This window comes from Streptomyces plumbidurans (genome assembly GCF_019857225.1).
Lineage (GTDB): Bacteria > Actinomycetota > Actinomycetes > Streptomycetales > Streptomycetaceae > Streptomyces > Streptomyces plumbidurans.
This window is the reverse complement of the sequence record NZ_JAFJSY010000002.1, coordinates 57,672-115,342: the sequence shown is the minus strand read 5'-3', so window position 1 is coordinate 115,342 and position 57,671 is coordinate 57,672. Positions and strand designations below refer to the sequence as shown.

Here is a 57,671-nt window from a genome sequence, read left to right as displayed (position 1 = left end):
AGTTCGGCACCGAGCGGCGTACGGTCCTGCTGGAGACGTCCGGCTCCCCGGCCGCCACCGTGCCGCTGCAGGTCGCGGACGACCCGTGCCGGGTCCTGCTCTCCTCCACGGGCCTGCTGGCCCGCACGGCGAACGGCGAGCCCTTCCCGGAGGACGCCGGGGCCAGGCGCGTGAAGCACGACGTGATCATCTCGGCGGTCCCGGCCACGGCTCGCGGCGAGATCGGCGCGGTGACCTCCGCAGGCCGCCTCCTGCGCATCAACGTCGTGGACCTGCCGCAGCTCCCCGAGACGGCCTCGGCACCGAACCTCTCGGGCGGGGCGCCTCTTGCGGAGTTCGTCTCCCTGGAGGGCGACGAGACGGTGGTCTGCCTGATCACGCTCGACGAGTCCTCCCCCGGCCTCGCCCTCGGCACGGAACAGGGCGTGGTCAAGCGTGTGGTCCCCGACTACCCCAGCAACAAGGAGGAGTTGGAGGTCATCACCCTCAAGGAGGGCGACCGGATCGTCGGCGCGGTCGAGCTGCGCACCGGTGAGGAGGACCTGGTCTTCATCACCGACGACGCCCAACTGCTGCGCTACCAGGCCGCGCAGGTCCGCCCCCAGGGCCGTCCCGCGGGCGGCATGACGGGCATCAAGCTCACCGAGGGCGCGAAGGTCATCTCCTTCACGGCGGTGGACCCGGCGGCCGACGCGGTCGTGTTCACGGTCGCGGGCTCGCGCGGCACCCTCGACGACTCCGTCCAGACGACGGCCAAGCTGACCCCCTTCGACCAGTATCCGCGCAAGGGCCGCGCCACCGGCGGCGTCCGCTGCCAGCGCTTCCTCAAGGGTGAGGACTGCCTCTCCCTGGCCTGGGCGGGCGCGGTACCGGCCAAGGCGGCCCAGAAGAACGGCACTCCGGCGGAACTCCCTGACATCGATCCACGGCGCGACGGCTCGGGCGTGTCACTGCCGAAGACGGTGTCGGTGGTGGCGGGACCGGTCTAGACGTCGCCAGGACCGGGCTCGACGGAATCCCGCCCGTCCGTATCCCGAGGAGGCTCCTCGGGCCGAGGAGGCTCGTCGGGATCCGGCCCGTCCGGGTCCTGTACGAAGCGAAGGACGCCCCACATGCCGGAGATTCCGGCCTCGTCGTCGGTGTGTGGGGCCGGGGCGTCGCTCTTGCACGCCTCGAGCCTTTTGGCGAGGGCGGGCGCGTCGATGCCGGAGCCGATGAGGACGAGCTGCGTGAGGCGTGCGTCGCCCGCGTCACCGGGCCAGGGCTCGGGATAGAACCGCAGAAAGCGCCCCACGGCATGTACGGCGTACCGGTTCAGGACGTCGCACGCCCCGAAGTCGACGTACCCCTTGATCCGGTACAGCCCCTCGGGCCGGCTGTCGAGGAACTCCATCAACCGGCGCGGATCCATGGGTACTTCGGAGGTGAAGTCCAGGCTGTCGTACGTGGTGTGCAGGTGGTGTCGGTCGGCGTGGTGCCCGCTGCCGTTGCCGTGCTCATGCAGGTCGTCGAAGGACAGCTGCCCGACGCGCTCCTCGCTGGGCCGGCAGTCGAAGAGGAACTCGGGGTCGACCCGGCCGTAGAAGGCGGGAACGACCGCGGCACGGTCGACGAGGGAGCGGACGAGCCCGAGGAGCCGCTCGTGGTCCTCGGCTCTGTCGAGCTTGTTGACCACGACAAGGTCGGCGAACGCGAGATGCCGGTCGATCTCGGGGTGCTTGGCTCGCGTGTCGTCGAACTCGGCGGCGTCGACGACTTCGACGAGTCCGCCGTAGACGATGTTCGGAAGCTCGCTGGCGAGCACCATGCGCACGAGTTCCTGCGGCTCTGCGAGACCGCTCGCCTCGATGACGATGACGTCGATGCCGGTGGAGGGCCGGGCGAGCCGCTCCAGGTAACCGTCGAGTTCACTGACGTCGACGGCGCAGCACAGGCACCCGTTGCCGAGGGGGACGGTGGAGTCCCCGAGCGCGCCGGCGACGGCCATGGCGTCGATCTCGATGGCGCCGAAGTCGTTGACGACGGCGCCGATACGGCTGCCACCGCTGTGGTGGAGGAGGTGGTTGAGCAAGGTGGTCTTGCCGGAACCCAGGAATCCGGCGAGTACGACGACGGGGATCTGCCGGGAGCTGCTACGGCTCGGCTGACTCAACGTACGACCTCTTCCACGCTCTCTTCCACGCTTCCTCGTGCGCCGGATCGCGAGGGCGGCGCACGCGCGAGATGTGAATGCCGGACCAGGATACGAGCCGGAAACAATCACCGCTGAGTGAACGATTGTTAGCGGCATTTCCGGGGCATCCGTTGGGCAAGGCGCCGGAGTGTGCGACCCTCGCTTCCCTCCGTGCGCCGCCTCTCCGCCTCCCTGCCGATCAGAGCCGCTCGGCATCCTGGGAGACGGCAAGCGCCGCCCACCGCTCGCCGGTCCCCCAACAGTCGACCCGCACCCCGACGACCGGCGGACGGCCGTTTGATTCGGGGGTTGACATGTCCACACATGGAATGAGGGGGCTGAGTTCTGCTGCCGCGGCAGGACTGGCCTTCGTAGCGGGGGCTCTCGTGGCAGCGACTGCCCAGCGTCTACGCGAGGAGACGGCGCTGCTCGCCCGCCTCGAACAGATGCAGGAGGAGCAGCGCGAGCACCATCGGCGTGCCGACATGACGGACAAGCACCGGCTCCACTTCGACCTGTTGTGCAAGGCAGTTCAGGACCCTGACCTGGCAGCGGTGCTCGACACCTACGAGATGGAGATCAGCCCGGCGCAGTTGAAGCAGTACCTCTTCGCCAACGCCTTGTACGGCAACCTGCTGCACGCCTACCGCATGGGCACCGTGGACCTCGACGAAGCCCTCGGCCACATGCGCGGCATCTGTCAGAGCGCGATCTTCCGTGATTACTGGCAGGCCACACAGCACCACCGGGAAAGCCTGCCCAGCGATTCGCAGGAACGATTGCTCGCCCGGCATGTCGACGAGATCGTCGCGCGGGCCGACGACGAGAACGACCACTGGTGGGTCGCCTGAGCTTTCCGGCAGCACACTTTGCGCCAGGCGTCCCATTCGGGCCATCAGTACACCGCCTTGTGGCTGAAATTCTTCGTGTCTTCGCACGGTGATGATTACTTTTGGCGTGCGCCTTCGTGTCCTATGTGACACAAGCGCAACACAACTCACCCGAATGGAACCTTCGTTGAAGATCGTCCGCAGAATTGGCGTCCCTCCCACGGCCCGGGGGAGCATGTCAGGACAGACCTGTCCAGACATCTTTGAGCTCAGTGATGGAAATTTCGCCATTATCGGCACAGACGCCACGCAGTCCCTGGACGGGAATCTGCCCGCTGACGCCGCGCGAGCGGACTATGAGCGCATCGTGATCATCGACCGCCAGACCCTGGTTCGCGCCAAGAACGACATTCCCGACGCCTGACTGGCCGATCAAGGCCGAAAGTCGCTTCCGGCGCGAACGCACACAGTAGGACACAGGGGTCTCAGCAGGTCCCCACACCCCCTTTGACGGACGCCACAGCGTCCCGCCCCGCGTCCACGGGGCTTAGGAGGCCGTACAGACGGCCCGTTGGAACAGCTTCCGTGAGGTCCTCACCTGATCGGTGTCGGACCTCACAGTCGTTTCAGGACAACTTTCGGGCCCGGCGCCAAGAGCTATGCGGCGGCCCTCTTCGCTCGCAGAAACAGTCGCACGGCCTATGCTCAGGCAGCCCCGGGGACTGCTTGCGGGGCGGGCAACCCCACATACCGCGCCACCGGCCTGATGATCTTCCGGTCCTCCGCCTGCTCCAGGATGTTCGCGCTCCAGCCCACCACGCGGGCCGCCGCGAAGGTAGGGGTGAACATTTCGCGGGGCAGGCCGCACAGCTCCATGACGACGCCCGCGTAGAACTCGACGTTCGTGTGGAGTTCCCGCCCCGGCTTCAGTTCCGCCAGGATCTCCTCCACCCGCCGCTCGACCTCCACGGCGAACTCCACGCGCGGCCCCCCGAAGCCCTGCGCCACCTCGCGCAGCATGCGGGAGCGGGGGTCCTCGGTGCGGTAGACGGCGTGGCCGAAGCCCATGATGCGGTCGCCGGCGAGGACGCGTTCGCGGATCCAGGGGTCGATGCGGTCAGGGGTGCCGATCGCGTCCAGGGTGTCCAGCGCGCGGCTGGGCGCACCACCGTGCAGCGGACCCGACAGCGCCCCCACGGCCCCGACGAGACACGCGGCCACGTCCGCCCCCGTCGACGCGATGACGCGCGCCGTGAAGGTTGATGCATTGAAACCGTGATCAATGGTTGAGATCAAGTACTGCTCGACAGCCCGGGCCCGCGCCGCGTCCGGTTCCGAACCCGTCAACATGTACAGGTAGTTGGCCGCGTAGGACAGGTCGTCCCGCGGCTCCACGGGATCAAGTCCCCGGCCCAGCCGGTGCAGCGCCGTGAGCAGGGTCGGTACGGCCGCGGCGGCCGCAACGGTGTCCCGGCGCCGCTCGCTCGCGTCGATGTCGTACACCGGACGGAACCCCTTCGCCGCACCGAGCAGCGACAACGCGGTCCGCATCCCGGCCAGCGGCCCGGACCCGCCGCTCGCCGCCGCGATCGCGGGCAGCACCGCCCGCACCTCGTCCGGCAGCCTCCGCAGTGCCGCCGTACGGGAGGCGAACTCCGCGCGCTGCGCCGCGTCCGGCAGGTCGCCGTGAACCAGGAGATGCCAGACGTCCTCGAAACCGCGGGTCTGCGCGAGTTCGACGGCCGAGTACTGGCGGTAGTGGTAGAAGCCCTCGAGCCCCCTGACGTCGCCGATCTCGGTGTCGGTGACCACGACACCGGCGAGCCCACGCGGCACATTGATGGTGGCCGCGGCTGACCTGTTGACGGACATGTTTCCTCCCTGAACTTGATTCGACTGTCCATGCTTGACTATTTCTCTGTCAATATTGATTGAATCAATGTCCATCAACGCGCCCTGTCCATGCATCGCTGTGCCGCTACGGTGACCCTCATGCGCGACCAAGAGCCCCCCTCCCCTCACGCCGACCAGCGGCTGACCACCAAGGAAGCCGCCGAACTGCTGGGCGTGAAACCCGAGACCGTGTACGCGTACGTGAGCCGCGGTCAGCTCACCAGTCGGCGGGTGCCCGGCGGTCGGGGCAGCACCTTCGACGCCCAGGAAGTGGAGGCGCTCGCGAGGCGCAACAGGCGTGAGAGCAGCGGGAGTTCGGCCTCCGGAGGCGAGTTGTCCGTCCGGACCCGGATCACCCTGATCGAGCCGGACGCGTACTACTTCCGGGGTGTCGACGCCACCGAACTGGCCGCTCGCCACACCTACGAAGAGGTCGCCGAGTGGCTGTGGACCGGTCAGTTGCGCCCCGGCGTCACGTTCACCGCACCGGAGGCCTCCGTCACCGCCGCCCGCCGGGCCGTCGACGCACTGCCCGAACACACGGGCCCCACCGACCGGTTGCGGGTCGCGGCGATCGCCGCCGCGGTGGCGGACCCGTTGCGTTTCGACCTCTCCGAAGACGCCGTCCTCGGCACCGCGCGCGCCCTGATTCCCACCCTGGTCGCCGCCCTGCCGACGCGCCGTGGCCGCCGAAGCGGCGACGGTCCGCTGGCCCAGCGCCTGTGGGCGCGGCTGAGCGGCCGGGACGCCGACGAGGACTCGCTGCGCGTACTGGACACGGCTCTCGCCCTCCTCGTCGACCACGACCTCGCCGCCTCGACCCTCGCGGTGCGCGTCGCCGCCTCGGCACGGGCTCACGCCTACGCGGCCGTATCCGCCGGGCTCGGCGTGCTGGAGGGACCGCTGCACGGCGCCGCCAGCGGGCTCGCCCACCGGCTGCTGCTCGACGTACTCGACGAGGGCGACGCGGCCCCCGTGATCGCGGAGGAGCTGCGGGCGGGCCGTCGCATCCCGGGGCTGGGCCACCGGCTCTACCCCGGCGAGGACCCACGCGCGCGTGCCCTGTTCGGCCTCCTGGAGGGGATCCCCCGCGCCGCTCCCGCCCTCGCGGCGGCCCGCGACATCGTGGCCACCACGGCCCGGCACACTCCGCTGCACGCCAACGTCGACCTGGCCCTGGCCGTGTTCACCGCCTCCGCCGGCATGCCCGCCACGGCCGGCGAGACGATCTTCGCCGTGGCCCGTACAGCGGGCTGGATCGCCCATGCGCTGGAGGAGTACGGCGAGCGCCCGCTGCGCATGCGGCCGAGCGGACACTACGTGGGCCCCAGGCCGCCGCAGCCTCTGCCGGAGCCCCAGCCGCTGCCGTAGCCCCAGCCGCTGCCGCTGCCGCTGCCGTAGCGGGACACGAGGACGGCCGGGGAGTCGCGTCGAGCCGAGTCAGGTTAGGCTCACCTGTGTGAGTACGTGCTCAACCGCCTCCCAGGCGCTCGACGAGCCGATCGCGGGCACCGCCGCCACCGCGCGGACCTGGCTGCTGCTGGAGCAGCCGGGCCCCTGGGGCGCCAAGGCGCTCACGTCGAGCCACCTCGATCCCGCACTCGGCCGTGCGCTGGAGGCGGCCGCGAAGGGAACCGGCGTACGGATCGCACTGATCCGCCGCCCCGGACGGCACGCCGACTGCGGTACGCCCGCCGCCCGGCAGGTCTACGCGGCCCACACCGACCCCGGCGGCGCATGGCTGCACTCCGCCACGGCCGACGATCCCCGGGCACTGCTCGACCTGGACTTCGCCGCGCTCGGCAGGGGCGAGCACCGGAGTTTCGACGCGGTGCTCGGTGCCCGGCCGCACTCCGGCGGGCCGCTGGCCCTCGTCTGCACGAACGGCAAGCGGGACCGCTGCTGCGCGCTGCTGGGCCGTCCGCTCGCGGCCCAGCTCGCCGCGTCCGAGGTGGAGGGCGTCTGGGAGGTCACTCATCTGGGTGGCCATCGCTTCTCGCCCACCGTGCTCGTCCTGCCGTACGGATACGCGTACGGCCGTGCCGAGGCCCACGCCGTCAAGGAGGTCCTGCACGGCGTCCGGGAGGGGCGGGTCGTGGTGGAGGGCTGCCGCGGGAGCTCCGCCTGGGAGCGGCCCGGCCAGGCGGCCGAGCTGGCCGTACGGACGGCGGTCGGCGAGTACGCGGTGGATGCTCTGCGCGTCGAGGCGACGAGCGGGTCCGCACCACGCTGGCGGGTCACCGTCGCCCACGCGGACGGACGCCGCTGGAGCGTCGATGTCGCCCAGGGCGCGTCCCTTCCGCCCCGCCCGGAGAGCTGCGGGACCTCGGCCCTGGGCTCGCCCGCGCGCATGGAGGTCCTGGCGGTGCACGAGCTGAGGGCCTCCGCGCTCGCCGGTTGACGCGGTCGATCAAGGCTTGACCTGCACGACTCAGCATTGATCAAGAGATCCATGCCACACCCCCTACGGCGGTCCCGGCACGTCCACGTACCGTCTTGGGTATGAGCCCCACTCCCCCCGCACGCCGTCGGCGCCTCGGTCTGCCGAAGCGGGTGTTCTCGCAGGTACTGCTGATGCAGGTGGTGATCGCCGCCGGGGTCGCCGTGCTCGCGACGGGACTGTTCCTCGCCCCGCTGAGCAAGCAGCTGGACCAGGAGGCGATGCGCCGCGCGCTGGCCATCGCCGAGACCACGGCCGCGGACCCGCAGATCGCCAAGGGCCTGCTCACCACCCCGCCGACCAAAACCGGCCCGGTGCAGAAGGAGGCCGAGCGGATCCGGCGGGCCACGCGCGCCGAGTACATCGTGGTGCTGGACCGCAACTGGGTGCGCTGGTCGCACCCGACCACGTCGCAGATAGGGCACATCGTGTCCACGGACCCCAGCGACGCCCTGGCCGGCAAGCAGGTCATGGAGATAGACAAGGGCACCCTCGGCCGCTCGGCCCGCGGCAAGGTGCCTCTCAGGGACTCCCGCGGCAGGATCATCGGGGCGGTGTCGGTCGGGATCAAGTACGACAGTGTGCGGGCCGAGCTCATCGGCGCGATCCCCGAGCTGCTCGCCTACGCCGGCGGCGCCCTGGCGGTCGGTGCGCTGGCCGCCTGGCTGATCTCGCGACGGGTCCAGCGGCAGACCCGCGACCTGGCCTTCTCGGACATCTCGGCGCTGCTCGCGGAGCGCGAGGCGATGCTGCACGGCATCCGCGAGGGTGTCGTCGCACTGGACCGCTCGGGCCGCATCCGCCTCCTCAACGACGAGGCGCACCGCCTGCTCAGCATCGACGACGAGGCCATCGGCCGGTCCCCCGAGGAGGCGCTCGGCGCGGGTCGCACGGCCGACATCCTGGGCGGCCGGGTGACCGGCACCGACCTGCTCACCGTCCGCGGTCAGCGCGTCCTGATCGCCAACCGCATGCCCACCGACGACGGCGGCGCGGTGGCCACCCTGCGCGACCGCACCGAGTTGGAGCAGTTGGGCCGGGAACTCGACTCGACGCGCGGTCTGATCGACGCCCTGCGCGCCCAGGACCACGAGCACGCCAACCGCATGCACACACTCCTCGGGCTGCTCGAACTCGAGATGTACGACGACGCCGTGGACTTCGTCGGAGAGGTGGTCGGCGACCACCGTGCCACCGCGGAGCAGGTCACGGAGAAGATCCAGGACCCGCTGCTCGCCGCGCTCCTCGTCGGCAAGGCGACGGTCGCGGCGGAGCGCGGCGTCGCCCTGTGGGTCTCGGACCGGACGCGGCTGCCCGACCGGCTGATCGATCCCCGCGGGCTCGTGACCGTCGTCGGGAACCTGGTGGACAACGCGCTCGACGCGGTCGCCGGAACCCTGCACGCGCGCGTGGAGATCGAGTTGCGCGCCGAAGGACGTACGGCCGTGCTCAGAGTGCGCGACACGGGGCCCGGAATCCCCGCGGAGCAGCGGGAGTTGGTTTTCGCCGACGGATGGTCCACCAAGAAGCAGCCGGCCCACCGCAAGCGCGGCATCGGGCTCTCGCTGGTGCGCAGGCTCGCCGAGCGGCAGGGCGGCACCGCGTCGGTGGGCGAGGCGCACGGCGGCGGCGCGGAGTTCACCGTCGTCCTGCCGGAGGCGCTGACCGAGCCGGCACCGGAGCCCGCCCTGACCGCGCCCGTGGAGACGTCGGTCGAGGAGGAGTCGCGATGATCGAGGTCCTGGTTGTGGACGACGACACCAGGGTCGCGGCCGTCAACGCGGCCTACGTCGAGAAGGTGGAGGGCTTCCACGTCGCCGGCGAGGCGCACAGCGCCGCCGGGGCACTGTGTCAGCTGGAGTCGCTGCCCCACCTCGACCTGGTCCTCATGGACCACTATCTGCCGGACGAGACGGGCCTGGCGGTGGTCCGGGAGATGCGCCGCCGCGGTCACCAGACCGACGTGATCATGGTGACGGCGGCCCGGGACGTGGCGACCGTGCAGGCGGCGATGCGGCACGGGGCGCTGCAGTACCTGGTCAAGCCGTTCGCCTTCGCGGGCCTGCGCACCAAGCTGGAGGCGTACGCGAAGCTCCGGCGCACGCTCGACGGCGGCGGCGAGGCGGAGCAGGCGGAGGTGGACCGCATCTTCGGCGCGCTGTCCGCCTCCTCGGAGCCGGGGCTGCCCAAGGGCCACTCCCCCACCACCGCGGAGCTGGTACGCCGGTCCCTGATGAACGCCGAAGGCCCGCTGTCGGCCCACGAGATCGCCGAGCGGACCGGGGTGAGCCGCCAGACCGCCCAGCGCTATCTGAAGCTCCTGGAGCGCACGGGCAGGGCCCGGCTCACCCTGAAATACGGCGACGCGGGCCGCCCTGAACACCGTTACGTGTGGGCGACCCGCGCCTGAGGGCACGGCCCGTGGGGGCGGGGGAAGGGGCCGTGCCCCCTCGTAGATACGGACTCAGCCCTTGGCCTTCTCCGCGAACTCCGTGGTGAATGTCTTACTGAGGTCCACCTTGGCGTTCTTGATGTTCGGGTTGAACGCCTTGAGCACCTTCTCGACGGTCTCGGGACCGTTCTTGGGCATCACTCCGTCGTCCGTGAACATCGGCAGCGTGCTCTCGATGGCGGCGGCGTAGAGGAGCTTGTTGCCCTGCGAGTAGTCGGCGGGCATCTTGTCGGCGATCTGCGCCGAGCTGTGGGTGGACATCCACTTGAGCGTCTTGACGAATGCATTGACCAGCTTCTGGACGGTGTCCTTGTGACCGTTGACCCAGTCCGTCTGCATGTACAGGCTTGACGACGGGTACGGGCCGCCGAGCGCCTGCTGGGACCCCTCCGGGGTCCGCATGTCGAGCAGGACCTTGCCCTCCTTCTTGTCCAGGATCGTGGCGACGGTCGGGTCCGTCGTCATTCCGGCGTCGATGGAGCCCTTCTGGAGCGCGGAGATGAAGGTCTGTCCCGCTCCGACGGCGACCGGTGTGAACTCGTTGACGTTCACCCCGTTCTTGACGGCGAGGTACTTGCTGAGGAAGTCGGTCGAGGACCCGAGACCGGTGATACCGAGCTTCTTGCCCTTGAAGTCCTTGGGCGACTTGATGTCACCGGCCGCCTTCTTGGAGACGATCTCCACCTCACCGGGCGCCTGCGAGAACTGCACGACCGACTCCACGGACTTGCCCTTGGTCTGCAGGTCGAGCGTGTGGTCGTAGAAGCCGACGGCCCCCTGGACCTGGCCCGAGACGAGCGCGGTCTCGGCCTGCACGCCGGCCGGCTCGCTCAGCAGTTCCACGTCGAGGCCCTCGGCGTCGAAGTAGCCGAGCCGCTGGGTGAGCATCGCGGGCATGTAGATGACCTTGTCCAGGCCGCCCACCATGATCTTGACCTTCGTCCCCTTGCCGTCCCCCTTGCCGCCCGAGCCGGTGGAGGTGGTGCTCGCCGCGTCGTTGGCGCAGGCGGTGAGGGAGGAGACGGCGAGCAGACCGGCAGCGGCCAGAGTGCTGTATCTGACGGACTTGCGCATGACGTTCACGTCCTTGTGAGAGGGCGGTGCGGGGAGAAGTGGAGGGGCTGTGGGGCGGGGTGGACCGCGGGGTGAGGAGAACTGCCCGGTGGTCAGCTTCCGGAACTCGCCGGCTTCCAGCGGAAGATGCGGCGCTCGGCGAACGTCAGCAGCCCTTCGGCGGCCAGAGCCACGACGGCGAGGATGACCATCGCCGCGTACACGCCGGCCGTGTTGAAGGTGCCCTGCGACTGCGCGATGAGCAGGCCGACGCCCTTGGTGGCGCCGATGTACTCGCCGACGATGGCGCCGATGAGGGCGAAGCCGAAGCTGACATGGAGGCTGGTGAAGATCCACGAGGTGGCGGAAGGGATGACCACCTGGAGCGTCACCCGCCGGTCGCTGGCACCGAGGATCCGGGCGTTGGCGACCAGGTTGCGGTCGACCTCGCGGGCGCCCTGGAAGGCGTTGAAGAAGACGGGGAAGAAGACCAGGACGACGGCCGACGCGACCTTCGAGGCCGGACCGAGCCCGAACCAGATCACAAAGATCGGGGCAAGGACGATCCTGGGGATCGAGTTGAGCACCTTGATGTATGGACCAAGGACATCGGCGAGGAAGACGATCCGCCCGAGGACGATGCCGGCCACGACACCGGCGATCACACCGAAGACCCAGCCGAGCAGCGCCTCGTAGAGCGTGTACCAGATCTGCTCGCCCAGGGATCCGATGGCGGTCCCGTGCGTCAACCACGTCCAGATCTGGTCCCAGATCTTCGAGGGCATCGAGAAGTTGAACGGATCGATGGCCTTGGTGCGCGAGAGCACCTCCCACAGGCCGAGGACCGCGACCAGGAGCAGCACCCGCGCGACCGTGACGACGATTCTGCGTTTACGGGCGGCACGCGCGCGTGACTGCGAGCGGTCCGGTGTCTTGGCCGTGTCGACGACCGGCGTACTGAGCACCTCAGGCGACATTGGCGGCACCCCTCTCGCGGGTGATCCGGACCTCTTCGCCCAGGGACTCCCAGATCTCGCGGTAGATCTCGATGAAGCGCGGCTCGAGGCGCACGGACTCGACCTTGCGCGGCCGCGGCAGGTCGATGTCGAAGACCTGCTTGACGGTGGCGGGACCGGCGGTCATCACGACGACCTTGTCGGCCAGCGCGATCGACTCCTCCAGGTCATGGGTGACGAACACGACCGAGGCGCCCGTGCCCGCCCACAGCTCCAGCAGCTCGTCCGACATCAGCGCCCTGGTCTGCACGTCGAGCGCCGAGAACGGCTCGTCCATCAGCAGGATCTCGGGATCGTTGACGAAGGTCGCGGCGAGCGCCACGCGCTTGCGCTGACCGCCGGAGAGCTGGTGCGGGTAGCGGTCCTCGAAGGCCGACAGGCCGACGCGGGCCAGCCACTCGCGCGCCTTCTCCTTGGCCTCCGCCTTGGGCACACCGCGAAATCGCGGGCCCGCCATGACATTGGACAGGACCGTGCGCCAGGGGAAGGTGGCGTCCTGCTGGAAGACGAAACCGACCTTGTCACCGACGCCGTTGACCGGCTCCCCGGCGACCAGAACGTCGCCCTCGGTGGGCTCCTCCAACCCGCTGACCAGCGTCAACGTGGTCGACTTCCCGCAGCCCGTGGGACCGACGACCGCCACGAACTCGCCCCGCCCGACCGTGAGGTCCAGCTCCCTGACGGCCGTGTGCAGACCCCCCGACGGGGTCTTGAAGATCTTGCTCGCGCCCCGTAGCTGGATGGCGGGGCTTGTGTCTGCGCTCATGGCCGGGGACGGTAGATGTGGGCCGGGCCACAGCAGCAGCCTTGTGGGCACATGCCGTTCTTTTGCTTGCAACAGCCTGTTGTGCTCGTTTTGCTCGCGCTAGAACTGCGGAGCCGATACACCGGCGAAAAACGTTCGCCAGGCCTTGACAGAAAGAGGCCCGATGATTGACGTCCTGGTCGTGGACGACGATTTCCGCGTCGCTGAGATCAACGCCAAGTACGTGGGAAAGGTTCCCGGCTTCCGGGTGGCCGACCGGGCGCACAACGCTGCCCAGGCGCTGAGCAGCGTGCAGCGCGGGGGCATCGATCTGGTGCTGCTCGACCACTACCTGCCCGACCAGACGGGTCTCGAACTCGTCCACCGCATGCGCGAACAGGGCCACGGCACGGACGTCATCATGATCACCGCGGCGAGCGACGTGGGGACCGTACAGGCGGCGATGCGCCTCGGCGCACTGCACTACCTGGTCAAGCCGTTCACCTTCGCCGCGCTGCGCACCCGCCTCGACTCCTACGCCGCCCTGCGCCGCACCGTCGACCGGGTCGGCGGCCGCGGCATCGCCGGCCAGGACCAGGTGGACCGCATCTTCGGAGCCCTGCGCACCTCTCCGACGCCGTCGGCACCGGGCCTGCCCAGCGGCCACTCGGAACCGACGAGCGACCTGATCTGCCACGTACTGCACCAGGCCGACCACCCGCTCTCGGCCCACGAAGTGGCCGCGGAGACGGGCCTCAGCCGCTCCACGGCCCAGCGCTACCTGCGCAACCTCGAACAGGCCGGCCGCCTCCGCCTCACCCTCAAGTACGGCGACACGGGAAGACCCGAGCATCTGTACGCATGGGTGGCGCCGTAGTTCCGCCGAGGTTCCTTGTGCCGAAGTTCCGCCGTCGCTCCTCGCACGGCCGTCGCTCCTCGCACGGCAGTCGTTCCTCGCACGGCAGTCGTTCCTCGTACGACGGTGACAGCGGCGGTTTTTACGCGGCTCCCGCCCCCGTCAGCGACCGCACCTCGGTCTCCGCGTGCTTGGCCTCGTCGGGGACCTCGCCGGAGGTGACGGTGCCGAGCCAGCCCGCGAGGAAGCCCATCGGGATCGACACGAGACCGGGGTTCTGGAGCGGGAAGTACTGGAAGTCCACGCCCGGGAACAGCGATTCCGGGCTGCCCGAGACCACTGGCGACAGGACGACGAGGACCAGCGCGGGGATCAGCCCGCCATAGACGGCCCACACCGCGCCGCGCGTGGTGAAGCCGCGCCAGAACAGCGAGTAGAGCAGCGCCGGGAGGTTCGCCGACGCGGCGACCGCGAAGGCCAGGCCGACCAGGAAGGCGACGTTGAGATCGCGGGCCAGCAGCCCGAGGGCGATCGCGACCACGCCGATGCCGACGGACGCGACCCGCGCCACGGCCACCTCGCTGCGCGGCTTCGCGTGCCCGCGCCGCAGGGACGCATACAGGTCGTGAGCCACGGACGCCGAGGAGGCGAGCGTGATGCCGGCGACCACCGCGAGGATCGTGGCGAAGGCGACGGCGGCGACGACCGCGAAAAGAATCGTTCCACCCGTGGAGTTCGCACCGCCGCCCACATCGAGGGCGAGGAGTGGGACCGCCGTGTTGCCTGCCGCGTTCGACCCTCTGATCGCCTCCGGTCCCACGATCGCGGCCGCGCCGAGGCCGAGGACGATCGTCATCAGGTAGAAGCCGCCGATGAGCCCGATCGACCAGAGCGCCGAGCGTCGCGCGGCCCGGGCGGTGGGCACGGTGTAGAAGCGGGACAGGATGTGCGGCAGCCCCGCCGTGCCCAGCACCAGGGCAAGACCGAGACTGATGAAGTCGAAGCGGGCGGTCCAGTCCCCGCCGTACTTCAGGCCCGGCGTCAGGAACGCGTCCCCGTGACCGCTGCGCCCGGCCGCCGTCAGCAGCAACCGGTCGAAGTCGCCGTGGAACCGCAGCAGGACGAGCACGGTCAGCACGATCGTGCCGGCCAGCAGCAGGACCGCCTTGACGATCTGGATCCAGGTGGTGGCCCGCATCCCGCCCAGCGACACATAGATCACCATGAGCGCGCCGACGCCGATGACGGTCCAGGCCCGCGCGGCCGGGCTCGTCCCTCCGAGCAGCAGCGCGACCAGGCTTCCCGCCCCCACCATCTGCGCCACCAGATACAGAACGGACACGGTGACCGAGGACGTTCCCGCCGCGATCCGCACGGGCCGCTCGCTCATCCGCGCCGCCACGACGTCGGCCAGCGTGAACCGCCCGCAGTTGCGCACCAGTTCGGCGACGAGGAACAGCACGACCAGCCAGGCGACCAGGAAGCCCACCACATACAGCAGCCCGTCGTACCCGAACAGCGCGATGAGCCCTGTGACTCCCAGAAAGGAGGCCGCCGACATGTAGTCGCCCGCGATGGCAAAACCATTTTCCATCGGGGAGAAGAGACGCCCGCCCGCGTAGAACTCCTCCGCGGATCCATGCCGGTTGCGGCTCACCCATGTCGTGATCGCCAGCGTGACGGCGATGAACGCGCTGAACAGGATCAGCGCCAGTGTCTGATGGTTGCCCGTCACGCCACACCACCCTGCGCCCCGCGCGTCAACTCCTGTGTGTCCCACCGCAGTTCGAGGGCGGCCCGGTCCCTGCGCAGCCGCGCGTGCCGTGCGTAGGCCCAGGCGAACAGGAACGTCGTCAGGAACTGCCCGAGCCCGGCCAGCATCGCCACGTTCACGGCGCCCGCCACGGGCCGCGCCATCAGCCCCGGTGCGGTGGTGGCCGCCACGACGTACCCCACGTACCAGCTGAGGAAGACGACGACCCCCGGCACCACGAACCTGCGATAAGTGCTGCGCACTTCCCGGAACGCCGCACTGCGCTGCACCTCCAGGTAGACATCGACCACTGCCTCGTCGCCACCCTCCCTGCGCGCGGGAGCGATCCCGGGTCCGGGGACGGGAACCTGTCCGCCGGGGCCGTCCGACTCGCCCCACCCGGAGGCGAGAGCGTCGTACCACGGGTCCTCGTACCTCACGCTCCCGGGTTCCTCGGCAGGGGACGGAACGTGATCCTCACGGTGGTCGGCCGAACCATCGGCGCCACCCCCGTCAGCGCGGGGCCGGCCGTTGCTTGACTGCATGCCCAAGGATGGACAGAACGGGAAGATCCGTGACTCTTCTTCCCCTCGCTCTTCACCCCATCAGGTGACTCATTGCGCGGGTGGCCGCGCGAGCCCCTTCGCGTACGCGTACCGCACCGCCTGCGCACGGTCCTTGAGCCCCGTCTTGGCGAAGAGGTTGTTGATGTGGGTCTTCACCGTCGCCGTCGAGACATGCAGCTTGCGGGCGATCTCCTGGTTGCTGAACCCCTCGGCGATCAGCAGCAGCACCTCGGTCTCGCGCGTGGTGAGCCCGTCCGGCGCCTCGGTCACCGCCACCGGCTGCGGCTCGGGACCGGACAGCCGCTCCAGCAGCCGGCGTTGGATGCTCGGCGACAGCCCCGCGTCCCCGGACAGCACGCTCTGCACGGCCCGTACGATCTCGTCCCCGCCCGCATCCTTGGTGAGATAGCCCCGCGCCCCCGCCCGCAGAGCCGGGAACAGGGAGTCGTCGTCCGCGTAGGTCGTGAGCACCACGACCTGCGTGCCGGGGTGCTCGGCACGGATCCGCCGGGTCGCCTCCACACCGTCGCAGCGCGGCATGCGCAGGTCCATCAGCACGACGTCCGGGGCGAGTTCGGCGACGAGCCGCACCGCCTCAAACCCGTCCCCCGCGGCGCCGACCACCTCGATCCCGGGCAGCAGGCCCAGCAGCATCACGATGCCCTCACGCACCACCGTCTGATCGTCCGCGACCACCACACGCGCAGGCCTGCCCTCGACCCCATCGGTCATACGGGCACCTTCAATGTCACCGCGAACCCCTCCTTGTCCCGCCCTGCCTCCAGCGAGCCGCCGAGCAGCTCGGCCCTCTCGCGCATGCCCAGCAGACCGTACCCGCCGCCCGCTTCGGTGAGCTCGCCCGGTGAACCTCCGAAGTCCCGCACGTCCAGCGTCACTTGCCGCTCGCTGTAGTCGAGCCGCACCTGCACTTTCGCCCCCGGCGCATGCTTGCGGACGTTCGTCAGGGCCTCCTGGGCGACCCTGCGCACCGCCTGAGAAGCCTCGGCCGGCAGCTTCCTGCGCTCACCCGTAATGGTGACCTCCGCACCCGCCGTCGTATCGACGAGCTGCGCGAGGAAGTCCTCCAGCGGGGTCATGTCGCCGCGCAGTGCGGAGAGTGCCTGCCGCGTCTCGTCGAGGCCGTCGCGTGCCATGCCGCGTGCCGCCACCACCCGGTTCAGGATCTGCTCGCGGTCGGCGCCGCGCTCGATCAGCAGCCTGGCCGCCTCCAGGTGCACGAGCTGCGCGGAGAGGCTGTGCGCGAGCACGTCGTGGATCTCCCGCGCGATCCGGGCCCGTTCCGCCAGCGCAGCCGACTCCGCCTCGGCGGCCCGCGCGGCCCGCTCCTGGGCGAGCAGTCTCTGCGCCTGGCCACGCGCCTCGGCGTCGAGCCGCAGCACATAGCCGGCCAGGGCGAGACCCGCCGTGGTGGCCGCCGTGGTCAGCCACACGTCGTTGTTCACCGCCGCGTACGAGGACAGGGCGACGGCGGCTGTCGGCAGGGCGACCGCCAGCGGCAGTCGCTCGAGAGCGGAGACGGCGCAGGCGCACCACAGGACGAAGGCGGGCCCCTGGAATCCCCCGGCCTGGGCCGACACGGCCAGTCCCAGCAACAGGAGCATGCACGCCAGGGAGGGCCACAGCCTGTGCTGCAGCGTGGTGCGGTAGAAGGCCCAGCCTAGAAATGCGGCCAGAACCACCCCGGCACCACCGGCGACCGCCACCCAGCCGTGGACCCGGTTGCCGTGGAAGGCGGCCCACAGCAGAAACCCCAGGGCCGCCAGCCTCACGACCCAGGCGATCACGCGCCGGGGTCGTGATGTGCCTGCTTTCCCGAGCGCCTCCCGCGAGGGCCAGCGCGTCCAGACGTTCTCCGTCACACACGCTCCTTCCGTGCGGGGCGGGCCTTGTGGTCACCGTACGCCGTGGTGGAACCCGCAGCCGGGGCGATGGACTGGGCCCGCCACATCAGGAGTCCCGAGCGGACCAGGAGGGTGGCGGCGAGGGCGAGGAGCAGGGCGGCGCTGTCCTGGTGGACGCCGACGGCGGCACCGAGCGCGTAGAGACCGGCGCGCAGGGCGATGCCGACGATCCAGACGGTGACGCTCGCCTTGGTGCTCTTGCTCCACACCGAGCCGTCCGGCTGCGCCCATATCCGGGTGGTCCAGGCCCAGCCGGCACCCGTGGCGAGGCCTATGAGCAGCTCGACGCCGAGCAGCACGATCGATGTGGTGTGGTGATGGGGGTCGACGATGCCGGGTTGGCGCAGCGCGAGAACGGCGATGACCGCGGGCACGAGCCACCAGCGCTTCCCGGTGCCGATCTGCTGTGCGCGGAACTGCCGGACGATCACCAGGACGACCACGGCCACGATCACCAACGCGTTGACGAGCCCGGACATCAATGCCTCCGTGAGCGAAGAAGGGAGCCGCGACAGCGACTGCTGCCCGACGCCTTCGACGCTACGGAGATCCGCAGGTCAGCAGATCGGCGCTGGGGTGGATCGTGGGTGGATCCGTAAACGCCCGCCGGCTCCACCCGTGGGTGGAGCCGCCGTACGACATCGCTGGTGGCGACCGGACGAACTCCCGCTCGGACCGGACGCGGCGGCTACGTGCCGATGCGGGGCCGATCTCGAACGCAGCGGCTACGTGTCAGTGCGGGGCCGATCCCGAACGCAGCGGCTACGCGTCGATGCGGGAGCGGTCCAGCGTCGCCGCCGAGCTGGAGATGAACTCCTTGCGCGGAGCCACGTCGTTGCCCATCAGCAGATCGAAGACCGTCTCGGCGGAGTCCAGGTCGGAGAGGTTGATCCGGCGCAGGGTGCGGTGGCGCGGGTCCATCGTCGTCTCGGCCAGCTGGTCGGCGTCCATCTCGCCGAGGCCCTTGTAGCGCTGGATGGAGTCCTTGTACCGGATGCCCTTGCTCTCGAACTCCAGCAGTTTGTCGCGCAGTTCCCGGTCCGAGTACGTGTAGACGTACTTGTCCTGGCCCTTCTTCGGCTGGACGATCTCGATGCGGTGCAGCGGCGGCACCGCGGCGAAGACCCGGCCCGCCTCGACCATGGGCCGCATGTAGCGGTGGAAGAGCGTCAGCAGCAGGGTCCGGATGTGGGAGCCGTCGACATCGGCATCCGTCATCATGATGATCTTGCCGTAGCGGGCGGCGTCGATGTCGAACGTACGGCCCGAGCCGGCTCCTATGACCTGGATGATCGCGCCGCACTCGGCGTTCTTGAGCATGTCGGTCACGGACGACTTCTGGACGTTGAGGATCTTGCCGCGGATGGGCAGCAGCGCCTGGAACTCGGAGTTCCGGGCGAGCTTGGCCGTGCCGAGCGCGGAGTCCCCCTCCACGATGAACAGCTCGCTGCGGTCCACGTCGTCGCTGCGGCAGTCCGCGAGCTTGGCCGGCAGCGACGAGGACTCCAGAGCCGTCTTCCGACGCTGGGCGTCCTTGTGCTGGCGGGCCGCGATGCGCGTGCGCGCGGCGGCGACGGCCTTCTCCATGACCACGCGCGCCTGTGCGGCGGCGTCCCTCTTGGTGGAGGTCAGGAACGCCTTGAGTTCCTTGGCGACCACCGTGTTCACGATGCGCCGGGCCGCCGAGGTGCCGAGGACCTCCTTGGTCTGGCCTTCGAACTGCGGCTCGGCCAGGCGCACGGTGACGACCGCCGTGAGGCCCTCGAGGGCGTCGTCCTTGACGACGTCGTCCTCGGCGACGCGCAGCAGCTTCTTGGCGCGCAGCACCTCGTTGATCGTGCTGGTCACGGCCGTCTCGAAGCCCGCGACGTGGGTGCCTCCCTTGGGGGTGGCGATGATGTTCACGAACGACCTCAGGGTCGTGTCGTACCCCGTGCCCCAGCGCATCGCGACATCGACGTCGAGCTCCCGGGTGACCTGGGTGGGCGTCATCTGCCCGTGCTCGTCGAGGACAGGGACCGTCTCCCGGAAGGTGCCCTGGCCGGACAGGCGCAGGACGTCGCAGACCGGCTTGTCGCTCGCCAGGTACTCGCAGAACTCGCTGATGCCGCCGTCGAAGCGGAACGACTCCTCGCCCTTGCTGCCGCCCTCGCCGAGGCCGAGCTCGTCACGGACGACGATGGTCAGGCCGGGCACCAGGAAGGCGGTCTGGCGAGCGCGCTGGTGCAGCGTCTCCAGGGAGAGCTTGGCGTCCTTGAGGAAGATCTGTCGGTCGGCCCAGTAGCGCACGCGCGTGCCGCTGCGGGTCTTGGGGATCTTCTTGGTCTTGCGCAGGCCGCTGCCGGCCTCGAACTTGGCGTCGGGGCCGCTCGTGGCGAAGGCGCCCGGTACACCGCGCCGGAAGCTGATCGCGTGGGTGTGGCCGCCGCGGTCCACCTCGACGTCCAGGCGGGCCGACAGGGCGTTCACCACGGAGGCGCCGACGCCGTGCAGACCGCCGGAGGCGGCGTACGAGCCGCCGCCGAACTTGCCGCCGGCGTGCAGCTTGGTCATGACGACCTCGACGCCGGACAGGCCCGTCTTCGGCTCGACGTCGACCGGGATGCCCCGGCCGTTGTCCCGTACGTCCACCGAGCCGTCGTCGTGGAGGATCACATCGATGTGATCGCAGTAGCCCCCCAGGGCCTCGTCCACGGAGTTGTCGATGATTTCCCACAGGCAGTGCATCAGGCCGCGACTGTCGGTCGACCCGATGTACATGCCCGGACGCTTCCGCACGGCCTCGAGCCCCTCGAGGACGAGCAGGTGCCGCGCGGTGTAGTTGGAACCGTCCCGGTCTGCTCCTGCCAGCAGCGCTGTGGACGGCACGGACGTTTCGGCGGTCACGCGGTTCGCTCCTCGCTGAATTTCAGGTGAGGCCCTGGTGGGTAAGGGCCCGGCTTCGGTTGCCGTCAAGAGGGTACCGAGGCCTGGTAGAGCCGTTGTAACGCCACCCTCGGCTGAAGTAGAGCGTAGCCCAGTGTCGCATACGTGTTCGATCCCTCGATGGGGTGAAGTACATATCACGTTCCCTTCCAGGCATGAACCATTTAGGCTCCGGGCACGTCCTCATGAACAACCGGCAACCCAGCCGGAGGACCAGACATTGACAGACCGCGCGAACCCGTAAGACACGACTGACACGCAATACGGCACATTCGCCGCCAACCGGCAGCAGACAGCCGGCCTCGAAAGATTTTTTCGAGGAAAAGCCCGGGGCGGGAACGTTTTAGGGCTGGTTGGATGTTGACCCTGGTACGACAGCTCGTCGAGCTAGAGAAGAGGCGACGTGACTACTGTTCTGACCCCCGCGAGCCCGCTGACGGCCGCTGATCGGTGCGACCGCTGCGGCGCGCAGGCCTACGTACGTGTGGTCCTGCTCAGCGGCGGAGAGCTGCTCTTCTGCGCCCACCACGGGCGCAAGTTCGAGCCGGAACTCAAGAAGATCGCCGCTGAGATACAGGACGAGACGGAGCGGCTCACGTCCGTTCCGGCGACCACAGCAGACGAAGAGCGCTGAGACCTCGCATCAACGACGAGCCAGCTCCGGCACAGGCCGGTCGACGGGCGGCGCGTCCCCTGCTCACAGGGACCGCGCCGCCCGCGCTCGTCACCGGCGAAGGATGACGCTCAGGCTCCTCCGCCCGTCCCGCGCGGCCCGCCCGCCCAGGCATCGAGATGCCGCGCCCGTACGACCTCAGAGACGCGCGTGTAGACACCGGGACTGCCGGCTCGACCGCAGCCACTCCCCCACGACACGAGCCCGATCAGCTTCCCCTTGGCCACCAGGGGACCGCCACTGTCCCCCTGACAGGCGTCATGGCCCCCTCCGGCCTCTCCGGCGCACAGCATGCTCCGGGCGACGTAGACGCCCTCCGCACCGCCCGGGTACGCCTCCTGGCACCGGGCGTCGGACAGCACGTGCAGCCGCGTCGCTCGCAGACTGTGCGCATAGTCTCCACCGCCCGTGAGATCCCCCCACCCCGAGACCATGGCGCTCGTGCCCGGCTTGTACGCAGGATCACCGGAGGCCGCCATCTCGATGACCGAGCTCTGCGGCAGCGACACCGCGAGAGTCAGCAACGCGAAGTCCTCGGCGTTGCTGCTGCTGTCGTAGTCCGGATTCACCCGGACCGCACGCACCGGGATCTCCTGGCCGCGGTTCGAGAGCAGATCCGTGCGGTTCGAGATGACCTTGAGGTCGCGCACGCTCTTCGCCGACGTGCCGAGGACGTCCTCCCCCATGCAGTGAGCCGCGGTGAGCACGGTCGTACGGCCGATGACCACACCTCCGCAGAACTGCCCCGCCCGCGTACCCCCGAACCGGTCACGACTCGACAGCGCCACCGTCCAGGGACTCTCGGACACATCGATCGGAAAGCTCCCTATGACGACGCTGCCGGCGGGCGCTGCGGAGGCAGGGGACAGCGCGGAAAGCGCGCCAGTGGTGGAAGACGTGGGAGACGTGGGAGACATGGAAAGCAACGGTAATGCGGTCGCGGCGGCCGCAAGCACCAGCGGCCGCACCAGCGCCCGAACAAAGGATCGACGCATGCAGGCTCCTCACTCTGGGGTGGTGATCACAGACCCAGCGTGATTCAGTCCGGCGGGGGGCGCATTCGCGGGGTGGTGGGGGAAGGGGTGGTTTCCAGCGAAAGGAGCTGGCGAATGGCGTCGTGGGAGCGCGGCTTGAGGGTGGTTACGCAGTACGGAGGGGTGAGCGCTGTGCCTGGCCTGCCTAGGCGCAGGGGCAGGGGCAGGGAGGGGCGCAGCGCGTGAAATAGCGCGCTGCGAGGTGCCTCGCCTCGCCCGACAGCCCACCACCTCGGTCTGCCCGCGGCGTACCTCCCGGCGGCGCGCTCTTCCGCTCGGCGGTGGGGAGAAGGAGCCACGAGTCCTGGAGGGCTTGTGCTCGGTCTGCGCTCAGGCCGAAGGCCTATGCCAACGACTGAGATCTCTGGCCCGGACAAGAAAAGCGCCCCCGACCCGTAAATCCGAAGGTCAGGGGCGCTTCCAAAAAACCGGCTCAGTCGAGGTAGTCCCGCAGCACCTGCGACCGTGACGGGTGGCGGAGCTTTGACATCGTCTTGGATTCGATCTGGCGAATGCGCTCGCGTGTGACGCCGTAGACCTTGCCGATTTCGTCGAGGGTTTTCGGCTGGCCGTCGGTGAGGCCGAAGCGCATGGAGACGACGCCGGCCTCGCGCTCGGACAGGGTGTCCAGGACGGAGTGCAGCTGCTCCTGCAGGAGCGTGAAGCTGACGGCGTCGGCCGGGACGACGGCCTCGGAGTCCTCGATGAGGTCGCCGAACTCGCTGTCGCCGTCCTCGCCCAGCGGGGTGTGCAGGGAGATGGGCTCGCGGCCGTACTTCTGGACCTCGATGACCTTCTCGGGGGTCATGTCGAGTTCCTTGGCCAGCTCCTCCGGGGTGGGCTCGCGGCCCAGGTCCTGGAGCATCTGGCGCTGCACGCGCGCGAGCTTGTTGATGACCTCGACCATGTGCACCGGGATACGGATGGTGCGGGCCTGGTCGGCCATGGCGCGGGTGATCGCCTGACGGATCCACCAGGTGGCGTACGTGGAGAACTTGTAGCCCTTGGTGTAGTCGAACTTCTCGACCGCGCGGATCAGACCGAGGTTGCCCTCCTGGATGAGGTCCAGGAAGAGCATGCCGCGACCGGTGTAGCGCTTGGCCAGGGAGACCACCAGGCGGAGGTTGGCCTCCAGGAGGTGGTTCTTGGCGCGGCGGCCGTCCTCGGCGATGATCTCCAGCTCGCGCTTGAGCTTGGGGGCGAGCTTGTCGGCGTTGGCCAGCTTGTCCTCGGCGAACAGGCCCGCCTCGATGCGCTTGGCGAGTTCGACCTCCTGCTCGGCGTTGAGCAGCGGGACCTTGCCGATCTGCTTGAGGTAGTCCTTGACCGGGTCGGCCGTGGCGCCAGCCGCGGCGACCTGCTGGGCCGGGGCGTCGTCCTCGTCCTCGTCGGAGAGTACGAAGCCGGCGCTCTCGGCACCCTCGGGCTCGTCGCCCTTGGGGGCCTCCTCGACCGTCTCTTCCTCTACGGCCTCGGCGTCGTCCTTCTTCGCACTGGTCTTCTTGGCCGCCGTCTTCTTGGCGGCCGTCTTCTTCGCGGCCGCCGGCTTCTTCGCGGCGACCGCCTTCTTCGCAGCGGCCTTGGGGGCGTCGTCCTCGACCGGCACGTCGGCGGCGGGCGGTGCCTCCGGGGCGGCGGTGGCGGTGGCCTTCCTGGCCGTCGCCGTCTTCGCCGCGACCGTCTTCGTGGCGGTGCGCTTGGCCGGACTCTTCGCTGCGACGCTCTTTCGGGTGCGCTTGGGCTCCGCGGCACTGACCATCAGCGTCACACCCTCTTCCTCGAGGATCTGGTTGAGGCTGCGCAGTACGTTCTTCCACTGAGTGGCCGGAATCTGGTCAGCTTCGAAGGCCCGACGCACATCGTCGCCGGCGATCTGCCCCTCGGCCTTTCCCCGCTCAATGAGAGCCATGACAGAGACGGACTCGGCGATCTCCGGCGGGAGCGTACGGGATGTGCTGGCCGACACGAACAACCTCTCGGAACGTTGGAAAACGGCTTCCGGCCCCGTCCACTGCGGACAGGAGCCGACCGCCGACTTGGGGATTGGGCCGACGGCGCGGGCGGGTGCCGGGAAGATGCACAGCGCCGCAAGCGGCGTCCGTATTCCCTCCTCGGCTGTCACCTCTTAGGTCATCGCGCTGTTTCCACGAGTGTTACGCCCAATCTACGTGGCCCGAGTCACAGCCCGTAAGCGCCCAAAAACGGGCAGAAACGGGCAGACAAGGTCGTCCGTGACTCAAGCGGCGGCATTCTCAAGACCTCGCGGTCCGTTTCCAGTGTCACACAGCCCGTCACGCACACTGCCGTCACGCCGTCGGACCCCGCAGGATCTCCGGGATCCTGCGGGGTCCGACGGAGGCGGTTCGGCGGCCGAGCGATGCCACAGGAGGAGGGAGACATCTCCCGGCCGCGCCGCCCGCGGGTGTGGTCAGTGTTCGCGCGGCGCGGGCACCACGCGCTCCACCTCGGGGTGGGCGGTGAGCAGTTGGCGCATGGCGGACTCGGCCGCGACGCCGTCTCCGGTGGCGAGGGCGTCGACGATCCGGCCGTGATGGCCCAGCGAGGCCTCGTTCGGCCGGTCACAGCCGGTGACCGGGCCGCCGGAGACCTGGAGAGCGGCAGAGACGATCCCGGAGAGGTGCTCCAGCATCCGATTGCCCGCGACCTGGATGAGCAGGGAGTGGAACTCGCTGTCGGCGCGGGAGAAGGTGATGGCGTCGCCCTGCCCCATGGCGTGCCCCATGATCTCCACCATGTCGCCGAGCCGCTGCTGGACGTCCTCGCGTCCGTGTCCCGCGGCGAGGCGGGCAGCCAGCGGTTCGATCGTCCAGCGCAGCTCGCTCAGCTCGCGGCGCTGGTCGTCTCGCTGCGGGCCGAACGCGCGCCATTCGATGATGTCCGGGTCGAGGAGATTCCAGTCGCTGACGGGGCGCACGCGCGTGCCGACGTTCGGGCGGGCGCTGACCAGGCCCTTGGCCTCGAGGACGCGGAGCGACTCACGGACGACGGTGCGTGAGACCTCGAAACGCTGGCCGATCTCCTCGGGAACCAGCGGACGGTCGGCGCCCAGATCGCCGGAGACGATCATCTGACCCAGCTGCTGGACGAGTTGGCCGTGGAGCCCGCGTCCGCGACTGCCCGCGGCACGCCGGCCCACGCGGCTCAGCTCGGGATCCGCGCCCTCCCAGGCGGGGGCTCCTACGCGGTCGGACACGTGGGTCTCCGCGTAGGGATAGCGGTCGAGTTCGCCCGGGCCGACGAGACCTGAGTCTGCGGAGCGGGCGGCGGTCATCATGGTGTGCGCAAGGGTACTCACGGAACCTTTGTCGGCGCCCTCCTCAACTCCCTTGAGGGCTTTGGTGAAAAGCACACGAAAGGGTGATCGCTCACCCCGTCGCAATTGACGCCTTATCGGAAAGAAATGGGCTTACCCCCGGGAGTTGTGCACAAGGCAGGGCGAAAGTGTGCGGACGGTCGTCATCGGAACCTGCTGCGCAGCGTGGTGAGCAGATACGCGCAGAGCAGCGCCGTGAGCGACAACGTCAGGGCGCCGCCCACGGGTTGGGCGACCACTCGCGCGACAGCGGACAGATAGCGCTCACCACCGAAGGGCCACTGCGTCAGAAGCACCTCCCGCAGACGCAACGGAAAACCGGCTGCCGTACGCACGGACGAACCCGCCAAGGCCTTTTGTACGAGGGGAACAACGACAACTGGCACCGCCACCACCGCCGCAAGTCCCGCGGTGGTCGACCGGAATACGCCGGCTGCGAGCACTCCTGCCCAGGCGCAGCCGACGACCAGTCCGAACCAACTCGCGCTCAGCGAGAGCCAGTCCGCAGGAACTTGCGTGAGTTCCCGTCCGTAGACGATGTAGAGCATCTCGGCGTCGCAGCCGACCGTGAGGAAGGCCAGCATCAGCGCGGTTGCGGTGGCGACGAGGAGTTTCGCGACGAGCAGCCCCAGCCGACGGGGGACGGTGCCGCGGTCCGCCGCCAGCGCGGGGTGACGGAACTCGTCACCGAAGGCCAGCGCACCGAGCAGCCCCGCTCCGAGCGCGGCGGGCGGCAGCGGCAGCTCCTGCGGCCACGCGACGAGCAGACGCTCCTGCGGGGTGTGCCCGCTCCGGGCCAAGAAGAGGGCGGCTAGGGCGGACACCACGAGCACGGCCGCGCCTGTGAGAAATCCCGTGCTGATTCCGGCGGCACGACGGATTTCGTAGCGGAGGGGGCGGAGGGGGCTGGGGGCGGAGCGTACGGAGATGGGAGGGGGGAGGGGGGACGAGGAGGAGGACGAGGACGACAGGTCGTCGGCCCGGACCGGGGAGAGCGGTTCGGGGTCTGGGGCGGATTTCACATGGGGGCGCGCATCGGGGTGCGTATCGGAGTGCGCGTCAGGATCCGCATCGATATACGTGCCGGGGTGCGCGTCGGGATACGCATCGATATACGTGCCGGGGCGCGCGTCAGGATCCGCATCGGGGTACGTGCTGGTATCCGCATCGGAGTGCGCTTCATGGGCGGCACCGTCAGGAGTCACGGATGGCGGTTGCGTACCCGCGTGGCTTGGCTCTTCGACCGAGAGCGTGGAGTGCGGTGCGGCGATACGGTCGCGTGCGGCGCCCGACGCGTTCTGCCGTTGCGGCGCCGACGGATCGGTGGTGGTTGCGGGCTCCTTGACAAGGGTGTCCGTCGCCCCGGGCCCCATGTCCCCGATCTCGTCGGCGAGTTGGTGTACGAGGATGCCGTGCCGGAAGGCCGTCTCGCCGATGTCGGCGCAGCTACTGCCGTACACGGAGAGGCGGTTGCCACCCTCGCGTACCACCTCGACGGAGCGCTGTGCGTTGCGGGCCTCCTTGGTGAGCAGGGCGGCCAGGCGCGCGGCGTGCGGACTGCGAACGGCGACGCGGGGGCGGAGCCGGGTGCGCGCGAAGTCCTCGGCGTCCTGGTCGGCGACGACTCTGCCCTGCTCGAGGGTGACGACCCGGTCGGCGCCGCGTGCGGCCTCCTTGGGGTCAGCGGTGGTCAGCAGCACCGTGCCGCCCCGGGCCGCGTGTGCACGCAGCATGCCGTAGAGCCAGCGGACCTCGCGGGCGGAGAGTCCGTCGGCGGGCTCGTCGAGGACGAGGGTGTGCGGATCGGGCAGCAGCGCGCAGGCCAGGCCGAGACGGCGGTCCATGCCGCGCGAGAGCGTGCCGAGGCGTTCGTCGCGCAGGCCGGCGAGACCCACGGCCTCCATGACCTCGTCGGCGCGGCGGATGGACACTCCCGCGGCGGCGCACAGCAGGCGAAGATGGCCGCGGACCGTACGGGCCGGATGCCCCGGTACATCGCCCAGAAGCACACCGACTTCACGCGACGGGTGCGCGATGCGATGCAGGGGCCGTCCTCTGAAGTGGGTGATGCCGCGGCCCTGTTGGAGTTCGAGCATGAGTCTGAGAGCCGTCGTCTTGCCCGCTCCCGGCGTACCGAGGAGTGTGGTGAGGCGGCCTGAGTGTGCGTCGAAGGAGACATCGTCGACGGCACACGGAAACCCCTTACGGGGCATGCTGGTCAACCCGAAGACCTGGATCACCCGCAGCAAGATAGCGCGCTATGTCCGTTTTAGTGTGGATCGCGCGCCCATTCCGCAGGCCGTTACGAGCCGGTTCGCGCCTGTGTGCCGTTCTCCGCCCGGTGCGTTGCCCGGAGTTCGGGCTCCGCCGTCACACTTCGGGGCGCAGCATCGGGGGGTTGAGCAGCGTGGCGCCGCCCGCCCGGAACAGCTGGGCCGGGCGTCCGCCCTGACGTGTGGTGGTCCCGCCGGTGGGGACGAGGAAGCCCGGCGTCCCCGTCACCTTGCGATGGAAGTTGCGTGGATCGAGGGCCACTCCCCACACCGCCTCGTAGACCCGGCGCAACTCGCCGACCGTGAACTGAGGGGGGCAGAACGCGGTGGCGAGGGACGAGTACTCGATCTTGGATCGCGCGCGTTCCACGCCGTCGGAGACGATCTGGGCGTGGTCGAAGGCCAGCGGTGCCACCGGTTCGCCGTCGCGGCCGTAGCCGGTCTGCTGCAGCAGCTCCTCCACGGGCGCCCAGCGTGCGTTGCTGGCGTCACCGCCCGCCCGTGGTGCGGGCAGGTCGGGCGCGAGCGCCAGGTGGGCGACGCTGACGACACGCATGCGGGGATCCCGCTTGGGGTCGCCGTAGGTGGCCAGCTGCTCCAGGTGTGCTCCGTTGTCCTGGGCGGGGACGGACGGATCATGGGCGCGCAGCCCGGTCTCCTCGGCCAGCTCTCGCGCGGCGGCCTGCGCCAGATCCTCGTCGGCCCGTACGAAGCCGCCAGGGAGCGCCCAGCGCCCCTGGAACGGCGGTTCACCCCTGCGTACCGCCAGCGCGCACAGGGCATGGCGGCGCACGGTCAGCACGACCAGGTCCACGGTGACGGCGAAGGGCGGAAAGGCTGACGGGTCGTAGGGCATGCGGCGATCATAGTCGTCTGCTTGACGATAAACACTCCCTTCGTCGGTCGCTTCGATGGCTGATCCACTTCGGTCCGATATGCGCCTCACCATGCGTTCCGGGCCGCTGTGCTGTGGTGCGCCGTCCGTGGTCAGACCCTCAGTTGCAGGCCGTCCGCGGCCTCCTCGACCATGGCGAGGCCGAGCCGGCTGACCCGTACGGAGAAGGGGGCGCCGGCGATCCGGAGTCCCGTCAGAACGATCTCGCCGAGGGGAGCGCACTGCACGGGGCGCAGCGTGACCGTCCCTGCGGGGGCGTCGGGGCGGATTCCCGCGAGTGCTACCGGCAGCAGGACGCCCGCGGCCGCTGCGGTCGCGGCGGGGCGGCAGGCCGCCGGGTGCGGGAGGGGGGCGCTGCCCTCGGTGCGCTGCTCCCCCGCGTACATCTCTGGCAGCCGGTAGCCGAAGGCCTCGGCCGCCGACAGGGCGCCCCTCAGCAGCGCGCTCGCCTCCTTCTCGTAGCCTGCCGCGGCGAGACCGGCCACGGCGATCGCGGTCTCGTGGACGCGCACGGCACCGGTGCGGTGGCCGAACGGGTTGTATCCGGCTTCCTTCGCGGCCAGCCCGCGCAGTCCCCAGCCCGAGTCCATGGCCGGACCGCCGAGCAACCGCGCAAGCTGTTCGGTCTGCACCCTGTCGAGCAGTCCAGGGGCCAGTTCTCCCCCGCCGAGCAGGCCGGTGTCGAAGAGGTGGGCGGCGCCCGCGCCCAACTGCGGGACCGGGGTGCCGTCGGCGGCGCGGGCGGCTGCCGGTCGGCCACCACCGAGGTCGTCGATCCAGAAGGCCTCCCGGAAGGCCGTTCGCAGCGCCCGGGCCCATTCCCGCAGCTCGGCGCCGCCCGGTCTGCCGCAGGCATCGAGCAGGTCCGCGCCCAGGAGGGCCGCTCGGTGGGCGTGCGCCTGCGTCTCGCAGCGGACGGGACCGCCGGGCTGCGGATCGCACAGGTAGGTGCCGTCGCCGACGTTCGTCCGCAGCCAGGTAAGACAGCGCTCGGCCGCCGGCAGCATCTCCTCCAGCTCGGGGTCGGGGAGCCCCCAGCGGCGGGCCTCCGCGAGAAGGACCGGGAAGAGCAGGGTGGCCTCGGTACCGGTGCAGCCCGGAGGCAGGTGTGTGCCCGCATCACGTCGTGGCCCGGGGATCATGCCGGACTGCGGCCCCGTGCCCGGGAGTTGGGTACGGGCGAGAGTGCGCAGCGTGCCTGCGGCAAGCCGGGTGCCGAGGGGCAGCGTCATCCGCGCCGCGGCGAGTGCGTCGGCCGGGGCCGGACCGCAGCGCCAGGGGGCTCCTGCCGCGAGATGCAGGTCCGACGGATGCGCGGGGTCGCGGAGCAGGAGTGCGTTGAGGTCCTCGATGCTTGTCCGCAGCAGCGGCTGGACCCTGCGGTCGTCGCCGGAGGCCTGAGCAGGGGCGAGAGGGCTCGTGGTCGTACGCCCCACGGCCCGGACGGGTCCCGCTCCCTCCGGCCGTACTCGCAGCTCCACACTTTTACTGCCGCCCGGCGGCAACTCGAACTCCCAGCGCAGCAGCCCCGCGGAGGCCAGCGCATCAGCGGGGGGCGGGTCCGCGGTGACCGAGGAGCCCCCGGTGGGACCGGACCAGCGCAGGCCCGACTCGCCGACGCATGCGGCCAGTTGAGGCGGAGCAGCACCGGAAGCGATGGCACCCAGCTCGGCCAGGTCCGTGCCGAGCGCGACCTCGACCGGCACGCGCAGGGGGCGAAGGGCTGTGCTGTGCAACGTGATGCGCTCCGTGCCGTCCGCCTGGCGAACGCGCTCGACGACGACGTCCGGGTCCGGACCGGAGTGCGGGGAGGCACGCAACGTCCCCACGAAGCGGGCCCGGTCGGCCGAGGTCATCCGGGCCTGCACCGCCAGCGGTTCGCGCCCGGAGACGCGGATCTGGCAACGGGAGAGCAGCCGCCTGCCCGCGCGATAGAAACCCTCCAGGCCCTGGCCGGTCATCTGCCCTTGCTCCGTCGAGATGGCGAGTCCCGGGAGCCCGACGCAGATCAGTGCGGTGTGAGTGGGTGGCAGTTCGATGGGGCGGCGGGGGGTGAAGGGAGCCGAGGGGGGTCGGCCCGGGGATGTTTCTGGTTGTCGGGCTGAGGTCGTCGGCCGGATCGGTGGGTGGTCGGGGTGCAGGGGGCGTAGCACAGGGGGGCTTGGCGCGACAGCAGGGCTCCGTGGCGCGACAGGGCGGTTTGGCTCGGCTGGTTCGGTCGTGCGGTGCCCTCGCTCGGATACCTCGAGGGCGTTGTACCCCGGCTGCTCGGGCGTATCGACCGCTGGGCGCCTGGGTTCTGATGGATCGGTCACGCAGCATCCCTCCTGAGGCAGTCGAAGCGGTCGAGCGGCGGTGAGGTCGCATTTGGTCGGGCTACGGGTGGAGCAGTCCGGGTCGGTCGGCCCGGTGCACTCTGTGGCTGGGGTTGGCTCGTCGGGGTTGTCGGGGACCGCTGCCGGCGGGTGGACGAGAGCCCATCCGGGACGTCGATCACGGGACGCGGCTCAGGTCGGCCGGAAAGCTCCGCAGGTGTCGACGGGGCGGCACCCGCCTGTGGAGGCGGCGAGGAACGGTCGGTGGCGGAGAAGGAGGCGGCGGATGCGGAGGCGGAGGGCGGAGTCGGCTGGTGCATGGGGTGGCTTTTTCTGCGCTCTATGCGCCTCGGGCGTGTGCGGCGCCAGGTGGCGAGGATCTGGACGGTCGTGGGCTTGGTGGCGACACGGCCATCCAGGCGCTCCGCCACTCAGGTGAACGGAGAGGGGGTCCCCGGGGTCACGCCCGCGCCGTGCCGAGCCGACCGAATGGCGGCCACACGGATGGCTCCGCCGGCTTCATCGTGGCCACGGGCTGCCGTATCCAGCCGGACGCGGATCGCTTCGCGACCGCCTTGGTTCGGCCGCACCGGTCTCCGCCCCCCTGCACCCCGTCGCGTCTGCCCTCGTCGCTCTCCCCGCTCCTCGTCACGTCTCCCCTGGCCACCGTCCCCACTCCTCATCACGTCTCCCCTCGTCGCCCTCCGCGCCTCTCACGTCTCCCCACCGATACCGTCGCTTCCGGGCTGCAGGCTCCCGGGCCGACCGTCGCGGCGGTGTGCCGGGCCCTTTCCGGACGTCCGTGGACGCATGTGCCCTGGTCGTGCGGAGCCGGGGCGGGTGCCGTTCGAAGCCGACGTTCGCTGACGCGGGACGCCCGAGCCGCTTCCCCTCGCCTCTGCTTTTGCCGAGCGGGAGGTGCCGCGAAGGGTGCTGCCTTGGCGGGTGCGGCGGCGTGAGCGGGCGGCCGGTCCCGGCATCGAATCCTTCGCCTCGTTCTGAATTGGGCTCTGAACCGGGTCCGGCACCGGCTTGTTCAGCTCCACGCCCTCGACCGCCCCCGGCTCCGCGGCCCCCTCTCCCGCGGGCAACTGCCGGGCCTCCGGCCGCCCACGGTCCCGCCGCTCCGAGCGCAGACAGCGGCGGATCGCCTCCGGGTCCAGGCCCTCGTTGCAGGCCTGGTGCAACAGACGGGCGAACAGGTAGTCGGGGTCCGAGCCCAGTGCCATGGCGAGGGCTTCGCGGGCCTCGAGGTCGTCGCCCGTGGACCAGGCGACCCAACCGGCCAGGGTCAGCGGTGCCGCCGCGTGTTCGTTGTAGGGCCCGACGCACCTGCGCGCAAGGGCACGCCACAGTCGGAGTGCGGACGCGGCCTCCTCGCCCTCCATCCATTCGGCCGCGCGGTCGCGGGTCACGCGGTCCTGGAGGCCGAGAATCAAGGTCGCGGCCTCGTCATGGGCAAGCAGTTCGTCGTCACGGCGGTCCGCCGCGAGCGGGCCGGAGACGGGCGGTGCCTCCGCCAGCCGTCGCATGATCAGCGCGGCCAGTTCGAGTGTCTCCTCGGCCACGCCCACGCGGCTCGCGTCTTCGAGGATCCTGGGGACCAGCGCCGCGCTCGCCGCGTCCAGGGCGCTCTCCTGCTCCAGGGCGGCAGCGGTCTCCCAGGGCTGCAGCCGGGCTCGCAGTTCGCGCAGGGTGCCGCGGACCTGCAAGCCGGCGTAGGTGGCGGCGGCGGCGAGTACGGAGGTGCCCGGCAGCCCCATGGGCAGGCCCTCGGGCGGACAGCACGCCTCGTTGCTGCAGCAGTACGACCAGAAGCGGCCGTCCGAGATGCACAGCGCCTCGATCACCGGCACGTCGAGGAGACCGCACTCGACGCGCAGCTTCTGGGCCAACGGGCGCAGCCGCTCCATGACCTGCCGCCCCGACTCGCCCTTCTCGGGCTCCTGGCACAGGTAGGCGACCATCTGCTCGGGCCGGGCTCCTCTGCGCTCGCTGCCCGTCACCAGCCCGTGGGCCAACTGCCCGGCCACAGAGGCCCAGTCGTCCGGCCCGGCAGGAATGCCGAGGCGGGCCCGGCCACCGAACCGGCCGCGTCCGTCCCTGTCGTGCAGGGCGACGAGAACGATGCTGTCCTCGGGGCGGTACCCGAGCAGATACGGCAGCGCGTCGGCCAGCTCGGCGGGACTGCGCAGCGTCACCTGGTGGTCGGCACCGTGGCTGTCGTACGCGGTGCAGTCGACTCGGCTCGGGCGGACCGGGCGCTCGGATGCGTCCGGGAAGGCCGAGCGCTCGTCATCGGCCCCCTGACCGTCGCGCCCCGTCGGCTTGCCGTTTTCGTGGGATCCAGTGCTTTCGCCGTGATTCGTCATACGCAGACGATCTCGCGGATCACGAGACTCCGCTTTGCCCTGTGGATAAGTCCGGCCAGGGACACGTCAATTGGACGCCGACCTGGTCCCCCGCTCCGTCATCGCCCCACGGCCAGGCACAAGCTCACCCCGTCGCGGCAAGCACCAGCGGAAGCACCTGGCCGCTTCCCGCCCGGCGAAGGAGCCGGGCAGCGACCGCAAGAGTCCAGCCCGAGTCGGTGTAGTCATCCACGAGCAGAACCGGTCCAGAGGACGCGGACAGCGCGGCGGACAACTCCTCGGACACGGAGAAGGCGCCGGACAACGCCCGTAGGCGCTGGGCGGAATTGCTGCGACGTGCCGAATGCGCCCCGTCCGATCCGGTGTAGGTCAGGGCGCCGAGCAGCGGCAGGCGGCCCACGGTCGCGATGCCCTGGGCCAGCGAACTCACCAGTTGCGGTCGGGTCAGGGACGGCACGGCGACGACTCCCACCGGGCGGGGTGCGGCGTCCGGCACGTCCGCCGCCCAACCCCCGGAAGAGCGCGCCCAGTCGGCGAGAACCGCCACCGCGGCCTGCAGGACATCGGCGGGTACGGGACCGTCGGGCGCGTTCTCGGCCAGCAGGGGGCGCAGCCTGTTGCCCCAGCCGATGTCCGAGAGCCGTCCCAGGGCGCGCCCAGTGGAGCACTGTTCGCCGGCAGGGATACGGCCCTTGAGTTCGACGCCCAGGGCGGGCATGCCGGTGGGCCACATCCTGCGTGGTTCGACCTCCACCCCGGGGCGGTCCAGTTCCTTCGTCGCCGCGCTCAGCGTCCGGGTGGAGACCGAGGAATCCGCCCATGGTCCCGCACAGTTGTCGCAGCGGCCGCACGGTCTCGCGCCCTCGTCGTCCAGTTGCCGGCGCAGGAACTCCATCCGGCAGCCGGACGTGGCGACGTAGTCACGCATGGCCTGCTGCTCGGCCGATCGCTGCCGTGCCACCCAGGCGTAGCGCTCGGCGTCGTAGACCCAGTCGGCGCCCGTCGCAGTCCAGCCGCCCTTCACGCGCTTGACCGCGCCGTCGACGTCCAGCACCTTCAGCATGGTCTCCAGCCGACTGCGCCGCAGATCCACCATCGCCTCCAGGGCGGGCACGGAGAGCGGCCGTCCCGCATCGGCGAGGGCGGAGAGCGTCTGGCGCACCTGCGCCTCGGGCGGGAAGGCCGTATCGGCGAAGTAGCGCCAGATGGCCTCGTCCTCCTTGCCCGGGAGCAGCAGCACATCGGCGTGCTCGACGCCGCGGCCCGCGCGGCCCACCTGCTGGTAGTACGCGATCGGCGAGGACGGCGAACCGAGGTGGAGTACGAAACCGAGGTCCGGCTTGTCGAAGCCCATGCCCAGCGCCGAGGTCGCTACGAGCGCCTTGACCCGGTTGGCGAGGAGGTCGTCCTCGGCCTGCAGCCGGTCGGCGTTCTCCGTGCGCCCTGTGTAGGAAGCGACCGGGAAGCCGTGCCCGCGCAGATGGGCGGCGGCCTCCTCGGCGGCGGCCACCGTCAGCGTGTAGATGATCCCGGAACCCGGCAGCTCGTCCAGGTGCTCGGCGAGCCAGGCCAGCCGATGCGCGGCGTCCGGCAGCTGGACCACTCCCAGCCGCAGGCTCTCCCGGTCCAGCGGTCCGCGCAGCACCAGGGCCTCGCCGGAGCCGGTGCCCAGTTGCTCGGCCACGTCAGCGGTCACGCGCGCGTTGGCGGTCGCGGTGGTGGCCAGCACCGGCACTCCGGGGGCGAGGTCGGTGAGCATCGCCCTCAGCCGGCGGTAGTCCGGCCGGAAGTCGTGTCCCCAGTCGGAGATGCAGTGCGCCTCGTCCACCACCAGCAGACCGGTTGTGACCGCCAGCTTGGGCAGCAACTGGTCGCGGAAGTCCACGGAATTGAGGCGCTCCGGGCTGACGAGGAGCACGTCGGTCTCGCCGCGTTCCACCTCCTCGTGGATCGTGTTCCACTCCTCCGGGTTGGCCGAGTTGATGGTCCGCGCGCGGATGCCTGCCCGCTCCGCAGCCTCGACCTGGTTGCGCATGAGGGCCAGCAGTGGCGAGACGATCACCGTGGGGCCGGCTCCGCGCCGGCGCAGCAGGGCGGTCGCCACGAAGTACACGGCCGACTTGCCCCAGCCGGTGCGCTGCACCACCAGGGCGCGTCGGCGCTCCTTCACCAGGGCCGCCACGGCCTGCCACTGGTCCTCCCGCAGCCGCGCCGAGCCCGCCGGATCACCGACCAGCTGGGCGAGGACGGCATCGGCTTCGGCGCGGAGCTCCACTTCGTTCATGCCCCCATGCAACCCGACGCCACTGACAATCGGCCACTCCACCGGACGTGACGATCAGGCGGCGACCGGTCGACGATCCATGTGCCGGGACAGCGGCCGCTCACCCTGCTGGACCGCCCTGCCCGAACGGTGTACGAACTCCAGGTGAACGGTGACCCCACGCGTCGTGGCGTGGCCCACTGGGTAGGGATATAAACCACACACCCCCAGATAGCGGTCAGTGGCCCCAATTGCTCGTTGCCGCATCCAAGTTCGACAGCAAGAATTGAAGTCCGCTCCCCGCGCACGGCTCGACCGTGGTCCGGCAGGGTTCTGCTGCGGTGTGCGCTCCCCCGAACAAGACCCCGCCCCATGTGTGGGCGCGTAGCCGAAGGGAGGACCGTGACCTTCGGATTCGCTCCGTCCTCGGCGGCATCCACGTCGGCGTCAGCCGACCTGTCCGCCGCATCCGCCAACCCTCTCGCCCGCATGCTCGAACCCTCGGAGTGGGCCGCCGCCGGTATCCCCCTGCTGCGCAACCCCCGAGAGGTCGTCAGCGGACTCCACGCCCGGCACCAGCCCAGGCCGACGACCGCGGTCGTAGCGGTGCTCGATCCGGATGAACGGCTGTGCGCGAGCGCCTCGTTCACGCGTCGCCCGGCTCCGGCGGACGGCTGGATGTTCCGCAACGCGCTGCTCGCGCAGCTGCGTCGGGTCATCCCGCACGACCTGCGCCGCCGCACACCGGTGCGCACCGCCGTGCTGCTGTACTGCCGTGACGGCGACGCCCGCTGGACCGAGGAGGACGGCGCGTGGATGTGGGGTCTGCGTGACGCGTGCACGCTGCACGGACTGCGCTGCGGGGCGTACATCACGCTGACCCGGGACGGCTGGCAGGTCCTCGGTGAGGGCCGCGCCGGACGCCGTCCCCACGCGGGTTCGCCACCGGAGGCCTTGGGCGCGTCAGAGGCGCCGCCCCCGCTGCCGCGGACCGGCGGTGCGGCCTCGGAGGTTCTGCGCCGCGCGGCCGCCCGCTGAGGGCACCACCGGCCACGCCCGGTGGGCCCCACGCGCCCTTACTCGCAGTCTCCGGTCCCGACACCGCAGGAGGGAAGTCGCCCACGGGGTCGCGGCGGCCGGTATTGCGAACAGCCCGCGCAATCCGTCGAGATGCACGCATCCACGGGGCCTACGACCTCATCCGCGCATGTCGAAACGTCCTCCGTACCGGTGCGGTGCCACAGCAACGGCGCTCGTGCGCTCCTGCGCTCGCGTAGAGACTCGGAGCGTCTGCCTCGAGCAGGTACCTCGAGCCTCTGTCTCAAGCCCCTCCGGCGTCCCGAAGGACGCGCCGGACAGGGCTCAGACGGCCGCACCCAGAACCGAGTTGATCTGCTGCGGGTCTCCGCAGACGATCAGCAGGGTGCCGGCACGGGAGAGGGCGAGAGGCAATGCGGTGGCGACCGCGTCGGAACCGCCGTTGACCGCGACCACGACGACGGGTCGGGTGGCAGCGCGACCGGCGGCAGCGGCGTCCGTGTAGAAGACGTCGTCGCCCGCGTCGTGCTGCGCCCAGTAGGAGGTTTCACCGAAGGACAGCTCGTGGGCGGCCCACGGGTGCTGTTCGCCGGTGGTGATCACCAGGACGTCGCCGGGGGCACGCCCCGAGTCCAGCAGCAGATCCACGGCTTCCTCGGCGGCATCGAGCGCGCCACTCTCGGGAGCAGGGATCAGCTGGATCTGCGGGGTGGCCGGAGCAGCCGGGACCGAGGGTCCGGGCTGCGCGGCGGCCGCGTCACGCGACGTTCGCTGCACCGGCGGCGAGGGCCGGTGCGGACCGGGACGGCCGGGACGCGGCGGAGCCGCGGGGCGCGGGCCGGGTACAGGACGAGGGGTCGGCGCGGTACGGCCGTTGGCCGGCGTGGCGCGGGGACCCTGGGCACTCTCGTGAATCTGAGGCTCCTCGGGAATGAGAGGCATGAGCTGATTTTTATCAAACGTTGGTGCGGCTCGCGTTGGCGGGTGGCACATGAGTGCGAGCGGAATCGTCAGAAGTCGAAGCCGAGCTGACCCTCGATCTCCGGAACGCTTCCGTCCGCCCAACTGCGGACCCTCTTGAGATGCCGCCACTGGGGCAGCGCATCAAGATACGCCCACGACAACCGGTGGTACGGGGTGGGGCCCCGCTCCGCCAGTGCGGCCTTGTGCACGGGTGACGGATACCCGGCGTTGTCCGCAAAACCGAAGTCTGCATGGTCCATGCCCAGTTCGGCCATCATTTTGTCGCGCTGAACCTTGGCGATCACCGACGCCGCCGCGACAGCCACGCACGACTGGTCGCCCTTGATGACCGTACGGACCTGCCAGGGCGTGCCGAGATAGTTGTGCTTGCCGTCGAGGATGACCGCGTCGGGACGGACCGGCAGAGCCTCCAGGGCGCGCACCGCGGCAAGTCGCAACGCGGCGGTCATGCCCAGGTCGTCGATCTCCTCCGGCGAGGCATGCCCCAGCGCGTACGAGGTGACCCACTTCCGCAGCACCACGGCAAGATCCGTGCGCCGCTTGACGGTGAGCAGCTTGGAGTCGGTGAGGCCCTCGGGGGGACGGCGCAGTCCGGTGACCGCCGCGCAGACGGTGACGGGTCCGGCCCAGGCGCCGCGCCCCACCTCGTCGACACCGGCAATGATCTTCGCTCCGGTCGTGGCGCGCAGGGAGCGCTCGACGGTGTGAGTAGGCGGTACGTACGGCATGACGCCCTAAGCCTACGCCTCGTCGATCACCCGCCGACACCCCCGTCGCCCCGACTCGGACGCCGTCCTGCGCGACCGTGCTCAGTCACCGTCCGGCCGCAGCAGCGGAAGCATCAACTGGTCGATCATTGCCTCGAGATCGGGGTCGTCCCATTCACTCCCGCGCATCTTGTTGCGGTACATCATGATGGCCGGGATGGCGTCGAAGACGTAGCTGCTCGCCGCGTCGGCACGGACCTCCTTCCGCTCTATCCCGCGGGTGATCACCTCGCGGACGAGCTTGATCATGGGCTCGACGATCCCGTCGAAGATCACGGCGTGGAAGCGCTCCGCCTGGAGCGAGTCGCATTCGTGAATCACGGCGCGAACCGCGAAACCGGGACGGGAGAACATCGCGTCCCGAGCGGCCCGGCACAGGGCGAGCAGATCCTCACGGATGCTGCCCGTGTCGGGAGCCTGCTCGAAGCGCGGCAGTCCGGCCTGCAGCGCGTCGGCGACCAGGTCCTCCTTGGACGGCCAGCGGCGGTATACCGCGGCCTTGCCGGTCTGGGCACCGGCAGCGACACCCTCCATGGTCAGGCCGGCCCAGCCGACCGTACTGAGCTGTTCGAGGGCGGCTTCGAGGATCGCGCGTTCGAGCACGACGCCACGCCGACGGAGGGAGGCCGCCTGAGCGGGGGCGGCCGTCCAGCGCGAGGTAACCATCTGAGTGTCTCCAGCTGGCATGAGGAGCGGGGATTTCAGGGGATGGGGAGGCGCGTCGCGGCTGCATCGGGGGATTCGCCGCGCGACACCGATTTAAGTGAACGCTTGCGTTCTCTATCGGGGACTCACTACGGTTGGCGAGACAGTGAACGCGAGCGTTCACTAACGTACTTGTGGGGGACCCATAGTGACAACCTCTCAATTGATCAAGGACCAGAAGCCAGGTGCGGCCCGCCGGGAAGGGCACCCCGGCATCGCGCTCGCAGTCATCGCGGCCTGCCAACTCATGGTCGTACTCGACGCGACGATTGTGAACATCGCGCTCCCGCACATTCAAAATGCGCTGGATTTCAGCACCACCGACCTCACCTGGGTCGTCAGCGCCTACACGCTCACCTTCGGCGGCCTGCTGCTTCTGGGCGGCCGGGCCGGTGACATCCTCGGCCGCCGCCGGGTCTTCATGACCGGCATCCTTCTGTTCACTCTCGCCTCCCTGCTCGGTGGGCTCGCCCAGGAACCGTGGCAGCTTCTTGCGGCACGGGTCCTGCAGGGCATGGGCGGCGCGATCGCGTCGCCCACTTCCCTGGCACTCATCACCACGACTTTCCCCGAAGGCCCGGAACGGAACCGGGCGTTCGCCGTCTTCGCCGCCGTCTCCGCGGGTGGCGGTGCGATCGGTCTGCTCGCGGGCGGCATGCTCACCGAGTGGCTCGACTGGCGCTGGGTGCTCTTCGTCAACGTGCCGATCGGTGTGCTGATCGCCGTGCTCGCGCCGATGTACATCAGCGAGTCCGAACGCCACTCCGGGCGCTTCGACATCGCAGGCGCGGTGACCTCGACCGCAGGCATGGCAACTCTCGTCTACGGCTTCATCCGCGCCGCGGACGAGGGCTGGCGGGACGGCCTGGCCCTCGGTTCCTTCGCCGCGGCGGTGATTCTGCTGGCGTCCTTCGCGCTCATCGAGTCCCGGGCCAAGGAGCCGATCACGCCGCTGCGGATGTTCCGCGACCGCAACCGCTCGGGCACCTACGTGATCATGCTCAGCCTGGCCGCGGCGATGTTCGGCATGTTCTTCTACATCGTGCTCTTCGTGCAGAACGTGCTGGGGTACAGCCCGATCCAGGCCGGCCTCGCCTTCCTGCCGGTGACGGTCGTGATCGCGGTCGGCGCGGGTCTGTCGCAGCGGTTCCTGCCGGTGCTCGGGCCCAAGCCGTTCATGCTGACCGGCTCGGCCCTCGCGCTGGTCGGTCTTGCCTGGCAGTCCCTCATCAGCTCCGACAGCTCGTATGTGGGCGGGGTGCTCGGCCCGATGCTGGTGTTCGGTTTCGGCATGGGCCTGAACTTCGTGACGCTGACGGTCACGGCGGTCTCCGGGGTCGCGCAGCACGAGGCGGGCGCCGCCTCCGGCCTGCTCAACGCCACGCAGCAGGTGGGTGGTTCGCTCGGTCTGTCCATCCTGACCACTGTCTTCGGGTCGGCCAGCAAGAACGAGGCGGAGAAGCAGGTGCCGAAGTTCCTCGCCAACGGTTCGCCGGAGCAGAAGGCGGAGTTCGCCAAGACGCACCAGCTGCCCGGCACATGGGGGCACGAGGTGCTCGCCCACGGCATCTCCATGGGCTTCGTCGCCGCCGCGGCCATGGCCGTACTCGCCCTCGGCACCGCCTGGTTCGTGATCAGGGTCCGCAAGAGCGATCTGGAGGCACTCTCCGGCGCAGCGGGTGTGCCGGTCGGCTGATCCAGCGCGCGCACCCGCGTCACACCGCGGACGGCCGGACCGGGTCCTGAGGACCGACGGCGAGCAAACCGGTCCGGCCGTTCGCAGACCTGCCGAAAGACACAGGGCAGTCAGAACCAGCAGTGCTGCCCACATCACCACGAACTGCCACATCGCCACGAACTGCATACCCACCCCCAGAAGCTCTCGCGTGACACCCGCACGCACCGACGCGTGAGTCACACGGTCGATGCCAGGAGAACGGCCGGGAGGTCACGCAGAGTTCCCGGCGGACACAGAGAGTTTTCACAAGCCGCCATCGAAAGGCGCAACGCAAGCCTGCATACAGGAGCCGACAGAGTCCGGCCCGGCGTCAGGCGGGCGTGCGGACCCAGTCCGGCAGATCCTCGGTCCGCTCCAGCCACGCGGCAGGCGGTGCCCCCGCCTTCGTCGCACCGAGCACACCGCCCACGATGGCGCAGGTCGTGTCCACATCGCCGCCGACCTGAGCCGTCGTCCAGAACGCCCGCTCGTAGTCGCCGAGGGCCCGCGCGGCCGACCAGAGCGCGAAGGGCACGGTGTCGTGCGCAGACGTACGCCGGCCGCAGCCCAGCACGGCCGCGACGGTGCCGGCGTCGCCGTAGTCGAGCATGTCCCGTGCGCGCCTGAGCCCCGCGCCGACGGCGCTCTTCGGGACGAGTGCGACCACGTCCTCGAGGAGTGCCTCGGGACTGGGCGGGCCGCCGGGAGCGGCTGCCAGTGCGGCGGCCGCGGCGACCGCCATGGAGCCGACGACGGCCTCGCGGTGCTGGTGCGTGGGGTAGGCGGAGATCTCCGCCTGGTGGGTCGCCTGTTCCGGGTCGTCCGCGTACCAGGCCCCCAGCGGGGCGATCCGCATCGCCGCGCCGTTGCCCCACGAGCCCCGGCCGTCGAAGAGCGCCGATGCCAGCTCGCGCCAGTCACCGCCCTCCCGCACCAGCCGCAGCAGGCGGTTCACGGCGGGGCCGTACCCCCGGTCGAAGTCGTGGTGGGCGGCGAAGGAGTGGGCCAGGGCGTCCTGGTCGATGCGGTGATGGGTGGCGAGGACGGCGACCACCGAGCAGGCCATCTCGGTGTCGTCGGTCCACTGCCAGGGTCCGGGCGGCAATGCGCGGTGCTTGAGCAGCGGGAGGTTCGCCGGAACGAAGAACTGCGAGCCCAGCGCATCCCCCACCGCAAGTCCACGCAGGCTGGCCAGGGCGCGGCCCAGGCGGTCGTCGGGAGAGGAGTCAGGGGTCATCGCTTCGCCACTCTATCCGGTGATCCCGTACGGCTCCGGGTCCCGCCAGCGTTCGAAAGGCCGGTCCAGCGCGTACTTGTCGTCCTCCCCGAGAACGAGCATCCGCATCTCCGCGTTCCCCGGATTGGACAGCGACTCGAATTCGGCGACCGTCCAGTGGAACCAGCGCATGCAGAACAGCCGCATGGCCAGGCCGTGGGTCACCAGCAGTACGTTCGGCGGGTGGTCGGGGGCCTCGAAGCTGCGGAACAGGCTCTCCAGGAAGCCGCCGACCCGGTCGTACACGTCGGCACCGGACTCCCCCTGGGCGAAGCGGTAGAAGAAGTGGCCGTACGCGTCCCGGTAGGCCTTCTGCAGGCGCACGTCGTCGCGGTCCTGCCAGTTTCCCCAGTCCTGTTCGCGCAGCCGGGGTTCCTCGCGGATCCGTATGCGATCGGGGTCCAGGTGGAACGCGCGCAGCGTCTCGTGCGTACGGCGGTACGGGGAGACGTACACGCTGACGCGCTCGCTGCCGAACACCTCGCGCAGCCGCTTGCCGGTCTCCTCCGCCTGCTGCCAGCCGCGCTCGGTCAGCGCGAGCGCATGGTCGGGCTCACGCTCGTACACGGTGTCATCAACATTGCCCGTTGACTCTCCGTGCCGGACAAGGACGATGCGCCGTGGTCTTGCCATGCCAAAACCCTAGATCGGGTGACGGCCGATCGAGCACTCGTACGGGCTCCATACGGCGTAGGTCACACATTTCCTGCACCACAGGTCACATCGGGGCGCACGGTGAACGCCCCGATCTCAGTGTTCTTAGACTTCTCAGACCGTCCAGGTGGGTTCCAGCTCGACGATGTCGCCCGCGAGGGCCGCGACGTCCGCCTCGGTCTGGGCGCGCAGGGCCAGTCGCTCCACGCGTTCAGCGCGGTACTTTCCGTGTTCGGCGGCGGAGTGCCACATCGACAGCACCATGAACTCGTGTCCCGGGGCCTCGCCGAACAGCCCGCGGATCATGCCGGGTGAGCCGGCCATGGCGGGGTTCCACACCTTTTCCTGCATCAGCGTGAAGTGCTCCGCCCGGTCCTCGTGGACCCGGCAGTGGGCGACCCGCACGAGGTCGGCGTCCGTGAAACGTGGTTCAAAACCGGTCTTCACGTCGAAGCGGTAGTCGAACAGCTTGACCTGGGCATCCTTGAAGGTGCCCACCTGAGCGGCCGCCAGCCGGTCGTGGGAGCGGGCCATGAAGGAGTCGTAGAAGGCACGGCTTTCCCAGAAGGCGAAGATGTGCGCCACGCCTGTACGTCCCCTGCTCCAACCACCGCCCTGCCCCCGAAACCCCGGCTCCCCCAGAAGCCCCGCCCACTTCCGCTGCCCCCGCTCGAAGCCGCGGCGGTCCACCACGGTGCAGCGAATCCACTTGACCAGCACCGCGCCATCGTAAGGCCACGGAGCGTGGCGCCGGTCACTCTCCGGCCGACCGCGCAGCGGCACGCGGGCACGCGCGCGTGGCAGGATGGACAACCGGCCTTGTCCGCCCGGCAGTTCAGGGGCGGAGGCAGCGCACGGGCTACGGGGAAGGGGAAGTTTGGTGAACGGCCTCAACAAGGCGATCCGCAAGGCCGAAGTCGCACTCAAATGGGATCCGAGTCCGCCGGGGCAGCCACCCACCGATCTGGACATCGTGGCCGCCACCTACCTGGCGAGCGATCCGCACGGAGAGCCCGTTTATGTGGTGCACTTCGACAGCCGTGCGCCCGACGGCACGATCTACCTCAACCGGGACAGCAAGGACGGCAAGGGCTTCGGCTGGGACGAGGTCATGACCCTCGAACTCGACCGGCTGGACAACCGGTACGCGCGCGTGGTGGTCGGTGTCGTCATCCAACAGCGATCGGCGGACCGGACCTTCGTCGGGGTGCTCAACCCGGGCATGCGGATCCGTGAGGGGTACAACGTCCTGGCCGAGGACGACTTCGGCCAGGTCCTCGGCGCCACGGCGGCCACCCTCGGCGAGTTCGTACGCGACGACACCGGGGGCTGGCAATTCCGCCCCGGCGTCCACGGCTTCCACGACGACCCCGCCACGTTCACCAGGGTCATGGGCCGAGCCCAGCAGCCCTGACGCCTGCCGTACGCCGAGGAGGGGCGCCGACCATGCGGTCGGCGCCCCTCCTTTGAGGATCAGCTACACCTGCCGGACGTGGCAGCAGATGCCCTTCCGCTCAGGTTCAGCTGCAGCCGCTCGTAGAGCCGCACCCTTCGCAGATGTAGCAGGAACCGGCCCGCTGCATCTTCGTGCCGCACGAGAAGCACAGCGGGGCGTCGGCCTGGATGCCCAGTTGCATCTCCACCAGTTCGGCGCTGGTGTGGGCCTGCTGCGGGGCGGGCTTGCCCGCCTCGACCTCGGCACGCGGCGTGGCGACCGCCTTCAGCTCCTGGGCGCGCGGGGCGGACTGGGCCAGGCCCTCTACGTCGACCTCGTCGTCGGCCGGCTCGTACGAACCGGTCTCCAGGTGGCGCTGGCGCTCGTCGGCGGAGTGGATGCCGAGCGCGGAGCGCGTCTCGAAGGGCAGGAAGTCCAGCGCCAGGCGGCGGAAGATGTAGTCGACGATCGACTGCGCCATCCGCACGTCCGGGTCGTCGGTCATGCCGGCCGGCTCGAAGCGCATGTTGGTGAACTTCGAGACGTACGTCTCCAGCGGCACGCCGTACTGGAGGCCGACGGAGACGGCGATGGAGAAGGCGTCCATCATGCCCGCGAGGGTCGAGCCCTGCTTCGACATCTTCAGGAAGACCTCGCCGAGACCGTCGTCCGGGTAGGAGTTGGCCGTCATGTAGCCCTCGGCGCCGCCGACCGTGAAGGACGTCGTGATCCCGGGGCGGCCCTTGGGGAGGCGCTTGCGGACCGGGCGGTACTCGATGACCTTCTCGACCGTCTCGCGGATGGCCGCCTCGGCCTTCTCCGTGATCTCGGTCTTCTCCTTCTCCTTGGTCTTGGCGGAGAGGGGCTGGCCGACCTTGCAGTTGTCGCGGTAGATCGCGAGCGCCTTGATGCCCAGCTTCCAGGCCTCGAAGTAGATCTCCTCGACCTCCTCGACGGTCGCCGTCTCCGGCATGTTGACCGTCTTGGAGATGGCGCCGGAGATCCAGGGCTGGATCGCGGCCATCATGCGGACGTGGCCCATCGGGGAGATGGCGCGCTCGCCCATGGCGCAGTCGAAGACCTCGTAGTGCTCGTGCTTGAGGCCAGGGGCGTCGATCACGTTGCCGTTGTCGGCGATGTGGGCGACGATCGCCTCGATCTGCTCCTCCTGGTAGCCCAGGCGGCGCAGGGCCTGCGGGACCGTGCCGTTGACGATCTGCATGGAGCCGCCGCCGACCAGCTTCTTGAACTTGACCAGGGCGAGGTCGGGCTCGACACCGGTGGTGTCGCAGGACATCGCCAGACCGATGGTGCCGGTCGGGGCGAGGACGGACGCCTGGGAGTTGCGGAAGCCGTTCTTCTCACCGAGACGCAGCACGTCCTGCCAGGCCTCCGTGGCGGCGGCCCACACCGGGGTGTCGAGGTCGTCCATGCGGGGGGCCACGGCGTTGGCGTCGGAGTGCTGCTTCATGACGCGGTTGTGGGCGCTCGCATTGCGCGCGTACCCGTCGTACGGGCCTACGACCGCGGCGAGTTCGGAGGAGCGCTTGTACGCCGTGCCGGTCATCAGGGAGGTGATGGCGCCGGCGAGGGCGCGGCCGCCGTCGGAGTCGTACGCGTGGCCGGTCGCCATCAGCAGGGCGCCGAGGTTGGCGTAGCCGATGCCGAGCTGGCGGAACGCGCGCGTGTTCTCGCCGATCTTCTGGGTCGGGAAGTCCGCGAAGCAGATGGAGATGTCCATCGCGGTGATCACGAGCTCGACGACCTTGGCGAAGCGCTCGACCTCGAAGGACTGGTGGCCCTTGCCGTCGTCCTTCAGGAACTTCATGAGGTTCAGCGAGGCGAGGTTGCAGGACGTGTTGTCCAGGTGCATGTACTCGCTGCAGGGGTTCGAGCCGTTGATCCGGCCGGACTCCGGGCAGGTGTGCCAGTGGTTGATGACGTTGTCGTACTGGATGCCCGGGTCGGCGCAGGCCCAGGCGGCCTCGGCCATCTTGCGGAACAGGACCTTGGCGTCGACCTCTTCGATGACCTCGCCGGTCATCCGCGCGCGGAGGGCGAAGTTGCCGCCCTGCTCGACCGCCCTCATGAACTCGTCGTTTACACGGACCGAGTTGTTGGCGTTCTGGTACTGGACGGACGTGATGTCGTCGCCGCCCAGGTCCATGTCGAAGCCCGCGTCGCGCAGGGCGCGGATCTTCTCCTCCTCCTTCACCTTGGTCTCGATGAAGCCCTCGATGTCGGGGTGGTCGACGTCGAGGATGACCATCTTGGCGGCGCGGCGGGTGGCGCCACCGGACTTGATGGTGCCGGCGGAGGCGTCGGCGCCGCGCATGAAGGAGACCGGCCCGGAGGCGTTGCCCCCGGAGGAGAGCAGCTCCTTGGAGGAGCGGATCCGCGAGAGGTTCAGGCCGGCGCCGGAGCCGCCCTTGAAGATCATGCCCTCTTCCTTGTACCAGTCGAGGATCGACTCCATGGAGTCGTCGACGGACAGGATGAAGCAGGCGGAGACCTGCTGGGGCTGCTTGGTGCCGACGTTGAACCAGACGGGGCTGTTGAAGCTGAAGACCTGGTGCAGGAGGGCGTACGCCAGCTCGTGCTCGAAGATCTCGGCGTCGGCGGGCGAGGCGAAGTACTTGTTGTCCTCGCCGGCCTTGCGGTACGTCTTCACGATGCGGTCGATCAGCTGCTTGAGGCTGGTCTCGCGCTGCGGGGTGCCGACAGCACCGCGGAAGTACTTGCTGGTGACGATGTTGACCGCGTTCACCGCCCAGAAGTCGGGGAACTCGACGCCACGCTGCTCGAAGTTGATTGAGCCGTCACGCCAGTTGGTCATGACGACGTCACGGCTCTCCCAAGCCACCTCGTCGTACGGATGCACGCCGGGGGTGGTGTGGATGCGCTCGACACGCAGACCCTTGGTCGCCTTGGTGCCCTTGGCGCGGGAACTCCGTGCCGGACCGCTCGCCGTCTCTGTCATGCCGCCTCCCTGTACGGGCTAAAACGCCCTGAAGTGCCACGATGTTCCCGAGGCACGGTGTTGTGTCTGGTGTTGCGGGCAACTCGCGCTGCCCTCCGCAACAGGTCCTGGATCGCCGCCGGCGGCCGGTTCCGGATCTTCCCCCGGTTCCGGCCCGTCGTCAGTCGGCGGCGCGGGCGGGCTCGGGGACCTCGACGGCCCTCGCGCTCCCGCAGTGGTCTTGCCGGCTCCCCGCGACGGCTTCTTCGCGGTCGTCGTTGTCCGCGGCGGCGGGTCGCGTCCCCTCCCTCAGTTCCGCGATGGCCGTCTCGAAGTCGTCGAGCGAGTCGAACGCCCGGTAGACGGAGGCGAATCGCAGATACGCGACAAGGTCGAGCTCCTGCAACGGGCCGAGTATGGCCAGCCCCACGTCGTGGGTGGTCAACTCGGCGCTCCCCGTGGCTCGCACCGCCTCCTCGACCCGCTGGCCGAGCTGGGCGAGTGCGTCCTCTGTGACAGGCCGCCCCTGGCATGCCTTGCGCACGCCGTTGATGACCTTGGTACGGCTGAAAGGCTCGGTGACTCCGGACCGCTTGACCACCATGAGCGAACACGTCTCCACAGTCGTGAAACGACGGGAGCAGTCCGGACACTGGCGGCGCCTGCGGATCGACGTGCCGTCGTCGGTCGTACGACTGTCGACGACACGGCTGTCGGGGTGCCTGCAGAAGGGGCAGTACATGGCTTCCAACCCTCCTCGCAGCAGACTCAATAGCCTCGTTGGGCCTCACGGGCCCCTCGAAGCAGTCCCAAGCATAGGCGATCTCCTGGAGCCTGAAGACCCTGGGGACCACAACTTCTGGGCTGCTGGTGAAATCCAACCACTAGATGTGGGGATTGGCCCATACATTCACGCTACGCGCGCGTGTCGCGGCCGTATTGGCATGTGCCAGGCGTCCGTGGCGACGCTCCGGATCCGGATGTGCACGGGCGTACCGCTCCGGCACATGCGGAGATACCGTGGGCGCCGCAGGGAGGCGTCGTGGGGCTCCCGCAGAGATGAGAGTCTCTCCCCTGTTGACGGAATGCCGGATGGCAGACTGGGGCAGGAACCCACGAGGTCAGCACCCCGGTGGTGAAGAGTACGACAATGGGCCTCTTTGTCCGCCAGGTGCCGCGTTAGCTGTACACCCAGACACATGATCAAGTCAGGCTATCCGCGGTTTTTCACTCGAACGTGTGTTTGGCGCAACCTTTCGAAAGCAACTACCGTTGTCCAGCAGGGAGACCATCGAGAGGGGCCGACGTGACCACCACCGCAGACAGTGCCACCATCACTGCCCAGGACCGCTCCCAGGGCCGACTCGAGCCGGTGCATGCCATGAACGAAGTTGTGAACCCAGAGGGGCACAAGCGCTCCCTGCCTGGTCGACCTCCAGGCATCCGCGCGGACAGCTCCGGGCTCACCGACCGGCAGCGCCGAGTGATCGAAGTCATCAGGGACTCCGTGCAGCGGCGCGGGTACCCGCCGTCGATGCGGGAGATCGGCCAGGCGGTCGGCCTGTCGAGCACCTCCTCGGTCGCACACCAGCTGATGGCACTGGAGCGCAAGGGATTCCTGCGGCGCGACCCGCACCGCCCGCGCGCCTACGAGGTCCGCGGCTCCGACCAGGGCGCCACCGTGCAGCCCACCGACACCGCGGGCAAGCCCGCCGCGTCGTACGTCCCCCTGGTCGGCCGGATCGCCGCCGGTGGCCCGATCCTCGCCGAGGAGTCGGTCGAGGACGTCTTCCCTCTCCCCCGCCAGCTGGTCGGCGACGGCGAGCTGTTCGTACTGAAGGTCGTCGGTGACTCGATGATCGAGGCCGCGATCTGCGACGGCGACTGGGTCACCGTCCGCCGCCAGCCCGTCGCCGAGAACGGCGACATCGTCGCGGCCATGCTGGACGGCGAGGCCACCGTCAAGCGCTTCAAGCGCGAGGACGGCCACGTCTGGCTCCTCCCGCACAACGCCGCGTACGAGCCCATCCCCGGCGACGACGCGACCATCCTCGGCAAGGTGGTGGCAGTGCTGCGCCGCGTATGACGGCTGCGGCGGGCGGCTCACTCGGTTAGCCGCCCCGTGACCGGGCCCCGGGACCCCTGCGCCGGTTCCGGGGCCCTGTGCTGTCCGGGCCCCGCTGACTGACGCATACGGACCGGGGGTTAGCCTGACGCGGCCCCGCGTCAGGCTCACCCCCGGTCACTCGGCCTCTGCCTGCGTCGCCGCCGCATCGATCGCCGCGAGCGACCTCCGGACCTGGTTGCGGTCCGTGGTGTACCAGAAGTCCGGCAGTGACGCCTTGAGATAGCTGCCGTACCGCGCTGTGGCCAGACGCTGGTCCAGTACGGCCACCACGCCACGGTCACCCGTCGCCCTTACGAGGCGGCCGGCGCCCTGGGCCATCAGCAGCGCGGCGTGTGTGGCGGCGACCGCCATGAAGCCGTTGCCGCCCGCGTCCTCCACGGCCTTCTGGCGTGCGCTCATCAGCGGATCGTCCGGACGCGGGAAGGGGATCTTGTCCATGACGACCAACTGGCAGCTGGGGCCGGGCACATCGACGCCCTGCCAGAGCGACAGCGTGCCGAAGAGACAGGTTTTCGGATCGGCCGCGAAGTTCTTGATGAGCTCTCCGAGTGTCTCTTCGCCCTGGAGGAGGATCGGGAACTCCGGGATCCGGGAGCGCAGTTCCTCGGCGGCGAGCTGGGCGCCTCGCATCGAGGAGAAGAGGCCGAGCGTGCGCCCGCCCGCTGCCTGGATCAGCTCCGACAGCTCGTCCATCATGTCGGCACGGTCACCGTCCCGCGCGGGGCGCGACAGGTGCTTGGCCACATAGAGGATGCCTTGCCGGGGATAGTCGAACGGCGAGCCGACGTCGACTCCCTTCCACTGCGGCAGGTCCTCGCCCTGCGTGCCCTCCGGGGCGAGCCCGAGGGAGGCGCCAACGCCGTTGAAGTCGCCGCCGAGCTTCAGGGTCGCGGAGGTCAGGACCACGGAGCGGTCGGCGAAGAGCTTCTCTCGGAGCAGTCCCGACACCGACATGGGGGCGACGCGCAGGGAGGCGCCGAAGCGGTCGTGGCGCTCGTACCAGACCACGTCCCACTCGGAGCCGTTGGTGACCCGCTCCGCCACGTCGTGCACCGACTCCACCGACGCCAAGGCCTGCTTGCGGACCGCGTCCTCGTCCTGGACGGACTTGTCGCGGGTCGCGCCGATCCCGGAGATCACCGTGCGGCAGGCGTCACGCAGCGCCATGAGCGCGTACCCGAGGTCTTCCGGGATCTCCTCCAGGCGACCCGGAAGGGCCAGCTCCATCAGCCGCTCGAAGCCCTCGGCAGCGGTCTGGAGCTGGTCGGCCGCCTTCTCGTTGACGAGTTTCGCCGCACGGCGCACCGCGCGGTTGACCTGGCCGGGCGTGAGCTCGCCCGTCGCGACCCCGGTGACCCGGGAGACCAGCTCATGCGCCTCGTCCACGATCAGCACCTCGTGCTGCGGCAGAACCGGGGCGCCCTCGATGGCGTCGATCGCCAGCAGCGCGTGATTGGTGACGACGACATCGGCGAGCTTGGCGCGCTCACGGGCCATCTCGGCGAAGCACTCCGCGCCGTACGCGCATTTCGTGGCGCCCAAACACTCGCGGGACGAGACCGACACCTGCGCCCAGGCCCGGTCGGACACTCCTGGCGTGAGGTTGTCGCGGTCCCCGGTCTCGGTCTCGTCCGACCAGTCACGCAGCCGCAACAGGTCCTGGCCCAGCTTGCTGGTGGGCGCGGCCGCCTCGAACTGGTCGAAGAGCCCCTCCTCCTCGTCCTGCGGGACGCCCTCGTGAAGGCGGTGCAGACAGAGGTAGTTCGACCTGCCCTTCAGCATCGCGAACTCCGGGCGGCGGCGCAGCAAGGGGTGCAGCGCCTCGACCGTACGCGGCAGGTCACGCTCGACCAGCTGGCGCTGCAGAGCGAGGGTGGCCGTCGCCACGACGACGCGCTCCCCGTGTGCAAGCGCGGGCACGAGGTAACCCAGCGACTTTCCGGTGCCGGTGCCGGCCTGGATGAGCAGATGGGAGCCGTCGTCGATCGCCTCCGCGACGGCTTCGGCCATGGTCACCTGGCCGGGGCGCTCCGTGCCGCCGACGGCTGTTACGGCAGCGTGCAGGAGTTCGGGGAGTGAGGGCTTCGTCATAGCCCGACCACCCTACGACCCGGCACTGACAAAGGGGCGATCAAGGCGGGGACGAGGGGTGGGATCAAGGTCGGGGGCTCCTGGGTGTGAGGGGTGGGGTGGGTGGCTCTGCGGGGTGGGCTGGTGGGGGCGATTGTCGGGGCGTGGGTGCGGGCGCGAGTGCGGGTGCGGGTGCGGGTGGCAGGTGTGGGTGGGGGTGCGGGTGGCGGGTGTGGGTGGGGGTTGCTTACGTGGGGTGGGGGCGTGTGAGTCGATGCGGTGGAAATCGGCTGTCGTCGATGGGAACCGGATCGGCGCGAGCGGTGTACCAAGAGTGATGATGTCGCCGCACGGCGTCACATCACATGGCGCAGGGACCGGTCCCGGATCATGAGGGCGGCTCGCTTGGCGGGCAGGTCGACCTCGGCGGCGAATCGGAAGCCTGCGCTGAGAAAGGCAGCGACGGAGGGGGTGTTGCGAAGGTCTGGTTCCGCGATGACGCGTGCGCAGGAGGGCCGCTTGTCGAGCGCGAGGTCGGCTACAGCTCTGAGCAGTGTGCTGCCGAGCTTGCGGCCACGGTCGGCGACCTCACCGATGAGGAGGTGGACACCAGTGTCATGAGGTCGTAGTGGAGTGTGGCGGGCCAATGGGTCGAGGTCCGCCCGGTAGATCTCCCAGTAGCTCATCGGTGCGCCTTCCAGCACCCCGAGGCACGGAACGCTGCGTCCGTCCCCGGTGAGCTGAGTCCGCAGGTGGCTCTCGGTCAGAGTCTGGGGTCCGGCCAGCTCCCAGAACTCCGCCACGGCAGGGTCGTTCATCCAGCGGACGATCAACGGCAGGTCACGCTCGACCTGTACGGGGACGAGCTGGAACACCCCCACGGGGGTGACCACCGGGCCCCAGGCGGCGACGTGGTCGAGAAGGTCGTCGCCGGTCACGGAGAGGGAAGCGGGCGACGTCATGTCCATACGCCGACTCGGTGCCGTGCCGGTGCAACTCTCCGCCGCGAAGAGCGCGAGCAGTTCGTCGGGCAGACGCAGATCCAGTGTGTCTTCACTGTCCGTGCCTTCGCAGGTGCTGCTCTCGGCCGTGCCGGGGCTCTCGGCGGCGCCCATGTCGGGCGCTGTGGCGGTGGCTGAGTGCGCGGTAGGAGCTGGGTGGGCGGTGGCGTCGGTGGGAGGCACGGCGACGCTCCTCTCAGAAGTGGGGGTGGGGCATGTTCCTCAGGGCGAAAACGTGGTTGGAGAGGGGGAGTTGGTGATGTGCGGGCAGGGCGGTCAGTGCGAGAGCCGTCGGGGCTGCGAGGACAGGGGGTCGGGAGGACTGGCTGGACTGAGAGGGCTGAAAGGGCTGAGAGGAGTGGGCGGACGGGCGGGATGGGCGGGGCCGGCAGGACGAACAGCACGGGCGGGCAGGTGGGACATGGGCCGTCAGGTAAGGAGGGGGTTGGGGATGGTGACATAGATGGACTGGGTGTCGACCGGGCCGACGAGTTCGTCCAGACCGTGCAGCCGGGTCAGGAGATTGGCCTTGCAGCGCAGGACGGGTGAGTCGAGCAGGTGGGACGGGAGTGAGGTGCGCAGGCGGGCGGGACCTGAGGCGCCGCCTTCGAGGAAGCGGCGGAAGGCGGCCAGCAACAGCCCCTCGTCGGCGAGGCGTTGGGAGCCGAAAGCGCCAATGAGACCGAGCACATTGTTGATCGCGAGGTAGTAGAGGAAGCGCTCGTCGGTGACCTCGTCGGGGACGAAGGTGTCGCTGTGCTGACCGATCCCGGGAAGCCGGGCGTCGAGTTCAGTGCGCCGGGACTCACGGAAGTAGTAGCCCTGGTTGTCCCGGTAGCGCCCTCCCTCCGGCCAGCCGTCGGTGTCCAGCAGGACGAGCGTGTTCTGCTGGTGGGCCTCCAGGGCGATTCCCGCCTCGGCGTCCAGCCACAGCACGGGACGGACGACCTGTTCGAGGTAGCGCAGGAACCACTCGGCGGCCACGGCTCCACGAGGCTGGCCCGTACGGCCCGCGAGACGGTTGATGATCGTCGCCAGTCGCGACTGCAGGACGCACGGCTGCGCCTCCGGGTGGAGCAAAGGGCCTGCGGGGGTGACGCCTGGCTCGGCCTGTGGACGGGGCGAGACGAGCCCGGCGAGGCAGGAGACGTCGTCCGAGGCGCTGAACGGGTTGTGCCTGATCACCACGTCGAGCCCGGACACGGGGTTGCCGTCCGGTGAGTCGACCGCGAGCCAGGCCGGGTCGCGCACGATGTAGAACCCCGGGTGCGCGGCCTGCCACTGCTGCGCCAGCCCACTGCGCAGCAGGCGGTGGACCTCGACGCCGCGATGCAGTTCCTTGCGGAGGTTCTCGCGGCGGGAGTTGGTGATCCGCAAGCCGAGCGACAGCTTGAGCATGGCGGGGGCGCCGGTTCGGTGGACAGTACGTACGGAGGAGGTGGGATACCAGGGCGGGCCGGCCGCACCGAGGTCTCGAAGGAGCCCGGCGTCGATGAGCGCCGCTGTCTCAGGGCGTCGCTGGATGTCGCGCAACTGCCACGGGTGCATGGGGAGGGCTGCGTGGCCGTCGGGGAGGGGGAGGTGAGTGTCGGCGAGTCGGGCGATGAGCCGTGGCGCGGGGACGAGGCGGCCGCGTTCGGTCCAGGCTGAGTCGGTGGCGAGCAGGGAGGGAGCGACAGCAAGCCAGTGCAGGGGGAAGGAGCCGCGCAACTCCGGTGAGTACAGGGCTGCTTCTGCCTCGGAGAGACCTTCGCGGCTCTTCGGGGTGGGGTGCAGAGGGTGCCCGAACACGAGCGCCTGCTCGGCGGCCAGGAAGAGATCGGGCGCTTCGGCAGAGTGCGTGCGACGTTCACGGATGAAGGTGGTGGTACGGCGAAGGGAGTCGGCGACGCGGGCGACCAGGTCGGGAGCGGGCGTGGTGTCGGTGCCCGGTGTCTCGCGGGCGAGGAGAGCCGCAATGGTGACCGCGTCGGCCGCTCGGGACTCTTCGGGGCTGTCGGCGAAACGCGGGAGACCGAAGCGGTGCCATCCCGTCGGCGACCAGTAGTGAACCGGGGCGAGCAGTGCCGTGCCGCTCGCGGGCAGAGGGATACGGAGCGTGGCGTCGTCGGGGGCCGGGAGGCCGGTTTCCCGGACCCAGCAGCGCAGCAGGTTCTCGACGGCCGCAGCGTCGGCCGCGGTGCCCGGGTCGGGGTGGTCGAGGAGATCGAGGGCAGCGGGGCGGCAGGGGTCTGCGGCCGCGGCTGCTGGGGTCCGCTGCTCGGGGACGCGTTCCTGTGGGGAGAGCCTGTCCTGCTCCGGGAGCCCGCCTCGCGGTTCGTTGGGCATTCGGTCCGGGGAGCGTTCGGAGGCGGAGCTCTTCTCGTCGACGGAGACGGAGACGGCGGCCTCTGAGCTGTGGGTGCCGGTTGCAGATGTGGGGGTGGGCTTCACGAGGGTCCTCAAGGAAGGTTCTGAGTCGGGCGGTGCGGCGGGTCCCCGCCGCCGGGGCCGCTGCGCGCGGACGTGGATGTCGAGCTGGGCGAGCGCTGCGCGTATGCGTCAGCCGCTCGGCAGGGTTGCCTTCTCGGCACGGTGGTCCTGCCGTCGTCTCCGGAGGTCGGCCTCCGCCGGTGGACGGAACCCTCGGGATGCGCCGGCATGGGCGCGGGCTGCCGCCTTTACGGCATCGGCCAGGCGGTCGAGTACCGCCGCTGCCTGTTCGTCGCTGATCGTCAGCGGTGGGAGCAGCCGTACGACACTGGTGTGGGGTCCAGCGAGTTCGACGATCAATCCGCGGCGCAGGCATTCGCGCTGGACGGCGGCAGCGAGTTCGGGAGCGGGGGGTGGCGGGGCGGCGTGGGCGCCAGCCGACGTCTGCGCCGCTGCCGGATCGGGCCCTCCGTCCCAAGCCGCAAGGCGGCTTGCGCCCCACCGAGACCCGCAGGGCGCACCCACCTCGCTCCGGCTCGCGCCCCGCGCCCGCCTCGCCCTGGCCTCCGCCTCGACCTCCGTCTCTGCCTGCGCCTCCACCTTCACGTCCGCTTCCACAAACTCAACGCCCAGCATCAGTCCCCGCCCGCGCACATCCCCCACACACGGGAACTCCCGTGCCAGTGGACGGAGTTGGTCGAGCATGCGGGCTCCGAGGGCGGCTGCTCGGTCGGCGAGGCGGTTTTCGCGGACGTAGGTCAGGGTCGCCGTGCCCGCGGCCATGGCGAGTTGGTTGCCGCGGAACGCGCCGGTGGCAGCGTCGGGTTGCCCGGGGTCGAGATCGTCGCGGTGGATCAGCAGCGCGAGCGGAAGGCTGCCTCCGATGGCATTGGAGAGGACCATGACGTCGGGGGTGATGCCGCTGTGCTCCACCGCCCAGAAGGCCCCCGTGCGTCCGACGCCCGTCTGGATCTCGTCCGCGATGAGCGGGATGGAGTGGGCGGCCGTGATCTCCCGCATACGCCGCATCCAGGCGTCGGGCGCGGGAAGCACTCCGCCCTCGCCCTGGACGGGTTCGAGGATCAGCCCGGCGGGGTGCGGGACATCCGGTCCGAGGTCGTCGAGGGCGGACTCGGTCCAGCGGGCGGCGAGTTCGGCGCCTTGGCGACCGCCGACGCCGAACGGGCAGCGGTAGTCCTGCGGATAGGGGAGCCGGGCAATCGGCGCGAGGGGGTCGGCGGATGTGACGGAGACGGCGGCGGCGTAGGAGTCGCGGGAGGCATCGGGGGCTGACAGCGCTTCGGTGGTCGTGCCGTGGTGGGCGCCGGTGAAGGCCAGGATGCCGGTGCGGCCGGTCGCGGACCGTACCAGCTTGCAGGCTTCCTCTACCGCGTCGGTTTCCGAAGGACCGCAGAACTGCACGCGCGCGTGATCGGCGAGGCCTGGTGGGAGGGTGTGGAAGAGCTCGGTGATGAAGGCGTCCTTGACGGGAGTCGCCAGGTCGAGGGCGTGCAAGGGAGCGCCGGAGTCAAGGACCCTGCGGATCGCCTCCAGTACGACGGGGTGGTTGTGACCGAGGGCCAGCGCCCCGGCGCCGGAAAGGCAGTCGAGGTAGCGACGGCCGTCGGCGCCCTCGATGGTCATCCCGCGGGCGCGCACGGGCACGATCGGCAGGGTGGCGCCGGCATACGTGCGCGCCGCAGATTCGCGCGCCGCCTGACGCCGTAGGACCCCCTCGTGCACGGCGCGCGCCGGCAGGGAAGTCAGGTCTGCGGCCCGGTTACCGATACTCGCGCCGGTCGCATCCTCGCCGGAAGCTCCCTCCGACGCACTCCCCACACACGCAGGCTTGGCCACGGCTTCCAGTCCTCCCGCCCATACACCGCCCACAGACGCAGGGGACCGCACACGGACAGCAGACCCCCCACCGCTACCAACCCCCCATGGGTGAACGGGTTACGGGCCGCCTCAAGATCCTTGGCGCACAGGACACCTACTCAGCCGCCGCCCCTCCCCCCTCGCGCTCCCCCGAGCACCTCAACACCTCGCCACGCGCCCCATCCCGGCACACCTCACCACGCGCCCCATCCCCGCACACCTCACCACGCGCCCCATCCCCGCACACCTCACCACGCGCCCCATCCCCGCACACCGCACCACGCGCCCCATCCGCGCACTCCTCACCCCGGCCCGCCACTCCACCTCAACCCCCTCGCCCCCACCCCCGCACGACCCCCTGCAACGCCGCCAACGCCGCCAACCACCCCCTTTTCCGGACGAATTGGCTGATCAGGCGCTCCGTAGCGAAACCGTTGCCGTTCCGTGGGCGCCCACCCACAGCGAGCGCATAGTGTGTGATGCCGTTCCAGGGCAGGCTGCCGAGCCAGGCCGCCGAGGCCGGGCCGGCCCGTACGTTCACCTCAGGGGGAGTTCAGACCATGCGATCCACACGGCCGTCGTTCCACGTCCGGCGAGACAGGGGTACGCGCCGCGGAACCTCCCCCGTCGTCGCCGCCGTTGCCCTCGCGTCGGTGCTGGCGCTCACCGCCACCGCCTGCAACTCGGGGGACGACAAGGCCGACGGCCAGGCGGCGTCCGCCTCGGCCGCCGGCGCCGACGACACCGGTGACGGCAAGATCAAGATCCCGGACGACATCAGGCAGAAGCTCAAAGAGCACGGGATCGACATCGACAAGTGGAAGCACGGGGCCTGGAAGAACTGGGACAAGGACGACTGGCTGC

Annotated in this window: 45 protein-coding genes (2 of these 45 cut by a window edge); 14 read left to right on the top strand and 31 right to left on the bottom strand. The window is 69.9% G+C overall.

The genetic code is table 11. From position 1 onward, the window contains the following. Window positions 1–989, top strand: partial view of a DNA gyrase/topoisomerase IV subunit A gene (locus JYK17_RS02000; RefSeq protein WP_108007248.1) — the final stretch only. The gene continues 1,468 nt to the left of window position 1, outside the view; the window shows 989 of its 2,457 coding nt (coding positions 1,469–2,457); its start codon lies off the left edge, out of view; it ends in the stop codon at window positions 987–989. Here JYK17_RS02000 and JYK17_RS01995 read toward each other — a convergent pair. Then, window positions 986–2,152 carry a CobW family GTP-binding protein gene (locus JYK17_RS01995; protein WP_222809631.1) on the bottom strand — a complete coding sequence of 389 codons (1,167 nt, stop codon included), beginning with the start codon at window positions 2,150–2,152 and terminating at the stop codon, window positions 986–988. The two genes, JYK17_RS02000 and JYK17_RS01995, sit on opposite strands and share 4 nt — an antisense overlap. A 335-nt stretch (window positions 2,153–2,487) precedes the next feature. Between JYK17_RS01995 and JYK17_RS01990 the strand changes: the two genes are divergently transcribed. After that, a complete protein-coding gene (locus tag JYK17_RS01990) occupies window positions 2,488–3,024 on the top strand; it encodes a DUF6082 family protein (RefSeq protein WP_219917649.1) in 537 nt (178 codons plus the stop codon). Window positions 3,025–3,190: 166 nt separating this feature from the next. Continuing rightward, on the top strand, window positions 3,191–3,427 hold the full coding sequence (locus JYK17_RS01985; RefSeq protein ID WP_108007254.1) for a hypothetical protein: 237 nt from the start codon (window positions 3,191–3,193) through the stop codon (window positions 3,425–3,427). 281 nt (window positions 3,428–3,708) lie between these two features. Here JYK17_RS01985 and JYK17_RS01980 read toward each other — a convergent pair whose 3' ends face one another. Then, window positions 3,709–4,875 carry a citrate synthase/methylcitrate synthase gene (locus tag JYK17_RS01980; protein WP_222809630.1) on the bottom strand — a complete coding sequence of 389 codons (1,167 nt, stop codon included), beginning with the start codon at window positions 4,873–4,875 and terminating at the stop codon, window positions 3,709–3,711. Between the two features lie 120 nt (window positions 4,876–4,995). Here JYK17_RS01980 and JYK17_RS01975 point away from each other — a divergent pair, with 120 nt between their 5' ends. From JYK17_RS01975 to JYK17_RS01960, 4 genes are all read left to right on the top strand, one after another. Continuing rightward, window positions 4,996–6,267 (top strand): citrate synthase, encoded by a 1,272-nt coding sequence (locus JYK17_RS01975; RefSeq protein WP_108007258.1) that lies wholly within the window; start codon window positions 4,996–4,998, stop codon window positions 6,265–6,267. Between the two features lie 88 nt (window positions 6,268–6,355). Further along, complete coding sequence (locus JYK17_RS01970; protein ID WP_222809629.1) at window positions 6,356–7,297, top strand: ferredoxin family protein; 942 nt, start codon at window positions 6,356–6,358, stop codon at window positions 7,295–7,297. Between the two features lie 101 nt (window positions 7,298–7,398). Then, entirely contained in the window at window positions 7,399–9,069 is a 1,671-nt protein-coding gene (locus JYK17_RS01965; RefSeq protein ID WP_222809628.1) for an ATP-binding protein, read from the top strand. After that, on the top strand, window positions 9,066–9,746 hold the full coding sequence (locus JYK17_RS01960) for a response regulator (RefSeq protein WP_222809627.1): 681 nt from the start codon (window positions 9,066–9,068) through the stop codon (window positions 9,744–9,746). The genes JYK17_RS01965 and JYK17_RS01960 overlap by 4 nt, the downstream gene beginning before the upstream one ends. Before the next feature lie 54 nt (window positions 9,747–9,800). Here JYK17_RS01960 and JYK17_RS01955 read toward each other — a convergent pair whose 3' ends face one another. The 3 genes from JYK17_RS01955 to JYK17_RS01945 form a co-directional block, all read right to left on the bottom strand. After that, entirely contained in the window at window positions 9,801–10,862 is a 1,062-nt protein-coding gene (locus tag JYK17_RS01955) for an ABC transporter substrate-binding protein (protein ID WP_108007266.1), read from the bottom strand. Window positions 10,863–10,954: 92 nt separating this feature from the next. After that, window positions 10,955–11,818, bottom strand: a complete 864-nt coding sequence (locus JYK17_RS01950) for an ABC transporter permease (RefSeq protein ID WP_108007268.1) — start codon at window positions 11,816–11,818, stop codon at window positions 10,955–10,957. Beyond that, window positions 11,808–12,623: an ABC transporter ATP-binding protein gene (locus JYK17_RS01945; RefSeq protein ID WP_108007270.1), complete on the bottom strand. Its 816-nt coding sequence runs from the start codon at window positions 12,621–12,623 to the stop codon at window positions 11,808–11,810. Before JYK17_RS01945 ends, JYK17_RS01950 begins: the two co-directional genes overlap by 11 nt. 163 nt (window positions 12,624–12,786) lie before the next feature. On the opposite strand from JYK17_RS01945, the gene JYK17_RS01940 reads away from it, so the two are divergent. Next, on the top strand, window positions 12,787–13,479 hold the full coding sequence (locus JYK17_RS01940) for a response regulator (RefSeq protein WP_108007272.1): 693 nt from the start codon (window positions 12,787–12,789) through the stop codon (window positions 13,477–13,479). 121 nt (window positions 13,480–13,600) lie between these two features. Here the strand turns inward: JYK17_RS01940 and JYK17_RS01935 are convergent, their stop codons facing one another. The 6 genes from JYK17_RS01935 to JYK17_RS01910 all read right to left on the bottom strand — a co-directional run bounded on the left by JYK17_RS01935 (window position 13,601) and on the right by JYK17_RS01910 (window position 20,585). Next, on the bottom strand, window positions 13,601–15,193 hold the full coding sequence (locus JYK17_RS01935; protein ID WP_108007274.1) for a monocarboxylic acid transporter: 1,593 nt from the start codon (window positions 15,191–15,193) through the stop codon (window positions 13,601–13,603). Continuing rightward, window positions 15,190–15,756 (bottom strand): DUF485 domain-containing protein, encoded by a 567-nt coding sequence (locus tag JYK17_RS01930; protein WP_108007276.1) that lies wholly within the window; start codon window positions 15,754–15,756, stop codon window positions 15,190–15,192. Before JYK17_RS01930 ends, JYK17_RS01935 begins: the two co-directional genes overlap by 4 nt. A gap of 69 nt (window positions 15,757–15,825) precedes the next feature. Further along, entirely contained in the window at window positions 15,826–16,509 is a 684-nt protein-coding gene (locus JYK17_RS01925; protein WP_108007278.1) for a response regulator transcription factor, read from the bottom strand. Then, window positions 16,506–17,657 carry a sensor histidine kinase gene (locus JYK17_RS01920; RefSeq protein WP_222809626.1) on the bottom strand — a complete coding sequence of 384 codons (1,152 nt, stop codon included), beginning with the start codon at window positions 17,655–17,657 and terminating at the stop codon, window positions 16,506–16,508. The genes JYK17_RS01925 and JYK17_RS01920 overlap by 4 nt, the downstream gene beginning before the upstream one ends. After that, window positions 17,654–18,178 (bottom strand): CcdC protein domain-containing protein, encoded by a 525-nt coding sequence (locus JYK17_RS01915; protein WP_108007282.1) that lies wholly within the window; start codon window positions 18,176–18,178, stop codon window positions 17,654–17,656. The genes JYK17_RS01920 and JYK17_RS01915 overlap by 4 nt, the downstream gene beginning before the upstream one ends. Window positions 18,179–18,461: 283 nt before the next feature. Then, on the bottom strand, window positions 18,462–20,585 hold the full coding sequence (locus tag JYK17_RS01910) for a DNA gyrase/topoisomerase IV subunit B (protein WP_108007284.1): 2,124 nt from the start codon (window positions 20,583–20,585) through the stop codon (window positions 18,462–18,464). A gap of 442 nt (window positions 20,586–21,027) precedes the next feature. Here JYK17_RS01910 and JYK17_RS01905 point away from each other — a divergent pair, with 442 nt between their 5' ends. After that, window positions 21,028–21,258: a DUF7455 domain-containing protein gene (locus JYK17_RS01905; RefSeq protein ID WP_108007286.1), complete on the top strand. Its 231-nt coding sequence runs from the start codon at window positions 21,028–21,030 to the stop codon at window positions 21,256–21,258. A gap of 110 nt (window positions 21,259–21,368) precedes the next feature. Here JYK17_RS01905 and JYK17_RS01900 read toward each other — a convergent pair whose 3' ends face one another. The 8 genes from JYK17_RS01900 to JYK17_RS01865 all read right to left on the bottom strand — a co-directional run bounded on the left by JYK17_RS01900 (window position 21,369) and on the right by JYK17_RS01865 (window position 35,804). Continuing rightward, window positions 21,369–22,292 carry a serine protease gene (locus JYK17_RS01900; RefSeq protein WP_222809625.1) on the bottom strand — a complete coding sequence of 308 codons (924 nt, stop codon included), beginning with the start codon at window positions 22,290–22,292 and terminating at the stop codon, window positions 21,369–21,371. A gap of 472 nt (window positions 22,293–22,764) precedes the next feature. Further along, complete coding sequence (locus JYK17_RS01895; protein WP_267974132.1) at window positions 22,765–24,297, bottom strand: RNA polymerase sigma factor; 1,533 nt, start codon at window positions 24,295–24,297, stop codon at window positions 22,765–22,767. Between the two features lie 462 nt (window positions 24,298–24,759). Beyond that, window positions 24,760–25,647: a FadR/GntR family transcriptional regulator gene (locus JYK17_RS01890; RefSeq protein WP_108007293.1), complete on the bottom strand. Its 888-nt coding sequence runs from the start codon at window positions 25,645–25,647 to the stop codon at window positions 24,760–24,762. Window positions 25,648–25,808: 161 nt separating this feature from the next. Further along, the gene (locus JYK17_RS01885) at window positions 25,809–27,905 is read right to left on the bottom strand and encodes an ABC transporter ATP-binding protein (RefSeq protein ID WP_222809623.1); all 2,097 of its coding nucleotides are present in this window, start codon (window positions 27,903–27,905) and stop codon (window positions 25,809–25,811) included. A 130-nt stretch (window positions 27,906–28,035) separates the two neighbouring features. Further along, entirely contained in the window at window positions 28,036–28,794 is a 759-nt protein-coding gene (locus JYK17_RS01880) for an NUDIX hydrolase (RefSeq protein WP_108007295.1), read from the bottom strand. A gap of 131 nt (window positions 28,795–28,925) precedes the next feature. After that, window positions 28,926–30,842 carry a glycogen debranching N-terminal domain-containing protein gene (locus JYK17_RS01875; RefSeq protein WP_222809689.1) on the bottom strand — a complete coding sequence of 639 codons (1,917 nt, stop codon included), beginning with the start codon at window positions 30,840–30,842 and terminating at the stop codon, window positions 28,926–28,928. Between the two features lie 1,019 nt (window positions 30,843–31,861). Continuing rightward, window positions 31,862–33,520 (bottom strand): DUF4192 domain-containing protein, encoded by a 1,659-nt coding sequence (locus JYK17_RS01870; RefSeq protein ID WP_222809622.1) that lies wholly within the window; start codon window positions 33,518–33,520, stop codon window positions 31,862–31,864. A 124-nt stretch (window positions 33,521–33,644) separates the two neighbouring features. Beyond that, window positions 33,645–35,804, bottom strand: a complete 2,160-nt coding sequence (locus tag JYK17_RS01865) for a RecQ family ATP-dependent DNA helicase (RefSeq protein ID WP_222809621.1) — start codon at window positions 35,802–35,804, stop codon at window positions 33,645–33,647. 381 nt (window positions 35,805–36,185) lie between these two features. On the opposite strand from JYK17_RS01865, the gene JYK17_RS01860 reads away from it, so the two are divergent. After that, window positions 36,186–36,821, top strand: a complete 636-nt coding sequence (locus JYK17_RS01860; protein WP_108007301.1) for a hypothetical protein — start codon at window positions 36,186–36,188, stop codon at window positions 36,819–36,821. 324 nt (window positions 36,822–37,145) lie between these two features. On the opposite strand, the gene JYK17_RS01855 is transcribed toward JYK17_RS01860, so the two are convergent. The 3 genes from JYK17_RS01855 to JYK17_RS01845 form a co-directional block, all read right to left on the bottom strand. Next, window positions 37,146–37,763, bottom strand: coding sequence for a hypothetical protein (locus JYK17_RS01855; protein WP_128801742.1), 618 nt, complete (start codon window positions 37,761–37,763; stop codon window positions 37,146–37,148). Between the two features lie 68 nt (window positions 37,764–37,831). Continuing rightward, complete coding sequence (gene rnhB, locus JYK17_RS01850; protein WP_128801743.1) at window positions 37,832–38,533, bottom strand: ribonuclease HII; 702 nt, start codon at window positions 38,531–38,533, stop codon at window positions 37,832–37,834. An 81-nt stretch (window positions 38,534–38,614) separates the two neighbouring features. After that, window positions 38,615–39,238, bottom strand: coding sequence for a TetR/AcrR family transcriptional regulator (locus JYK17_RS01845; protein WP_108007307.1), 624 nt, complete (start codon window positions 39,236–39,238; stop codon window positions 38,615–38,617). A gap of 187 nt (window positions 39,239–39,425) precedes the next feature. On the opposite strand from JYK17_RS01845, the gene JYK17_RS01840 reads away from it, so the two are divergent. Next, entirely contained in the window at window positions 39,426–40,973 is a 1,548-nt protein-coding gene (locus JYK17_RS01840; protein ID WP_108007309.1) for an MFS transporter, read from the top strand. A 352-nt stretch (window positions 40,974–41,325) separates the two neighbouring features. Here the strand turns inward: JYK17_RS01840 and JYK17_RS01835 are convergent, their stop codons facing one another. The 3 genes from JYK17_RS01835 to JYK17_RS01825 all read right to left on the bottom strand — a co-directional run bounded on the left by JYK17_RS01835 (window position 41,326) and on the right by JYK17_RS01825 (window position 43,644). Beyond that, window positions 41,326–42,231, bottom strand: a complete 906-nt coding sequence (locus tag JYK17_RS01835) for an ADP-ribosylglycohydrolase family protein (RefSeq protein ID WP_222809620.1) — start codon at window positions 42,229–42,231, stop codon at window positions 41,326–41,328. Window positions 42,232–42,243: 12 nt separating this feature from the next. Next, entirely contained in the window at window positions 42,244–42,903 is a 660-nt protein-coding gene (locus tag JYK17_RS01830; RefSeq protein ID WP_108007313.1) for a histidine phosphatase family protein, read from the bottom strand. 135 nt (window positions 42,904–43,038) lie between these two features. Further along, window positions 43,039–43,644 (bottom strand): YdbC family protein, encoded by a 606-nt coding sequence (locus JYK17_RS01825; RefSeq protein ID WP_108007315.1) that lies wholly within the window; start codon window positions 43,642–43,644, stop codon window positions 43,039–43,041. A 160-nt stretch (window positions 43,645–43,804) separates the two neighbouring features. Between JYK17_RS01825 and JYK17_RS01820 the strand changes: the two genes are divergently transcribed. Continuing rightward, a complete protein-coding gene (locus tag JYK17_RS01820) occupies window positions 43,805–44,338 on the top strand; it encodes a TerD family protein (protein WP_108007317.1) in 534 nt (177 codons plus the stop codon). A gap of 106 nt (window positions 44,339–44,444) precedes the next feature. Here JYK17_RS01820 and JYK17_RS01815 read toward each other — a convergent pair whose 3' ends face one another. Continuing rightward, window positions 44,445–47,339, bottom strand: a complete 2,895-nt coding sequence (locus JYK17_RS01815; RefSeq protein ID WP_222809619.1) for a vitamin B12-dependent ribonucleotide reductase — start codon at window positions 47,337–47,339, stop codon at window positions 44,445–44,447. A 160-nt stretch (window positions 47,340–47,499) separates the two neighbouring features. Then, window positions 47,500–48,060: a transcriptional regulator NrdR gene (gene nrdR, locus JYK17_RS01810; protein ID WP_222809618.1), complete on the bottom strand. Its 561-nt coding sequence runs from the start codon at window positions 48,058–48,060 to the stop codon at window positions 47,500–47,502. Window positions 48,061–48,624: 564 nt separating this feature from the next. Here nrdR and lexA point away from each other — a divergent pair. Continuing rightward, entirely contained in the window at window positions 48,625–49,404 is a 780-nt protein-coding gene (gene lexA / locus JYK17_RS01805) for a transcriptional repressor LexA (protein ID WP_108007323.1), read from the top strand. Between the two features lie 156 nt (window positions 49,405–49,560). Here the strand turns inward: lexA and JYK17_RS01800 are convergent, their stop codons facing one another. The 4 genes from JYK17_RS01800 to JYK17_RS01785 all read right to left on the bottom strand — a co-directional run bounded on the left by JYK17_RS01800 (window position 49,561) and on the right by JYK17_RS01785 (window position 56,687). Further along, window positions 49,561–51,537 carry an ATP-dependent DNA helicase gene (locus JYK17_RS01800; protein ID WP_222809617.1) on the bottom strand — a complete coding sequence of 659 codons (1,977 nt, stop codon included), beginning with the start codon at window positions 51,535–51,537 and terminating at the stop codon, window positions 49,561–49,563. A 335-nt stretch (window positions 51,538–51,872) separates the two neighbouring features. Continuing rightward, window positions 51,873–52,700, bottom strand: a complete 828-nt coding sequence (locus JYK17_RS01795) for a GNAT family N-acetyltransferase (RefSeq protein WP_372464892.1) — start codon at window positions 52,698–52,700, stop codon at window positions 51,873–51,875. Window positions 52,701–52,946: 246 nt separating this feature from the next. Further along, window positions 52,947–54,845, bottom strand: coding sequence for an IucA/IucC family protein (locus tag JYK17_RS01790; protein ID WP_222809687.1), 1,899 nt, complete (start codon window positions 54,843–54,845; stop codon window positions 52,947–52,949). Window positions 54,846–55,058: 213 nt separating this feature from the next. Next, the gene (locus JYK17_RS01785) at window positions 55,059–56,687 is read right to left on the bottom strand and encodes an aminotransferase class III-fold pyridoxal phosphate-dependent enzyme (RefSeq protein WP_222809686.1); all 1,629 of its coding nucleotides are present in this window, start codon (window positions 56,685–56,687) and stop codon (window positions 55,059–55,061) included. Window positions 56,688–57,367: 680 nt separating this feature from the next. On the opposite strand from JYK17_RS01785, the gene JYK17_RS01780 reads away from it, so the two are divergent. Beyond that, window positions 57,368–57,671, top strand: the 5' end (the start) of a protein-coding gene (locus tag JYK17_RS01780; RefSeq protein ID WP_222809616.1) for a trypsin-like serine peptidase. The gene runs 932 nt beyond the window's last position; 304 of the gene's 1,236 nt are visible here — the first part of the coding sequence; its start codon is at window positions 57,368–57,370; the stop codon falls past the right edge of the window.

Bases quoted from the DNA above. Each gene is read 5' to 3' on its own strand.
- JYK17_RS01990 (WP_219917649.1), top strand. From the start codon at position 2,488: ATGTCCACACATGGAATGAGGGGGCTGAGTTCTGCTGCCGCGGCAGGA.
- JYK17_RS01980 (WP_222809630.1), bottom strand. From the start codon at position 4,875: ATGTCCGTCAACAGGTCAGCCGCGGCCACCATCAATGTGCCGCGTGGG.
- JYK17_RS01975 (WP_108007258.1), top strand. From the start codon at position 4,996: ATGCGCGACCAAGAGCCCCCCTCCCCTCACGCCGACCAGCGGCTGACC.
- JYK17_RS01965 (WP_222809628.1), top strand. From the start codon at position 7,399: ATGAGCCCCACTCCCCCCGCACGCCGTCGGCGCCTCGGTCTGCCGAAG.
- JYK17_RS01960 (WP_222809627.1), top strand. From the start codon at position 9,066: ATGATCGAGGTCCTGGTTGTGGACGACGACACCAGGGTCGCGGCCGTC.
- JYK17_RS01955 (WP_108007266.1), bottom strand. From the start codon at position 10,862: ATGCGCAAGTCCGTCAGATACAGCACTCTGGCCGCTGCCGGTCTGCTC.
- JYK17_RS01950 (WP_108007268.1), bottom strand. From the start codon at position 11,818: ATGTCGCCTGAGGTGCTCAGTACGCCGGTCGTCGACACGGCCAAGACA.
- JYK17_RS01945 (WP_108007270.1), bottom strand. From the start codon at position 12,623: ATGAGCGCAGACACAAGCCCCGCCATCCAGCTACGGGGCGCGAGCAAG.
- JYK17_RS01940 (WP_108007272.1), top strand. From the start codon at position 12,787: ATGATTGACGTCCTGGTCGTGGACGACGATTTCCGCGTCGCTGAGATC.
- JYK17_RS01930 (WP_108007276.1), bottom strand. From the start codon at position 15,756: ATGCAGTCAAGCAACGGCCGGCCCCGCGCTGACGGGGGTGGCGCCGAT.
- JYK17_RS01925 (WP_108007278.1), bottom strand. From the start codon at position 16,509: ATGACCGATGGGGTCGAGGGCAGGCCTGCGCGTGTGGTGGTCGCGGAC.
- JYK17_RS01915 (WP_108007282.1), bottom strand. From the start codon at position 18,178: ATGTCCGGGCTCGTCAACGCGTTGGTGATCGTGGCCGTGGTCGTCCTG.
- JYK17_RS01900 (WP_222809625.1), bottom strand. From the start codon at position 22,292: ATGCGTCGATCCTTTGTTCGGGCGCTGGTGCGGCCGCTGGTGCTTGCG.
- JYK17_RS01880 (WP_108007295.1), bottom strand. From the start codon at position 28,794: ATGCCCTACGACCCGTCAGCCTTTCCGCCCTTCGCCGTCACCGTGGAC.
- JYK17_RS01870 (WP_222809622.1), bottom strand. From the start codon at position 33,520: ATGACGAATCACGGCGAAAGCACTGGATCCCACGAAAACGGCAAGCCG.
- JYK17_RS01865 (WP_222809621.1), bottom strand. From the start codon at position 35,804: ATGAACGAAGTGGAGCTCCGCGCCGAAGCCGATGCCGTCCTCGCCCAG.
- JYK17_RS01855 (WP_128801742.1), bottom strand. From the start codon at position 37,763: ATGCCTCTCATTCCCGAGGAGCCTCAGATTCACGAGAGTGCCCAGGGT.
- rnhB (WP_128801743.1), bottom strand. From the start codon at position 38,533: ATGCCGTACGTACCGCCTACTCACACCGTCGAGCGCTCCCTGCGCGCC.
- JYK17_RS01845 (WP_108007307.1), bottom strand. From the start codon at position 39,238: ATGGTTACCTCGCGCTGGACGGCCGCCCCCGCTCAGGCGGCCTCCCTC.
- JYK17_RS01835 (WP_222809620.1), bottom strand. From the start codon at position 42,231: ATGACCCCTGACTCCTCTCCCGACGACCGCCTGGGCCGCGCCCTGGCC.
- JYK17_RS01830 (WP_108007313.1), bottom strand. From the start codon at position 42,903: ATGGCAAGACCACGGCGCATCGTCCTTGTCCGGCACGGAGAGTCAACG.
- JYK17_RS01815 (WP_222809619.1), bottom strand. From the start codon at position 47,339: ATGACAGAGACGGCGAGCGGTCCGGCACGGAGTTCCCGCGCCAAGGGC.
- nrdR (WP_222809618.1), bottom strand. From the start codon at position 48,060: ATGTACTGCCCCTTCTGCAGGCACCCCGACAGCCGTGTCGTCGACAGT.
- JYK17_RS01800 (WP_222809617.1), bottom strand. From the start codon at position 51,537: ATGACGAAGCCCTCACTCCCCGAACTCCTGCACGCTGCCGTAACAGCC.
- JYK17_RS01790 (WP_222809687.1), bottom strand. From the start codon at position 54,845: ATGCCCAACGAACCGCGAGGCGGGCTCCCGGAGCAGGACAGGCTCTCC.